Source organism: Kribbella sp. NPDC056345, from assembly GCF_042262745.1.
Classification (GTDB): Bacteria; Actinomycetota; Actinomycetes; order Propionibacteriales; family Kribbellaceae; genus Kribbella.
The window spans coordinates 296,452-354,122 of record NZ_JBHJQQ010000002.1 but is presented as its reverse complement, the minus strand read 5'-3'; the positions used below and the strand labels follow the sequence as shown (position 1 = coordinate 354,122).

General features: G+C 67.7%; 45 protein-coding genes and 1 riboswitch (1 of these 46 running past the window's edge). Of the genes, 18 read left to right on the top strand and 27 right to left on the bottom strand.

The features are described 5' to 3' along the window. A riboswitch (cobalamin riboswitch) is annotated at positions 1–127 on the bottom strand (it extends 54 nt beyond the left edge of the window). A gap of 31 nt (positions 128–158) precedes the next feature. Then, positions 159–1,097 carry a hypothetical protein gene (locus ACFCV3_RS07390; RefSeq protein WP_376027116.1) on the bottom strand — a complete coding sequence of 313 codons (939 nt, stop codon included), beginning with the start codon at positions 1,095–1,097 and terminating at the stop codon, positions 159–161. Between the two features lie 13 nt (positions 1,098–1,110). Then, a complete protein-coding gene (locus ACFCV3_RS07385; protein WP_376027113.1) occupies positions 1,111–2,412 on the bottom strand; it encodes an MFS transporter in 1,302 nt (433 codons plus the stop codon). Between the two features lie 127 nt (positions 2,413–2,539). Between ACFCV3_RS07385 and ACFCV3_RS07380 the strand changes: the two genes are divergently transcribed. After that, complete coding sequence (locus ACFCV3_RS07380; protein ID WP_376027111.1) at positions 2,540–3,343, top strand: hypothetical protein; 804 nt, start codon at positions 2,540–2,542, stop codon at positions 3,341–3,343. Positions 3,344–3,471: 128 nt separating this feature from the next. Here ACFCV3_RS07380 and ACFCV3_RS07375 read toward each other — a convergent pair whose 3' ends face one another. Then, on the bottom strand, positions 3,472–3,813 hold the full coding sequence (locus ACFCV3_RS07375) for a sterol carrier family protein (RefSeq protein WP_376027109.1): 342 nt from the start codon (positions 3,811–3,813) through the stop codon (positions 3,472–3,474). Between the two features lie 99 nt (positions 3,814–3,912). On the opposite strand from ACFCV3_RS07375, the gene ACFCV3_RS07370 reads away from it, so the two are divergent. Next, entirely contained in the window at positions 3,913–4,530 is a 618-nt protein-coding gene (locus ACFCV3_RS07370; protein ID WP_376027108.1) for a hypothetical protein, read from the top strand. A gap of 162 nt (positions 4,531–4,692) precedes the next feature. Here ACFCV3_RS07370 and ACFCV3_RS07365 read toward each other — a convergent pair whose 3' ends face one another. The 7 genes from ACFCV3_RS07365 to ACFCV3_RS07335 all read right to left on the bottom strand — a co-directional run bounded on the left by ACFCV3_RS07365 (position 4,693) and on the right by ACFCV3_RS07335 (position 13,368). Beyond that, a complete protein-coding gene (locus ACFCV3_RS07365; protein ID WP_376027107.1) occupies positions 4,693–6,231 on the bottom strand; it encodes an alpha/beta hydrolase in 1,539 nt (512 codons plus the stop codon). Then, a complete protein-coding gene (locus ACFCV3_RS07360; RefSeq protein ID WP_376028696.1) occupies positions 6,228–7,232 on the bottom strand; it encodes a stage 0 sporulation family protein in 1,005 nt (334 codons plus the stop codon). Before ACFCV3_RS07360 ends, ACFCV3_RS07365 begins: the two co-directional genes overlap by 4 nt. A gap of 27 nt (positions 7,233–7,259) precedes the next feature. After that, positions 7,260–8,273, bottom strand: a complete 1,014-nt coding sequence (locus ACFCV3_RS07355) for a DUF4190 domain-containing protein (RefSeq protein WP_376027105.1) — start codon at positions 8,271–8,273, stop codon at positions 7,260–7,262. 33 nt (positions 8,274–8,306) lie between these two features. Further along, positions 8,307–8,954 carry a DUF4190 domain-containing protein gene (locus ACFCV3_RS07350; protein WP_376027103.1) on the bottom strand — a complete coding sequence of 216 codons (648 nt, stop codon included), beginning with the start codon at positions 8,952–8,954 and terminating at the stop codon, positions 8,307–8,309. Positions 8,955–9,093: 139 nt separating this feature from the next. Beyond that, positions 9,094–10,263 (bottom strand): DNA polymerase III subunit delta', encoded by a 1,170-nt coding sequence (locus ACFCV3_RS07345; RefSeq protein WP_376027101.1) that lies wholly within the window; start codon positions 10,261–10,263, stop codon positions 9,094–9,096. After that, complete coding sequence (tmk, locus tag ACFCV3_RS07340) at positions 10,263–12,245, bottom strand: dTMP kinase (RefSeq protein ID WP_376027098.1); 1,983 nt, start codon at positions 12,243–12,245, stop codon at positions 10,263–10,265. The genes ACFCV3_RS07345 and tmk overlap by 1 nt, the downstream gene beginning before the upstream one ends. A 10-nt stretch (positions 12,246–12,255) precedes the next feature. After that, the gene (locus tag ACFCV3_RS07335; protein WP_376027096.1) at positions 12,256–13,368 is read right to left on the bottom strand and encodes a pyridoxal phosphate-dependent aminotransferase; all 1,113 of its coding nucleotides are present in this window, start codon (positions 13,366–13,368) and stop codon (positions 12,256–12,258) included. Positions 13,369–13,495: 127 nt separating this feature from the next. Here ACFCV3_RS07335 and ACFCV3_RS07330 point away from each other — a divergent pair, with 127 nt between their 5' ends. After that, on the top strand, positions 13,496–14,854 hold the full coding sequence (locus ACFCV3_RS07330; RefSeq protein WP_376027094.1) for a PLP-dependent aminotransferase family protein: 1,359 nt from the start codon (positions 13,496–13,498) through the stop codon (positions 14,852–14,854). Between the two features lie 122 nt (positions 14,855–14,976). Here ACFCV3_RS07330 and ACFCV3_RS07325 read toward each other — a convergent pair whose 3' ends face one another. From ACFCV3_RS07325 to ACFCV3_RS07305, 5 genes are all read right to left on the bottom strand, one after another. Continuing rightward, positions 14,977–17,730, bottom strand: coding sequence for a glycoside hydrolase family 2 TIM barrel-domain containing protein (locus ACFCV3_RS07325; RefSeq protein WP_376027091.1), 2,754 nt, complete (start codon positions 17,728–17,730; stop codon positions 14,977–14,979). A gap of 67 nt (positions 17,731–17,797) precedes the next feature. Beyond that, positions 17,798–18,229, bottom strand: a complete 432-nt coding sequence (locus ACFCV3_RS07320) for a Fur family transcriptional regulator (protein WP_376027089.1) — start codon at positions 18,227–18,229, stop codon at positions 17,798–17,800. A gap of 12 nt (positions 18,230–18,241) precedes the next feature. Then, positions 18,242–21,025, bottom strand: coding sequence for a type I DNA topoisomerase (gene topA / locus ACFCV3_RS07315; RefSeq protein ID WP_376027087.1), 2,784 nt, complete (start codon positions 21,023–21,025; stop codon positions 18,242–18,244). 128 nt (positions 21,026–21,153) lie between these two features. Beyond that, positions 21,154–22,197: a hypothetical protein gene (locus tag ACFCV3_RS07310; protein WP_376027084.1), complete on the bottom strand. Its 1,044-nt coding sequence runs from the start codon at positions 22,195–22,197 to the stop codon at positions 21,154–21,156. Positions 22,198–22,274: 77 nt separating this feature from the next. Continuing rightward, complete coding sequence (locus ACFCV3_RS07305) at positions 22,275–23,624, bottom strand: alpha/beta hydrolase family protein (RefSeq protein WP_376027081.1); 1,350 nt, start codon at positions 23,622–23,624, stop codon at positions 22,275–22,277. 156 nt (positions 23,625–23,780) lie between these two features. On the opposite strand from ACFCV3_RS07305, the gene ACFCV3_RS07300 reads away from it, so the two are divergent. Further along, a complete protein-coding gene (locus ACFCV3_RS07300; RefSeq protein ID WP_376027078.1) occupies positions 23,781–27,443 on the top strand; it encodes an NPCBM/NEW2 domain-containing protein in 3,663 nt (1,220 codons plus the stop codon). A gap of 185 nt (positions 27,444–27,628) precedes the next feature. Further along, complete coding sequence (locus tag ACFCV3_RS07295) at positions 27,629–29,056, top strand: methyltransferase (protein WP_376027075.1); 1,428 nt, start codon at positions 27,629–27,631, stop codon at positions 29,054–29,056. On the opposite strand, the gene ACFCV3_RS07290 is transcribed toward ACFCV3_RS07295, so the two are convergent. The 3 genes from ACFCV3_RS07290 to ACFCV3_RS07280 all read right to left on the bottom strand — a co-directional run bounded on the left by ACFCV3_RS07290 (position 29,050) and on the right by ACFCV3_RS07280 (position 33,301). Further along, on the bottom strand, positions 29,050–30,612 hold the full coding sequence (locus ACFCV3_RS07290) for a diguanylate cyclase (protein ID WP_376027073.1): 1,563 nt from the start codon (positions 30,610–30,612) through the stop codon (positions 29,050–29,052). The genes ACFCV3_RS07295 and ACFCV3_RS07290 overlap by 7 nt on opposite strands. 10 nt (positions 30,613–30,622) lie before the next feature. After that, complete coding sequence (locus ACFCV3_RS07285; RefSeq protein ID WP_376027070.1) at positions 30,623–32,182, bottom strand: diguanylate cyclase domain-containing protein; 1,560 nt, start codon at positions 32,180–32,182, stop codon at positions 30,623–30,625. A 165-nt stretch (positions 32,183–32,347) separates the two neighbouring features. Continuing rightward, the gene (locus tag ACFCV3_RS07280) at positions 32,348–33,301 is read right to left on the bottom strand and encodes an ABC transporter substrate-binding protein (protein ID WP_376027068.1); all 954 of its coding nucleotides are present in this window, start codon (positions 33,299–33,301) and stop codon (positions 32,348–32,350) included. A gap of 70 nt (positions 33,302–33,371) precedes the next feature. Between ACFCV3_RS07280 and ACFCV3_RS07275 the strand changes: the two genes are divergently transcribed. Next, positions 33,372–34,049, top strand: coding sequence for a hypothetical protein (locus ACFCV3_RS07275; RefSeq protein ID WP_376027065.1), 678 nt, complete (start codon positions 33,372–33,374; stop codon positions 34,047–34,049). Positions 34,050–34,247: 198 nt separating this feature from the next. Here the strand turns inward: ACFCV3_RS07275 and ACFCV3_RS07270 are convergent, their stop codons facing one another. Both ACFCV3_RS07270 and ACFCV3_RS07265 read right to left on the bottom strand, forming a co-directional pair. Further along, positions 34,248–34,715: an NUDIX domain-containing protein gene (locus ACFCV3_RS07270; protein WP_376027062.1), complete on the bottom strand. Its 468-nt coding sequence runs from the start codon at positions 34,713–34,715 to the stop codon at positions 34,248–34,250. A 1-nt stretch (position 34,716) separates the two neighbouring features. Beyond that, the gene (locus ACFCV3_RS07265; RefSeq protein WP_376027060.1) at positions 34,717–36,021 is read right to left on the bottom strand and encodes a cytochrome P450; all 1,305 of its coding nucleotides are present in this window, start codon (positions 36,019–36,021) and stop codon (positions 34,717–34,719) included. 342 nt (positions 36,022–36,363) lie between these two features. Here ACFCV3_RS07265 and ACFCV3_RS07260 point away from each other — a divergent pair, with 342 nt between their 5' ends. After that, positions 36,364–37,362, top strand: coding sequence for an iron-siderophore ABC transporter substrate-binding protein (locus tag ACFCV3_RS07260; RefSeq protein WP_376027058.1), 999 nt, complete (start codon positions 36,364–36,366; stop codon positions 37,360–37,362). On the opposite strand, the gene ACFCV3_RS07255 is transcribed toward ACFCV3_RS07260, so the two are convergent. The 5 genes from ACFCV3_RS07255 to ACFCV3_RS07235 all read right to left on the bottom strand — a co-directional run bounded on the left by ACFCV3_RS07255 (position 37,353) and on the right by ACFCV3_RS07235 (position 43,201). After that, positions 37,353–38,144 (bottom strand): DUF2785 domain-containing protein, encoded by a 792-nt coding sequence (locus tag ACFCV3_RS07255; protein ID WP_376027055.1) that lies wholly within the window; start codon positions 38,142–38,144, stop codon positions 37,353–37,355. The genes ACFCV3_RS07260 and ACFCV3_RS07255 overlap by 10 nt on opposite strands. A 108-nt stretch (positions 38,145–38,252) precedes the next feature. Then, positions 38,253–39,083 carry an ABC transporter permease gene (locus tag ACFCV3_RS07250; protein WP_376027052.1) on the bottom strand — a complete coding sequence of 277 codons (831 nt, stop codon included), beginning with the start codon at positions 39,081–39,083 and terminating at the stop codon, positions 38,253–38,255. A 1-nt stretch (position 39,084) separates the two neighbouring features. After that, entirely contained in the window at positions 39,085–40,077 is a 993-nt protein-coding gene (locus ACFCV3_RS07245) for an ABC transporter ATP-binding protein (RefSeq protein WP_376027050.1), read from the bottom strand. Positions 40,078–40,339: 262 nt separating this feature from the next. After that, the gene (locus ACFCV3_RS07240) at positions 40,340–42,646 is read right to left on the bottom strand and encodes a sodium-translocating pyrophosphatase (protein ID WP_376027047.1); all 2,307 of its coding nucleotides are present in this window, start codon (positions 42,644–42,646) and stop codon (positions 40,340–40,342) included. Between the two features lie 225 nt (positions 42,647–42,871). After that, entirely contained in the window at positions 42,872–43,201 is a 330-nt protein-coding gene (locus ACFCV3_RS07235) for an STAS domain-containing protein (protein ID WP_376028694.1), read from the bottom strand. Between the two features lie 202 nt (positions 43,202–43,403). On the opposite strand from ACFCV3_RS07235, the gene ACFCV3_RS07230 reads away from it, so the two are divergent. The 10 genes from ACFCV3_RS07230 (at position 43,404) to ACFCV3_RS07185 (ending at position 54,196) form a co-directional block, all read left to right on the top strand. After that, positions 43,404–45,710: a DEAD/DEAH box helicase gene (locus ACFCV3_RS07230; protein WP_376027044.1), complete on the top strand. Its 2,307-nt coding sequence runs from the start codon at positions 43,404–43,406 to the stop codon at positions 45,708–45,710. A gap of 15 nt (positions 45,711–45,725) precedes the next feature. Further along, a complete protein-coding gene (locus ACFCV3_RS07225) occupies positions 45,726–46,130 on the top strand; it encodes a hypothetical protein (protein WP_376027042.1) in 405 nt (134 codons plus the stop codon). Between the two features lie 408 nt (positions 46,131–46,538). Then, positions 46,539–47,306: a ricin-type beta-trefoil lectin domain protein gene (locus ACFCV3_RS07220; RefSeq protein ID WP_376027039.1), complete on the top strand. Its 768-nt coding sequence runs from the start codon at positions 46,539–46,541 to the stop codon at positions 47,304–47,306. 599 nt (positions 47,307–47,905) lie between these two features. After that, positions 47,906–49,324, top strand: a complete 1,419-nt coding sequence (locus tag ACFCV3_RS07215; RefSeq protein WP_376027036.1) for an extracellular solute-binding protein — start codon at positions 47,906–47,908, stop codon at positions 49,322–49,324. Further along, complete coding sequence (locus ACFCV3_RS07210; protein ID WP_376027032.1) at positions 49,324–50,217, top strand: carbohydrate ABC transporter permease; 894 nt, start codon at positions 49,324–49,326, stop codon at positions 50,215–50,217. Before ACFCV3_RS07215 ends, ACFCV3_RS07210 begins: the two co-directional genes overlap by 1 nt. Further along, positions 50,214–51,035, top strand: coding sequence for a carbohydrate ABC transporter permease (locus ACFCV3_RS07205; protein ID WP_376027029.1), 822 nt, complete (start codon positions 50,214–50,216; stop codon positions 51,033–51,035). Before ACFCV3_RS07210 ends, ACFCV3_RS07205 begins: the two co-directional genes overlap by 4 nt. Beyond that, positions 51,035–52,120, top strand: coding sequence for an ABC transporter ATP-binding protein (locus ACFCV3_RS07200; RefSeq protein ID WP_376027026.1), 1,086 nt, complete (start codon positions 51,035–51,037; stop codon positions 52,118–52,120). Before ACFCV3_RS07205 ends, ACFCV3_RS07200 begins: the two co-directional genes overlap by 1 nt. Next, entirely contained in the window at positions 52,120–53,364 is a 1,245-nt protein-coding gene (locus ACFCV3_RS07195; RefSeq protein ID WP_376027023.1) for a CehA/McbA family metallohydrolase, read from the top strand. Before ACFCV3_RS07200 ends, ACFCV3_RS07195 begins: the two co-directional genes overlap by 1 nt. A gap of 23 nt (positions 53,365–53,387) precedes the next feature. Beyond that, positions 53,388–53,795, top strand: coding sequence for a hypothetical protein (locus tag ACFCV3_RS07190; RefSeq protein WP_376027021.1), 408 nt, complete (start codon positions 53,388–53,390; stop codon positions 53,793–53,795). A gap of 2 nt (positions 53,796–53,797) precedes the next feature. Next, positions 53,798–54,196: a hypothetical protein gene (locus ACFCV3_RS07185; RefSeq protein ID WP_376027018.1), complete on the top strand. Its 399-nt coding sequence runs from the start codon at positions 53,798–53,800 to the stop codon at positions 54,194–54,196. Positions 54,197–54,754: 558 nt separating this feature from the next. Here ACFCV3_RS07185 and ACFCV3_RS07180 read toward each other — a convergent pair. Next, entirely contained in the window at positions 54,755–55,045 is a 291-nt protein-coding gene (locus tag ACFCV3_RS07180) for a hypothetical protein (RefSeq protein ID WP_376027016.1), read from the bottom strand. A gap of 344 nt (positions 55,046–55,389) precedes the next feature. Further along, entirely contained in the window at positions 55,390–56,010 is a 621-nt protein-coding gene (locus tag ACFCV3_RS07175) for a response regulator (RefSeq protein WP_376027014.1), read from the bottom strand. Positions 56,011–56,265: 255 nt separating this feature from the next. Here ACFCV3_RS07175 and ACFCV3_RS07170 point away from each other — a divergent pair, with 255 nt between their 5' ends. Further along, positions 56,266–57,285: a GNAT family N-acetyltransferase gene (locus ACFCV3_RS07170; RefSeq protein WP_376027012.1), complete on the top strand. Its 1,020-nt coding sequence runs from the start codon at positions 56,266–56,268 to the stop codon at positions 57,283–57,285. The last annotated feature ends 386 nt before the right edge of the window (positions 57,286–57,671 follow it).

Sequence of the window (57,671 nt, the reverse complement as noted above, 5' to 3'; positions counted from 1 at the left end):
CGGGTCTTCCCAGCGCAGGGCCAGTGACCTCCCTCAAGAGGGACTGTCGGTGAACTCCCGATCACAGTGGCGAGGGCCGCTCCGGCATCACACCGGCTTCCCGAGCACCACGGCGCGGCCACAGTAACACCCGCGAACCCGTCGCATGTACAGCAGATTCAGCGGTACCGCGAAATCATCGCGAGCGCGAACTGCGTCATCGTGTCCGGGTTGACCGCCCGCGCGGGCAGCGGCACCAGGTCGAGGAGTTTGCTCTCACCGAGCCGGATCGTGGTCCGCCCGGTCGCGGTGTCGACGTACCCCTCGTCACCCAGCGGGATCGACTGGGCGGTCGGCGCCTTCCGGATCGCCGCCATCAACGCCATGGCCTTCGGAGTACGGCGTACTGACGTGGACAGCACGCTGTTCGCGGAAACCCACCCGCAGACCAGGTCCCCGGCCTCGGTCTGACCGTCCCGCCGGAACAGTGTCGGCGAACCCATCACCCTGGCCGCGGCCGACGATCCCCGCTCGCAATCCGGCCGCGCGATCGTCGGCTCCGGCGCGGGCAGCCCACCCACCTGCCGGACCACCTCCTGCCCCAGTACGACGTACTTCGCGAGGGTCGCCTTCGGCCCGGAGACCTTGTAGAGGCGACCGTCGAACAGGAACACCACTGTTGTGTCGGTTCCGAAGCCGCCTTCGCCGACGACTGCAGGCTTGCCTTTGAACACCTTCTGCACCGCGGCGAGTGTGGCCTTCGTCGCGTCCTGCACCGACACCCCGACCCTCAGCACCGGTCCGTTCGGACTGGTACTCAGGCCGAGCTGACAGGTGTCATACGTCACCGGTACGCCGAAGTCGGCCGGCGGGGTCTTGGGCTGAATCTGCACGGCCGGTACGCCGAGTGTCGCCTGCACGAGCGGTTGATCCATCCGAACGCACACCGTCTCGGCGACCTTGGCGGTCGGCGGGGTACTCGATGGAGTGGACGACGGCGTCTGGGGAGGAGTCGTGCTGATCGGCACCAGCGGCGGCACGCTCGGTGCCGTCTCCTGCCCGGGGCCACCGCACCCACTGACGAGCACTGCGACAAAAGCGAGCGGCAGGATACGCATAGTGCGCCAAAGCCTACGCTTCGTCCGCTTCCGCCGCGGCCCGCAGATCGCGTTCGCGGACCGCGTGCTCGTCGGTGCGAGCGTCGTACCGCCAGAAGTCGCGCAGGGCGGCGCCGGTGGCCGCGACGCCGGCCACACACAGGATGCCGCCGCTGACGATCGACGTCCGGACGCTGGTCAGGTCGGCGACCAGGCCGGACCGGGCCTGGCCACCGAGCGGGCCGAGCATGTAGGAGAGCATCTCGATTCCGGCCAGCCGGCCGCGCATCTCGTCCGGGATCGTCTGGTTCCAGATCACCGCGCGGAACAGGCCGGAGACCAGGTCCGCGGCGCCGGCGAAGGCGAGGAAGACGAGCGCGAACCAGATATTCGGCGCGAGACCGGCGATCCCGATCGCCGCGCCCCAGCAGGCGGCCGCCATCACGACGGCCCGGCCGTGGTGATGGACACGGCGGGTCCAGCCGCTGGTCAGGGTCGCGACCATCGCGCCGACAGCCTCCGCGCTGTAGAGCGCACCGAGCAGCTTCGGTTCCTTCAGCACCTCGGTGGCGAACGCCGGGAACAGCACGATCGGCATCGCCATGAACATGCCGACCATGTCGACGACGTACGTCCCGAGCAGGTCCTTGCGGCGCGCGGCGTACTTGATGCCGTCGGCGATGCCGCGCAGGCTCGGCGGTTCGGAGTGCTCGCCGACCCGGTACGGCTTGAGTCGCAGGTACATCAGCGTTGCGATCGCCAACCCGGCCAGCTCGATACCGAAGGCCCAGCTGATCCCGGCGGTCCCGACCAGCACACCACCCAGCGCAGGGCCGACCAGTTGACCGGCCTGCATGGTCAGAGCGTTCAGCGCGACCGCGGCCGGCAACTCCGAGTGCTTGACCACACGCGGGAACAGCGCGTCCCGGCTCGGCCGCTGCAGTGATGCGGCGATCGCGTTCAGTGCGCCACAGACGTAGATGATCCAGACCTGCGGGTTGCTCAGTAGCGCGTTGCTCAGCAGTACGGCGCAGACGGCGACCTGCGCGACGCCGGTGAAGATGAGCATCTTTCGGCGATCCACGTGATCGGCGAGGGCGCCGCCGTACAGGCCGAAGACGACCAGCGGGACGATGTTGACCAGGCCCATCGCGCCGACCGCGAAGTTCGAGTGGGTCAGCGAATACAGCTGGTAGGGCAGGGCGACGTACCCGAACATGCTGCCGAGAAAGAAGATCGAGCCCGAGACCACCAGGATCCGGAAGTCACGGGAACCACGCCACGGAGTCAGGTCGACACGCAGCCGGGCCAGCCGCGCTCGGAAACTTGCTGCCACCGCCACATCCTGTCAGCAGCTGCCCCCAGGCGAAGAACCCTTTTCTCCCTACCGTGGAACCGATTGGTTGCCCTCGGCGTCAATCTCCCTGCATGTCACAGACCCTGTCGAAGACGGAGAGAACCGGATGATCTCGACCAAGTCGGTACGCACCAAGGTGTTCGCCACCCTCGCCGCGGGGGCCGCCGCCGGTGCCACCCTGCTTGCGCCCGTGGCCGCGCAGGCCACGACCAGTACCGCCACGGCACCTGCCGCGGTCACCCAGGCCACGGCGGTCTCGGACGTCCTCCAGCCGGGCCAGAAGCTGAAGGCCGGTAACTACATCCGTTCCAAGAACGGCCAGTACACGTTCCTCATGCAGTCCGACGGCAATGCGGTGCTCTACAAGGGCAAGACCGCACTCTGGTCGACCGCGACCAACCGCAAGGCCTCCGTCCTGGTGATGCAGAAGAACGGCAACCTGGAGGTCGTCTCCGGCAAGACTGTCGTCTGGCAGAGCAACACCGGCACCAGCCCGAACGCCCGGCTCGTCGTGCAGAACGACAACAACCTGGTCATCTACAACACCCGGAACAAGCCGAACTGGAGCCGCTACATGGTGGTCGGCACCCTCGGGATGAACCGGGTGCTGAAGTACCCGGAGTTCATGACGTCCGTGAACCGCACCTACCGGGCGTACATGCAGGGTGACGGAAACTTCGTCCTCTACAAGGGCAAGACCCCGCTGTGGAGCACCAAGACCCAGAGCAAGGGCGCCTTCGTGGCCATGCAGGGTGACGGCAACCTGGTCGTCTACAGCGCCGCCAAGAAGGCGCTGTGGTCCAGCAAGACCACCCGCAAGGGCTCCGTGCTGGTCCTGCAGAACAGCGGCGACCTCCAGATCGTGAACGGCCGCACGGTGGTCTGGCGCACCAACACCGCCGGCCGCTGAGAAAATTTCCTGCCGAATTTCTTCGGTTTGTGAACTTTCCGGCTTCTCGGTGCGTCTTGTAAGTAGCCGCGGCACCCGGGGCGGGGTGTCGCGGCCTCTTCATGCCTTGTTTCTGGCCATTTCAGTGATCATATGGTTACCAAGGGCAACAATTCGCTGAGGTCGGTGCGTTCACCACTCGCGCGCAGTTTCCCGGTACTACGGGCCTCGGGCCAGGTGGTCCGGCCGAGGGCGAGCTCGATCCACAGCTCGGGTGGCAGCTCGACCACCGCGCCCGGCGTTCCGCGGGTGTGGCGCGGGCCCTCGATGCACTGCACCGCGCCGTACGGCGGGACGCGGACTTCGACCGCATGTCCGGGGGCCTTGGCGACCAGGAGCTTCAGCAGCTCCTTCGTCAGCAGTTTCAGGTCGGGGCGCTCGGCCGTGCCCGCGTCGTACCGCTCCAGGGCCTGATCAAAGGGCGTGCTCACGACGAGCCAGCGTACGCGTCAATTGTGATCGCGCCCCCTTCGTAGTCGATAATCAAGCCGGTAGAAACGGCTGGATTAAATTGGCAGGGAGAGGTCGGGATGCTCACGCCCAGGCACCAGGCACTGCTGATGACACTGGCGGGGATGACCGTCGGTGTTGCAGTCTTCGGCAGCGTGCTGGCCATCAACAGCATCAGGAACGGCGACGACAAAAGAGCCACCGATGTCGTGACCAGTCAGACCCCTCCGAGTACCACGCCCCGCGGCGACGGTCTGCAGGCCGACAGCCTGCAGTACACGGCGCAGACCTTCGGCACCGACCGGGAGCCGGCCTCCGCCGAGGTCCCCTCGACGTGGAAGGTCACCCAGAACGGCCAGCGGCCGCGGTTCCTGGATCCGACCGGCGTCTGGCAGATCCGCTTCGACACCCGCGGCAGCAGCAAGTCCCCCGAGCGCCAGGTGAGTGAGCGCGAGCGCAGCATCCAGGAGCAGCAGCTCAAGGTGCTCAGCCGCGACAACGGCACGCTCGTCTACACGTACGTCGATGACGCCCGCGGGCCACGGATGGGCCTGTCCCGCTGGATCTCCACCGACAACGGCGACAACACCGCGGCCGAGATCACCGTCGGTGGCCGCCCACAGGACGAGGCCGCACTACGGGCCGTCCTCGAGCGCGCCACCCAGACCCTGCAACTGTCGGACGACCGCCCGAACTAGGGCGTGTCTCTTGAGTCCGCGCCGTAGCGAGCATGTGCCCGGTGCGGTAGCTCGGCGTGCTGGAGGGGAGGCCTCGATGCTTTTCCATCGTGGCCTTTCCTCCAGTGCGGCGAGGTGCCGTGCCGGGTGCAGCGCAGTAGGCGTGGGCTTAAGAGACACGCCCTAGCAGCTGATGTCGGCGGTCGGTGCCTGGCCCTGCAGCAGGTAGGTCTCCACGACGTTGTCGACGCACTGGTTGCCGGCCTTGTAGCCGGTGTGACCGTCGCCGTCGCGCGTGACCAGTACGCCGCTCTCCAGCTGCTTCGCGAGTCCGACGGACCATGCGTACGGCGTGGCCGGGTCACGCGTCGTACCGACCACGACGATCGGCTTCGCGCCGGCGGCCTTGATCGGGTGCGGCTTGTCCTCCGGCTTGACCGGCCAGTTCGCACAGGCCAGTGAGCCCCAGAGCAGGAACGACCCGAACCGCGGGGAGGCCGCCTTGTACTTCGGCTCCTCGGCCTTGGCCTGCGCGACCGAGGCGATATCCGGGCGATCCACGCAGTTCACCGCGTAGATGACCTCGTTCTGATTGTTCGCGTAACCGGAGCTCTCACGCTCGGTGTACTGGTCGGCGAGCGCGAGCAGCCGTGCACCCTTGCCCTCCAGTCCGTCGAGAACCGCATCCTCGAGCCGCGGCCACAGGTCCTTCGCGTACAGCGGATAGATGACTCCGAGTACGACGATCGCCTGCGTGACCTCGCGGTCGCCGGTGCCCGGCAGCGGCTTCGCGTCGCTGTCGTTGATCAGCTGGTCGACCTTGGCCAGGACCTCGGTCTTGCTGCTACCCAGCCGGCACTGCCGCTGCGCACACTCCTCGGCAAAGGCGTCCAGCGCGGTGTCGAAACCCTTCGCCTGCGCGATGTTGTTGTCCTGCGACGTGTTCGCCGGATCGACAGCACCGTCGAGCACCAGCCGGCCGACGTTCTTCGGGAAGAGTTCGGCGTACGTCGCGCCGAGGAAGGTGCCGTACGACATCCCCAGGTAGTTCAGCTGGGCGTCCCCGACGATCCCGCGCAGTACGTCGATATCGCGGGCGGCGTCCTTCGTGCCCACGTGTGGCAGCAGCTCACCCGATTCCCGCTCGCAGCCGTCGGCCAGGGTTTTGGCCTCGTCGTTCAGCGCGGTGATCTCGGCGTCGTCGTCGGGACTGCCGTCGGCGGCGATGAACTTGTCCAGCTGCTCGGTGTCCAGGCAGTTCACCGGCGTCGACTGGCCGACGCCGCGCGGATCCCAGCCGATCACGTCGAACTTCCGCAGCAGCGACGCCCCGAGCACGAACCCGGCCGAGGCGGCGAACTCCACCCCCGAGCCACCCGGTCCACCCGGGTTGATGAACAGCGTGCCGATCCGGCCGGCGCGGTCGCGGGCGAGCACCTTGCGCGCGCTCAACTCGATCGTCTTGCCGGCGGGCTTGCTGTAGTCCAGCGGCACCTTGATCGTCGCGCACTGCTGATTACTGCCGCAGCGCTCCCAATCCGGCTTCTGGTTGTAGAACTGCTCCAGCCCAGCAGGGATCGGACCGGCCGGACCGGTCGGCGGCCTCCCGCTCGGCCCACCACTTCCACCGGCGTCCGCATCCTGCGCCCGGCTCGCCACGCCACATCCACTCAGCAGTACCGCAAGAGCGGCCAGTACGACGGTCGTCCTGCGGAATCTCACTGCTCAGCTTCTCCTTCTTCGTGGTTCAGGCGGCGCCGGCGCCGGGGCTTCCGCTGCCGCCGCTCCTCGGTCGTCTCCGGTGCTGCCTCAGCCACCGGTTCCACGATCTGCGGCTCGGGCTTCGGCTCCCGGCGTACAGGCGCCGGAAGCTCAACCGGTACGGCGTCAGGTGTCGTCGTACTGGAGGCTTCGTACTGCTGGCGCGGGGAGCACACGTCCGCGCGACTGCAGGCGCAGCGCCGGCCGGAAGCTGCCAGCCGGACCACGACGGTGTCGCTCGGCACGTTGTGCCCGACGACCACTCCATCACCCGCGGGGGTCTCCACCGCGGTCCCGACGGCCGGGGCCTTCGCGTTGTACTCCTGGTAGAGCGGGTGCTCGTACTTCAGGCAGCACATCAGCCGCCCGCACGCGCCCGAGATCTTCAGCGGGTTCAGCGGCAGGTCCTGGTCCTTCGCCATCCGCACGCTGACCGGCTCGAAGTCCTTCAGGAACGTCGCACAGCACAGGTCCCGCCCGCACGGCCCGATCCCGCCCTGCAGCCGGGCCTCGTCGCGCGCGCCGACCTGGCGGAGCTCGATCCGCGCCCGCAGCCCACGGGCCAGATCCCGCACGAGCTCGCGGAAATCCACCCGGTGCGGCGCGGAGAAGTACACGATCACCAGCTGGTCGACATCGGCCCGCCGGTCGACGAAGTCGATCCCGACCACCTTCATCGGCAGGTCGTGCTGGCGGATCAGCCGCTTGGCGATCACCCGGGCATCGGCCCGGCGCTGCCGGTTCTGCTCGTCGCGGTCCAGGTCGGCCGGGGTCGCGATCCCGTCACACAGCGGCAGCCCGCCGATCTCCTCGGTCACGAACTGCGGCGCCCACACGCACTCGGCGACCTCGGGACCGTCGTCGGTCGGGACCAGCACCTTGTCCCCGACCCGCGGTCGATGCGGTCCGGGATCCAGGTAATACAGCCGCCCGTACCGCTCGAACGACACCGCCATCACCATGCCCACGCCGTCAGCGTACTTGCCGTCCTAGCGTTTGGTGCCCTTGACGGACCCGGTGAGGTATTCGCCGTACGCGCTGCAGACGACCAGGCGGTCGTGGTCCTCGTCCCAGAGCGTCTCGTCCGGAACCCGCCACAGCAGGTCGAACTCGGACTTGTCGGCACTCTTGCCGACGTACGTCGCGAACTCGGCGGAGCAACGGCTCTTCGCGATCTGGTCCAGCTTGCTGGCACCCGGATAGGGGCCCTCGGGGAGGGTGACGTTGGAGACGACCTCACCGTCGTGCGGGCTGGTGCAGTCCTTGCGCGTCACCTCGCCGTCCTCGTTGCCGTCGTCGAAACACTCACCGACGGCCAGCTCCTCGACGTACGTGCCGGAGTACGACGTGCTCGGCCCGGAGTACGGCGCGCCGTAGTCGTCCTGGCCGTCGGCCCACAACCCGAGGGCGACGATCCCCACGATCATCAAGGTGAAGCCGAGGGTGAGGACCCCGCCGGTGATGATCCCGGCGATCGCCATCCCCTTGCCGTCCTCGTGCGGCCGGCGCTTGAGCTGCACCAGCGCCGCGACCCCGAACCCGACCCCGAACGGCGCGGAGATACCGACCGCGAACCCACCGAGCCCACACACCAGCGAGGCGATCGCGAACGAGTTCGTCTTGTTGCCGACCTGTCCCGGATAGCCGTACCCGTACGCCGTCGGGAACCCACCCGGCCCGTACGGCGGTTGTCCGTACGGAGGCTGCCCGTACGGCGCCGGCGCCGGAGCCTGTCCATAGGGCACCGGCGTGTGCACCGGCGGCTGCCCATAAGGCGGCTGCTGCCCGTACGTCGGTTGGCCCGGCCCCTGCCCGTACGGCGAGGTCGCCGGCGTGGAGGGCTGGCCCGGTGCGGCCCACACGGACTGGGTGGGGAGCGGCAACGTGGGCTCGGCCGTCGGGACGGGCTGCGTGACGTCGTCTTCTGGGCGTGCGTAGTTCGGGAAGGACCTCGGTGTGTCCTGTGGCCGGTCCGGTTCCGGACCGTACGGTGGTTGACTCACGACTTCCCCCAGGTGTTTCCCCCGCGCACCCTGCTACCGCTGCGACCCGCGCATGCTACCGCTCAACCGGGTCCCCGGCATCCCGACCAGGCACAACACGTTGCCGTCAGCAACAGCACGATCCTCCAGGACCACGAAGTACATGTCCAGCTCCGACTGTTCGTACGGCTTCCCGATGAACGTCCCGAACGCGGTCGTGCACTCCTGGGTCGCGATCGTCTGGGTCTCTTCCGTGGTCCGTCCGGACAGCTCGGCCCGCACCTTCGCGTAGGCCTCGCCGCTGTGCTCGGTCCGGCAGTTCGCGATCCGCGCCATCCGCAGCGTGTCCGCCTCCAGGTCCGCGTCGAAACAGCGCCCGACCTCGACCTGCGCGATCGGTACCGTCCGCCCGACCCCGTCCCGCAACTGCCCGTACAGCCCGAGCGCGACCGCGACCCCGGTGAAGATCGCCCAGCACAGGCAGACCACCAGAGCGCCGTACGCGAATCTTTTCCCGCGGCCGCCGTTGCGCTTGATCCGCCGCAGCGCGATCCCCGCGAGCACCATCGACACCGGCACCAGCCCGGGCAGGCTCGTCACCAGCGCAGCCAGCGCATACCGATCCTGCCGCTGCTGCGCCGGCGTCGGCACGCCGTCCAGCCACGACTCAGCGGTCGGTAGCGACGGCCGCACAGGCTGCATCGGTGGAAGGGTCATGAGGGTCCGTTCGGGCGGCGCGACCGAGCGAGCTGTTTTGCCCGGACAAACACAGACATCGCGCGCACGAGCACCGGTGTTACATCGGCTGTCCAGTCAGCGGACGGCCGTCCCAAGTAGTGGGCTAGCCTTCGAAGAGGCCGATCGTCATCGCCTCGAGGGCGAGCAGCGGTGCGACATTGGTCTCGATCGCCTCGCGGCAACCGGTGATCGCGGCCAGCCGACGAATCGTCTGCTCCGGCGTGGTCCGGCCGGCCAAAGCGTCGATCTGGCGGGTCAGTTCGGCGTTGATCAGCTCGGTCCCCGCCTTGGTCTGCACCACCAGCACGTCGCGGTAGAGCGCCGTCAGATCGACCAGTGACCGATCCAGTACGTCGCGTTCCCAGCGCTTGGCCCGTGCCTTCTGCTGGTCCTCGAGCTCCTTCAGCGCCGCGTTCGCCTCGCGCGGCTTGGCGCCCTTGGTCCCGACGCCGAGCGCCTGCTCCAGGGCAGCCCGCTCCTTCTCGTCGACCTTCTCCGCGCTCGCCTTGGCCTCTTCCTTGGCCGCCTCGACCAACTGCTGCGCAGCCTTCAGACACGCCCCGAGATCCCGCAGCGCGAACGGCACCTCGAGCACCTTCGACCGCCGCGCCCGGACCTCCTCGTCCCGCGCCAGCGCCCGGGCCCGCCCGATATGCCCCTGTGCGGCCCGCGCCGCGAACCCGGCCAGATCCGCATCGATCCCGAGCTTCGTGACCAGCATCTGCGCCACCGCGTTGACCGGCGGCGTCCGCAGCACCAGCAGCCGGCACCGCGACCGGATCGTCGGCACGACGTCCTCGACCGTCGGCGCGCACAACACCCACACCGTCCGGGGCGCGGGCTCCTCGATGCTCTTCAGCAACGCGTCCGCCGCCTGCTCGGTAAGCCGGTCGGCATCCTCGATCACCATCACCTGCCACCGGCCCTGCGTCGGGCTCATCGCGGCCCGGCGAACCAGCTCCCGGATCTCACTGACCCGGATCGACAGCAACTCGGTGCGGATCAGCGACACATCCGGATGCGCTCCGGTGAGCACTGTCTGGCAGTTCTTGCACTCACCACAGCCGTCCTGGTGGCACTGCAGAGCTGCCGCAAACGCGCGCCCCGCATTCGATCGCCCCGATCCCGGCGGCCCGGTGATCAGCCACGCATGCGTCATCCCGACCACCGCAGCCCCGGATTCACCCCGCACCGCCGCCGAGGCACCACTCACAGCCTTCCGCAGCACGGCGACCGCCGGCTCCTGACCGACCAAGTCATCCCAGACAGTCATCAGTTCACCTTTGGGAGGAGGGGTTGCAGGCGGGCGCGGATCTGCTCGGCGATCTGCTCGCGGTCCTGGGTGGCGTCGATGACCAGGTAGTGCTGGGGTTCGGCGGCAGCGAGCTCGAGGAAGGCTGCGCGGACCCGCTCATGGAAGTCAGCCGACTGGGCCTCGATCCGGTCCCGCTCGGCGAACCGGCCGAGCCCGTTCTTCGGGGGCAGGTCGAGCACGACGGTCAGGTTCGGGCGGAGGTCGTCGGTGGCCCAGCGGTTCACCCGCTCGACATCCGACACGTTCAGGTCGCGCCCGGAACCCTGGTAGGCCAGGGCAGAATCGACGTACCGATCGGTGATCACGACCGCGCCCGACTTGAGCGCGGGTTTGATCACCGAGTCGACGTGCTCGGCCTTGTCGGCCGCGTAGATCAGCGCCTCGGCCCGGTCCGAGATGTCACCGGTCGCAGGGTCGAGGATGATCTCCCGCAGCTTCTGACCGAGGTCGGTCGCACCCGGCTCCCGCGTCAGCAGAACCTGCTGCCCCTGCTCCTCCAGCCACTTCACGAGCAACGCGGACTGCGTCGACTTGCCCGCACCCTCACCGCCCTCAAGGGCGATGAACAGCCCGGTGGTCGGATAGACCCCTGGCGTCTTGCCGAAGCTGCGCCGCAGGTCTCGCCAGAACGGTACGCCGGGTCGGTCGTCCATCTGCCGCCATGCCAGCAGCCCGATCACGCCGGCCACGACCGCAGCGATCAGCATCGTCATCGAGGCGCCGTTGTAGGTCACCGAATGGCCGGAGATCGAGTAGGTGTGGCGCCCGATCGCACCGGCCACGAACGGCGCGATCGCGAGCGTGACCGCGAGCACCGTCCGCACAGCCGACTGCACGAACGCGAAGGTGCGGCCCCGAACGGCGTCCGGCACCTCGAGACCGAGCAGGGTGTATCCCGAGACCCAGGACGCACCGGCGTTGAACCCGAGCAGGATCGCGATCATCGTGGCGATCTCGATCTGCTGGATCAGCGCCAGCCCGGCCAGGCAGATCCCCGATCCGACCAGACCGGCCGCGAACAACCGCCGCCGCGACAACCCGGAGAAGATCCGCGGCGCGAACCCCATCCCGAGCGCGAGACCACCGAAGACCGCTCCGAACAGGACGCCGTACCCAGGGTCGCCGGCATCGAGGTCCTCGACGTACGTGCGGCCGAGGCCGATCACGACCGCACCGGCCGCGAACGCGCCGGAGATCCCGACCACGAGCCCACGGACGACCGGCGTACCGGTCACGTAGGACCAGCCCTCAACCATCGTCCGCCACAGCGTCGGGTGTTGCTCGTGCTCGTGGATCGCACGGCCGATCTCGGAGACCGACACGATCGCGAGGGCCGAGATGGCGAAGGTCGCGGCGTTCACGTAGACCGCGAGGTCGATCGCGAAATCGCCGGCCCAGCGGCTGACCAGGGTGATCGCGGTGAAGATCGCCGCGGCCGGCAGCGCCGTCCCGTACGTCGTGATCAGGCTCAGCTGGTTGGCCGCCTCCAGGCGGTGCCGGGGCACCAGGTTCGGCACGCTGGCGTCCTTGGCCGGACCCCAGACCAGGCTGACGATCTCGATCAGGACCGTTGCCACCAGCACCCAGGTGAGCGTGCCGACGATCGGGATACTGACGAAGAACGCGGCCCGGATCAGGTCGCCGATGATCATCGTGGCGCGCCGGTCCAGCCGGTCCGCGACCCAGCCGGCCACGGGTCCCATCACGAGTGCGGGCAGCACCCGGAGGAACAGCACCCCACCGATGGCGAAGTTCGCCGCCTGGTAGTCGTCACCGGCGAACGACTTCGCCATCGCTGTCAGCGCCAGCAGCCCGATCCAGTCGCCGAGACTGGACAGCCCGAACGCGATCCACAGCCGCCGGAACGCCCGGATCCGCAGCACCGCGCGCACATCGTGCGCCGGTGCAGGATCGGTCAGCGGGTCATATACCTCCGGCACGCCGCCAAGACTAGTCGGCTGGTTGGACAGCTTTGCGCAGTGCGGTGGTCAGGACGTCCAGCGCGGCCTTCAGCTCGACCGGCGGCGGGTAGCCGAAACCGAGGCGGAACACCCGCGGCTCGTCGGTGAACCACTCGCCCTCGGCCAGCCGGATGCTCAGGTCCTCCCAGGTCGCGCGGAAGGTGGCGAGATCGATCTGCGGGCGGAGGCGGATGCAGCACAGCGCTCCGGCATCCGGGCGGACCCATTCGACAAGATCGGCGTTCGCCTCCACCCACGCCTCGGTGGCCGCAACCCCATCCGCCAGCCGAGGACGCCGTACGGCGAGGATCTCGTCCTGCAGCTCGAAGACGCGGACCGCCAGCGCCTCGGTGAGCGGTGAGCCGGTCACCACCGTGCTGAACTTCGCAGTCACCAGGCGCTCGACCAGGTCTGCATCGGTACTGATCGCCCACCCGGTGCGCAGCCCAGCTGCCCCATGGCACTTCGACAGCGACGCCACCGTCACCACCTTGTCCCCGAGAGCCAGGGCCGACTCTGCGATCGGATTGTCGCCGTACGAGGCGGTGCGGTAGGTGTCGTCGACCAGTAGGTACGCCTCGGGACAGGTGGTCGCCATGGCTTGGTAGATCTCGCGGAAGACACCGAGCGGTACGGCGACACCGGAGGGGTTCTGGGGACTCGCCAGACTGACCAGCTTGGTGTCAGACGTCAGCTGGGCAATGACATCGGCCGCCTGCAACTGGTAGCCGGTGTCAAAGGTCAGTGGGATCACCCGGACGTCCGCACCGACCGCATCGCAGACGTTGCGGGCCATCGGGAACAGCGGTGCGGTCGTGACGACCTGACCGCCGTTGTCGGCGACGAGGAACGTCAGCAGGAAGATCGCGTGCTGCCCGCCGATCGTGACCACCACCTGGTCGGCCTCGACACCATGCGCGGCAGCAATCGCGGCCCGTAGCTTGGGATCACCCTGACTCGTGCCGTAGCCGAGTTCCAGCTCGGTGAGCTCCGGTGTGAGCAGGTCGGCGAGCTGCAGCTCCGGGCCGAAGCTCTCACCGAGGTCGTGCTGCGGGTGGGTGTCGGACAGGGTCTGGATGGGATTGCGCCTGAAGTTCGCCATATCCGCCATGCTCCCGGGCCAGGGCTGGTCACCCCAGAGCCAATCCGGCAGAATTGGTTTGCCAATGAGACCAATCGAGCTGTGCGACCGTCTCGGCCGGTGGTCATCCGGTCGAGGGCCTCTGTATGTGCTGCTCGCTGCCCGGATGCGCCAGCTGATCGACGACGGCGAACTGCCGGCCGGCTCACTGCTCCCGCCCGACCGCACGCTGGCCGAGGCACTGGCCGTCGGCCGCACGACCGTGGTCGCTGCCTACGACCTGCTGCGCTCAGAAGGCCGCATCACTCGCCGCCAGGGCAGTGGGACCCGTGTTGCGGGGACACCGGTCGCGTCTGAGGATCCGCCGGCCGATCCGATCTTCCTGGGATCACTGGAGACGCGGGACGACGGCGTACTGCTCGCCATCTGTGCAGCACCCGGTGAACCACCACCGGAGCTCGCGGAGGCCTACACCCGGATCATCCCGGAGCTCACTGCGATCAGTGGTGATATCGGCTACTACCCCTTCGGCCATCTGTCCCTCCGTACGGCGATCGCCGCGCGCTACACGCAGTACGGCGTACCGACCGTGGCCGACCAGGTGCTCGTGACCAACGGTGGCCAGCAGGCGCTGTCCCTGCTGGCGCACGCACTGGTGTCACCCGGGGATCAGGTGCTGTCCGAAGCACCCACGTTCCCCGGAGCGCTGGAGGTGTTCCGCGAGCAGGGCGCGGTGCTGCGCGGACTGCCAGTGGGACTGGACGGCTTCGAGACCGCAGTGCGGGAGCGGCGTCCGGCCTTGGCTTACGTGATTCCGACGTACCACAACCCGACCGGCGCAGTGCTGCCCCGACTGGACCGGCAGCGCCTGGCCCGCGCCGCGGCAGCGGCCGACGTACCGCTGATCGAGGACGAGGTCCCGGCCGACCTCGGCTTCCCCGGCCAGGACCGGCCGACCGCACTGGCGGCGTACGGGTCCTCGGTCATCTCGATCGGCTCACTCAGCAAAAGCATCTGGGGCGGCCTCCGCATCGGCTGGATCCGCGCCGCGTCCCCCTTCATCACCCGCCTGGCCCGCCTCCGAGCCGTCCACGACCTAGGCGGCAACGTCCCCGCCCAACTGGCCGCAGCCCACCTGGTCCCCCTCCTCGACGGGTTGAACGTAGGCGCCACCCTCCAGTCCCGCCACGCCCACCTCACCGCCCTCCTGTCCGAACACCTCCCCACCTGGCACTACCCCAAGGTGAATGGCGGCCAAGTCCTCTGGATCCGCCTCCCCACCGGCGACGGCAACTCCTTCGCCCAAACCGCCCTCCGCCACGGCATAGCCGTCCTCCCCGGCGCCGGCCTCGACCTAACCGGCCACAGCCCCCACCACATCCGCCTCCACTTCCACACCCCCGAAACCACCCTCACCGAATCAGTAACCCGCCTGACCTCCGCATGGCACGCCTACAAACCCCCCACCACCGCCCCCATCCCCACCCGCCCAGCAATAGCCATCTGACCGCGGCGTACATAAGAACTGTTAATAGGCGGCATTCGGCAGCCGACAACGCGAGCCGCCCGCCTGAGCAAGCCTCAGGCGGGCGGTTGCGGCACTCCTATTACCAGTCGCTCTGCACGGTCCTACTGGGTGAAGCGGAGTGCCAGGGTGGCTGGGGCGGTGTGTAGTTTGTCTCGGTCGGGGAGGGCTGGGCCGCAGGCGGCGGTGCCTACGCCGGTTTGGGCGATGTCGAGGGTGACGAAGGTGGCGTCGCGGGGGGTGAGGTCGGCGGTGTGGGTGGCCGACTCCAGGTCCTGGGTGGTCCAGTCGCGGGCGGTGAGGCCGAAGAGGGTGCCTATGGCTTCGATTCGGAGGGTGTCGAGGGTGGCCCAGCGGGTGTCGATGCGGTGGCCGTTCTCCTGGGGGCGGACGTACGGCGTCTGGAGGTCGGCGACCGTGGAGGTGTACTTGCCGACGGCGGCGGCTTCGCGGGTGTCGACGTACGCCTCGTTCGGGCCGGTGCCGAACCACTCGACGCGGTCGACCTTCGGTACCTCGAAGGTGATGCCCAATCGCGGCAGCACCTCCGGGAACTGACCTTCCGGTACGACGGTCAGCTCGAGCTGCACGCCACCTTCGACGGCAACAAAACGCCAGGTGCTGCGCAAACCCCATTGCAGTGCGGGCGGCGCCGTACGGGTGACGACCTCCCACGCACCATCGCGCTCGCCGGCCGACACGACCCGGTGCTGTACGCGGTGCAGCCCTTCCTCGCGCCAAGCGTCGGCAACCCCAGGCTGCACGTCGTTGTCGATCGGCGCCCGCCACACCTCGAGCCGAGCGTTGGAGACCGTACCGAAGCTGATGCCCTGTACGCCGGCGCTCACCTCTGCAGGCGAACCGCCAGCAGGAACGGCAGCCACCGGCTCGTCGAGCCGGACCTGGCCCCAGGCGATGCGGTGACCGGCATCCGCCCAGGACGTCGACTCCGCGAGCTCGGCCGACACCGTCAACCACGTCTCGGGCTGGGAGACGTCGAAGGACGGGAGGTCGAGCGACACGGTCTCGCCGGGTGCGATCGCCGGGACCGCGAGCACCTCCGAGGAAACCTGCTCACCTTCGACCTCGACCGCGACACGGAAGGTCAGGTGGGAGGTGTCGAGGACCTCGTAGTGGTTGGTGACCGTGACGCCACCGTTGCCGTCGGCAACGATGCGGAGCGGCTCGATCACCTTGCTGAACTCGAGCATGCCGGGGGACGGTGTCCGGTCGGGGAACAGCAGGCCGTCGCAGACGAAGTTGCCGTCGTGGATCGGCTCGCCGAAGTCGCCGCCGTACGCGTAGACCTCGCGCCCGTCGATCGTCGTCCGCAGGCCGTGGTCGATGAACTCCCAGATGAACCCACCCTGGCAGCGCGGGTACTTCTCGAACACCTCGCGGTAGTCGAGCAGCCCGCCCGGCCCGTTGCCCATCGCGTGCCCGTACTCACACAGGATGAACGGCAGATTCCGGTACTTCGAGGTGTCCGCACCGATCTCCGCACAGCCGGCCGGGTCGGTGTACATCCGCGAGTAGATGTCGACGAACTCGGCCTCGGTGTCCCGCTCGTAGTGCACCGGCCGCGACGGGTCGATCGCCTTCGCCGCGTCGTACATCGCCTTGAGGTTCTCGCCCATCCCGCACTCGTTGCCGAGCGACCAGATCACGATCGACGGGTGGTTCTTGTCGCGCTGGACCATCCGCTGCATCCGGGTGACCAGGTCGTCACGCCAGCGCGGGTCCATCACCGGGTTCGGCAGGTTCGGCGGCTGCGGCTCGTACCCGAACCCGTGCGTCTCCAGATCGCACTCGTCGACGACGTACAGGCCGTACTCGTCGCACAGCGACAGGAAGTACGGGTGCGGCGGGTAGTGGCTGGTCCGGACCGAGTTCATCCCGGCCCGCTTCATGATCAGTACGTCGTCCAGCATGTCCTGCTCGGTCAGCGCGCGACCGCGGTCCGGGTGGAACTCATGCCGGTTCACACCGTTGAACAGCACCCGGTTCCCGTTCACCGTGAACACGCCGTCGACGATCGCGACCGTCCGGAACCCGATCCGCAGCCGAACCTCACCACCGTCGGTCCGCAGCACGCCGTCGTACAGCCGCGGGCTCTCGGCACTCCACGGCTCCACGGGAGCAGTCACCGCGACACCGGTCGGAACCGAAAGACCCAGCTCCGGTACGTCGACAGTCCCGGCCACGTCCGCGTCCACGCGCAGCGTTCCGACACCATCGGCGTACGAGGAGTGCACGAAGACATCGGAAGCAGCGCCCGGTCGCAGGGCCAGCAGGTTGACCTCACGGAAGATCCCGGACAGCCACCACATGTCCTGGTCCTCGACGTACGAACCGGCCGACCACTGATGCACCCGGACCGCGATCTGAGCCTCGGACCCCGGAGTCACCAACGAAGTCAGGTCGAACTCACTCGGCAACCGCGAACCCGACGACCACCCGACGAACGTCCCGTTCACCCAGACGGCGAACCGTGAGTCCACTCCCTCGAACCGCAGCACGATCCGCGAACCCGCGAAGTCGGCGGGCACCGCGACGGTCCGCACGTAGTCACCGGTCGGGTTGTCGGTCGGCACGTACGGCGGATCGAGCGGGAACGGATACACGATGTTCGTGTACGCCGGAGCGCCGTACCCGCTCAGCTGCCAGTGCCCGGGCACCGCGAGGGTGTCCCAGCCGGAGGTGTCCGGGTCCTTCAGGTCGTCCGGCGCGTCCGCCACACTCGGCGAGAGCCGGAAGCTCCAGTCCCCGCTCAGCGCGACGCGCGCGGCGTCGTCATCCAGCCAGGCGCGCGGCGGCAGCACGTTCGCACCGGGGGCAAAGTCCTCGACATAGGTCACAGGTCAGGAGCCTAAGCCCAGACCTGCGCACAAATCCACACTCGTCAACAAATATGGACAGGGCGTATTACGGTCGGCACTCCTTGCAGGTGCCGACGAGCGCGACCTGCTCCGGCGCGAGGTGGAATCCGAGCTCCCGGAGAACCTTCTTCCGGGCGGACTCCAGGATGTCGCCCGGAGCGTCGTACACGGTCCCGCACTCCGAACAGCGCAGGTGCAGGTGCCGCGGGGCCAGGTCACCGGCCAGGTGGTACGTCGTCCCGGCCCGGCCGAGGTGGACATGCGTGACGAGCCCGAACTCGCCGAGCGCATCCAGCGCCCGGTAGACCGTGGCCCGGTGGATCCCGGGCCGCAACGCCTCGGCCCGCTCGCCGATCTGCTCGGCGCTCAGGTGCTCCTCGGTCCCGGCGAGCACCTCGACGACCGCCAACCGGGCCGGGGTCACCCGCTCACCCCGATCCCGCAACCGCTGCGCACTGACCTCGACTGCACTGGTCATGGGCGTCCCCTCTTAGGACTTCTTCGCGGCCGTCTTCTTGGCCGCGGTCTTCTTCGCCGGGGCCTTCTTGGCTGCCGTCTTCTTGGCGGCGGTCTTCTTCGCTGCGGTCTTCTTCGCTGCGGTCTTCTTCGCGGCCGTCTTCTTGGCCGGTGCCTTCTTCGCGGGTGCCTTCTTCTTCACCGGTCCACGGGCCCGCTTGTCGGCCAGCAGCTCGGCGGCGCGGAGCAGCGAGATCGTCTCGACCGAGTCGTCCTTGCGCAGCGTCGCGTTGGTCTCCCCGTCGGTGACGTACGGACCGAAGCGGCCCTCCTTCACCACGACCGGCTGACCGGACTCCGGGTCCTCGCCGAGCTCCTTCAGCGGTGGCGCGGCAGCCCGCCGGCCACGCTGCTTCGGCTCGGAGTAGATCTTCAGCGCTTCCTCGAGGGTGATCTCGAACATCTGGTCCTCGGAGGTGAGCGACCGCGAGTCCGTGCCCTTCTTCAGGTACGGCCCGTAGCGCCCGTTCTGCGCGGTGATCTCGTCACCGCTCTCCGGGTCCTTGCCGACCACCCGCGGCAGCGACAGCAGCTTCATCGCGTCGTCGAGCCCGATGCTGTCCAGCTGCATCGACTTCAGCAACGACCCGGTCCGCGGCTTGGCGCCCTTCGGCGCGTCCTCCGGCAGCACCTCGGTCACGTACGGCCCGAAGCGGCCCGCCTTGGCGACCACCTTCAGCCCGGTGTCCGGCGCGTTGCCGAGCTCGTGCTCGACCCCGGACGGCTGCTCCAGCAGCTCCTGGGCCTTCTCCACGGTCAGCTCGTCCGGCGGCAGGTCCTCCGGCACGTTCGCGCGCCGCTCGTCCTTGTCCTCGACGTACGGCCCGTAGCGCCCGACCCGGACGACCACACCACTGTCGTCACCGCCGACCGGGAACGTCGACATCTCGCGGGCGTCGATGTCACCGAGATCGGTGACCATCGACTGCAGCCCCTCGGTGTCGCCGTCGCCGAAGTAGAAACCACCGAGCACGCCCTCGCGCTGAAGGTTGCCAGCGGCAACTTCATCGAGGATGTCCTCCATCGACGCGGTGAAGGTGTAGTCGACCAGCCGGGTGAAGTGCTGCTCGAGCAACCGCACCACCGCGAACGCCAGCCAGGCCGGCACCAGCGCCGTACCCTTCTTGTACACGTACCCCCGGGCCTGGATCGTGCCCAGGATCGACGCGTACGTCGACGGCCGGCCGATCTCGCGCTCTTCCAGCTGCGCGATCAGCGTGGCCTCGGTGAAGCGGGCCGGCGGCTTCGTCTCGTGACCGGAAGCCAGTACTTCGGTGGCCGGGAGCAGGTCGCCCTCGGACACGTCCGGGATCTGCGTCTCCCGGTCGTCGGTCTCGGCGGACGGGTCGTCCGCGCCCTCGACGTACGCCTTCAGGAAGCCGTGGAAGGTGATCACCCGGCCGGACGAGGTGAACTCGCAGTTCTCCCCGGTCGAGGCCTTGGCGTCGATCTTGATCGAGACGCTGTTCCCGGCCGCGTCCTTCATCTGGGACGCGATCGTGCGCATCCAGATCAGCTCGTACAGCCGGTACTCCGCGCCCGACAGACCCGTCTGGGCCGGGGTCTGGAAGTTCTCACCGGCCGGCCGGATCGCCTCGTGGGCCTCTTGCGCGTTCTTCACCTTGGACGTGTAGACCCGCGGCTTGTCCGGCAGGTACGACGCGCCGTACAGCTCGCGGACCTGCGCCCGGGCCGCGGTGATCGCGGTGTCCGACAGCGTGACGCTGTCGGTACGCATATAGGTGATGTTGCCGTTCTCGTAGAGCCGCTGGGCGATCTGCATCGTCTGCGAGGCGGACATGTTGAGTTTGCGCCCGGCCTCCTGCTGCAGCGTCGTGGTCCGGAACGGCGCGTACGGCTTGCGCGTGTACGGCTTGGACTCGATCGAACGGACCTTGAAGGTGGAGTCCCGCAGCGCCGCGGCCAGCGCGGTGGCGGTCGACTCGTCCAGGTGGACCGTGGTGCCGCTCTTCAGCTCACCGGTCGACGCGAAGTCGCGACCTTGGGCGACCCGCCGGCTGTCCACCGAGACGAGCCGGGACGGGAAGATCCGCGGCGTCTTGCCCTCGCCGGCGTCGAGCTTGGCGTCCAGATCCCAGTACGACGCCGTCCGGAACGCGATCCGGTCGCGCTCCCGGTCGACCACCATCCGGATCGCGACCGACTGCACGCGGCCCGCCGACAGCTTCGGCATGACCTTCTTCCACAGCACCGGCGAGACCTCGTAGCCGTACAGCCGGTCCAGGATGCGGCGTGCCTCCTGGGCGTCGACCAGCGACTCGTTGATGTCCCGGGCCGCGCCGACCGCATCCTGGATCGCCTTCGGGGTGATCTCGTGGAAGACCATCCGCTTGACCGGGACCTTCGGCTTCAGCTCGTCGAGCAGGTGCCACGCGATGGCCTCGCCCTCGCGGTCCTCATCGGTGGCGAGGAAGAGTTCGTCGGCGTCCTTGAGCAGATCCTTGAGCTTGCGGATCTGGGCCTTCTTGTCGGCCGGTACGACGTACAGCGGGTCGAAGTGGTCCTCGATGTTCACGCCGAGCCGGGCCCAGGGCAGTCCCTTGTACTTGGCCGGGATCTCGTCGGCACCCTTCGGCAGGTCCCGGATGTGGCCGAAGCTCGACTCCACCACGTATCCGGCACCCAGGAAGCCCGCGATCATCCGCGCCTTCTTCGGCGACTCGACGATCACCAGACGTCGTCCACCGCCCGACGACGATCCCGCCGCCGCGGCTTTGGTCCCTGTTGCCCCTGCCACCGTGCTCCTCTCGCACCCGTTGTGTTCCCCCGTGCCGGTCCGTTCGAGGACACAGTACGGCCGTCGACAACCTATTTCTTCCCGTGTTTGTCCACGCACCGTAACCGGTCCGCCGCCGGACACCCCTCTCAGGGTTTCAGAAAGTATCCGAAAACCCCTCTTACCGCGCGTCGCACCCGAGCCACCGCAACCACCGGATCGACCGTCCCGACCAGCGGCTCCAAGTCAACCGAGGGTACGCCGTACAGCCGGGCAAGGCCTGCGAGTGTGAACTGATAGTCACCCGGCGACCCGTGCCCACCGTCCGGCAGCAGCACCTCCCGCTTCCAGGAACGCTGCGCCTTCCAGAAGGCTTCCCAGCTCGGATCGGTGGCCCGGGAATGCCCGCCGGCCCCGAACAAAAGGAACGGCCGGTCGAGTCCCTTGCGGGCCACCTCGCTCGGCTGATCACCGTCGTACATGCCACCGTCGAGATTGACGCCGGCCCGGATCCGCCGATCGACCAGCATCGCCGAAGCGGCCGCTGCGCCACCCATCGAGTACCCGAACATTCCGGCCCGACGCACCCGCAGCCGATCCAGGACGAATCGGACGTCGGCAACCCGCGTGTCTGTCGCCGTCCGAACCGCCACCGGGTCCTCCCAGGGTATACACGGCATCACCACCCGCCCGCCGGGGAACTCGACCGGCGCCTCTCCGGTGTGGTCGACGGTGACGACCAGATAGCCGTGGCTGGCGAGCTCCTCGGCCTGGTTCGTCCCGATGACACGTGACGCACCCGACCCCGGCGAATACATCACAACTCGCCTGGCGCGATCCACTGGCGCATTCCGGCGCGCATGCGTCGTACTGCCGGCCAGGTCAACGGTGTCACCACTCAGCTTCAGGTAGCCGGCCATCTCGGCCGCCAGCGCGGGCGCGACCGCACTACCGGCGTACGGCGTCCTGGGACCGGGCAGGGGGAGCGTCGGGAACCAGAGGCTCACCATCAGCTCGCGGGGACCGGACCGCCACGGGTCTGGGCGGCCATGGTCCACCAGGTGCAGCTCTTTGCTGCCGATGGCGTGCGGCCCGGTCGGCGCGGGCAGCTCCACGCGGTACGGCGTACTTGTCTTACTAGCTGGGATGGCTACGGCGCCCATGGCACCGATAAACAGGCGTCGACTGATCATGGGACCAGCCAACCCGTGACTGGGCGCCCGCGAATCAGACCGCAGCTGGAACCGCGTTCACGCCACGGTCGTAGGTTTCACCAGCGAATGTGCACTTCCGGGAACTCCGGTGAGTTCTGGGTCAGCAGCTGGTCCGGTCGCCGGCGCAGAGTGGTGTCGAAGTACGCCGCGAGGTACCTGCGTTGTGCCCGCACGCTCTGGGCCGGGTCGACCTTGCCGACCAGCGCGGTCATCACCGACGTGATGATCGGGTCGTCGCCGTAGATCTCCCGGAAGACCTGGTCGAAGACGAGCTGGTAGTCGGTGAACGCCTTCTGCTTGGCGCCGGCCAGGTTCAGGTTGAGCTTGCCGCCCTTCTGGACCTTCCAGAACGTCGCCCAGGACAGGTCGAAGTGGTCCTTCTTCGGATCGGTGAACTGGGTCTCGTCCGAGCCGAACAGCAGTAGCGGCTGCTTGGTCCCCTTCAACGCAACCTCGGCCGGCGGGCCCTTGCGCCGGTCGTCCTGGAGAGTGCCGTCCAGGTTCAGACCGGTCAGGATCCGCTTGTCCGCGCGCATCGTGACGGCGGTCGCGTACCCGCCGAGACCGACGCCGAACATGCCGACCCGGCGCACATCCAGGCCGATACCGAGACCGGACGGAAGCTCGGTTCCCTCGGCAGCCGGGTTGCGGCCGGCCGCGAGTTCCGTGAGCTGGTCGAGGACGAACCGCGCGTCGGCGACCCGGGTCTCGACGTACTGGCGGGTGAAGAGCGGATCGGGGAGCTGCGTGGCCGGTACGCCGGGCAGGAACCGTCCGCCCGGGAACTCGGTCGGTGTCTCGTGGGTGTGGTCCATCGCGACCACGACGTACCCACGACCGGCTAGGTCCTCGGCCAGCGCAGTGTTCACGAACCGGCTGTACTGGTAGCCGGGTGAGAACAGCAGGACCGGGTGCCGCATCCTCTGCATCGGCGCATTCAGGCGGCTGTGAGTCTGGGTGTTCGCGAAGTCGAACGTCCCGGTCGGCAGGGCCAGCCCGTATTCACCGGTCCAGTTCTCGTCGACCTCGGTCGCGGTCCGCTTCGGCATGTACATCGCCAGGGGATCGTCTTCACCCATCATTGTCGACGGGTACCAGAGGCTGATCATCAGCTCGCGCTTGCCGCTGGGCATGGTCGGATCCGGCCGCTTGTCGTCGATCAGGTGCAGCGAGGTCGTCCCCAGCCGCTTCCGGCCGGTCGGCTCCGGGAGGCGGAACTTCACCGGGTGGAAGTTGGGATCGCCCTGCGCCTGTACGCCGCGCTCCGGGTCGAGTGGCGCAGCGTGCGCGACTGCCGGGACGGTGAGCCCGAGTCCGGCGGCGAGCCCGCCCGCGAGCAGCCCCCGTCGGCCCACCGCGTACCTGGGGGTGTGACGGATGTGACTGCTGTGACCGAAGTTCACCATGCGACTCATCGTCACCGTCGGTTTTCACTCTGTGATGGAGACCTCGTCTCAACTTCATGACGGCCGACCTGATGACAACTTGCGCGCGGTGAGCTTCAATGAGCGCAACTTGTTCATTGATGCGTGAAGTGAGGCCTTGTGAGCATCTTTGTTCGCATGAAACGTTCAGTAGTCGCCATAGCGCTCCTCGCGGGCGCTCTCGTGAGCACGACCGCCCCGGCGCAGGCCGTCGGCACTACGCTCGGTGACCTCACCGGGTTCACTCCTGGGACCTCAGCCGACAGAGCGACGTACACGCTCAGTGCCGGTCAGGCCAAGGTGCGGGTCGTATTCCTGAAGGACGACGTGTTCCGGCTGTGGCTGGCACCGGACGGAACCTTCACCGACCCCGCGAGTACGCCACCGGAGAACCCGGACGACCCGGCATCGACCATCGTTACCAAGACCGACTACAGCAGCCCGAAGACCTCGTGGCGCGACCGTGGGCAGTACTACGCGCTGACGACCGGCAAGATCGAGGTCCGGGCCCAGAAGAAGCCGCTGAAGTTCAGCGTCTACCGCAACGACCGGCTGGTCTGGGCCGAGGCCGCACCGCTGTCCTGGACCGACACGTCCACCACCCAGTCACTGGCCCGGGGTGCGAACGAGCAGTTCTTCGGCGGCGGCATGCAGAACGGCCGCTTCTCGCACCGCGACGAGACCATCAAGATCTCCCGGGACTTCAACTGGGAGGACGGCGGCAACCCGAACGCGTCGCCGTACTACATGAGCACCGCGGGGTACGGCGTACTCCGGAACACGTTCAGTCCGGGCAGCTACAGCTTCGGCAGCCCGGTCGCGGTGACGCACGACGAGAAGCGCTTTGACGCGTACTACTTCATCGGCGACCTCAAGACCTCGCTGGACCGCTACACCGAGCTCACCGGCCGGCCGTTCATGCCGCCGATCTACGGGCTCGAGTACGGCGACTCCGACTGCTACAACCGCGGTCACTACGCGAAGGACCCGGACCCGAGCAACGACTGGAAGGTGCACCCGGACAAGGTCACCACTCTGGACGCGGTGAAGGTCGCACAGCGGTTCCGGGACGAGGACATGCCCGGCGGCTGGATGCTCGTCAACGACGACTACGGCTGCGGCTACTCCGACAACACCGAGTTCGAGAAGGTCGACGGCACCTACTGGGGTAAGCGCGATATCCCACCGCTCAAGCAGACCGGCGAGGAGCTGCGCAAGCGGAACATCGAGATGGGCTTGTGGACGCAGTCGTCGCTCGACCGCCAGCCGGCCGAGGTCGGCGAGGCAGGGGTGCGCGTACGCAAGCTGGACGTCGCCTGGGTCGGTCCGGGCTACCGGCACGCACTGAGCGCCTGTGACACCGCACATGACGGAATTGAGCAGCACAGCAACGCACGTGGTTACGCCTGGATGGTTGAGGGCTGGGCCGGCGCGCAGCGGTGTGCAGTGCAGTGGACCGGTGACCACAGCGGCTCGCTGGATGCGATCAAGTGGCAGATCCCGGCCATCGCCGGTTCCGGCAACTCCGGCATCGCTTACAGCGCTGGTGACGTGGACGGCATCTTCGGCGGCTCGGCCACGTCGTACGTGCGTGACATGCAGTGGAAGGTGTTCAACCCGGCCTTCATGACGATGTCCGGCTGGGCCACGCCGGCGATCAAGCAGCCGTGGGCGTACGGAGCGCCGTACACGGATATCAACCGCAAGTACCTCAAGCTGCGTGAGCGTCTGCTGCCGTACTTCTACACGTACGCCGCTGAGGCGCACCGGACCGGTGCACCGCTGAACCGGTCGCTGGTGCTGGAGTACCCGAACGACCCGAAGACGTGGGACGACACCACGAAGTACGAGTTCCTTGCTGGTAAAGAGTTCCTGGTCGCACCGATGTGGGGTGCGGACGAGGTGAAGAGCGGCATCTACCTGCCCGAGGGACGCTGGGTCGACTACTGGAGCGGGCGGGTCTACCAGGGGCCGACGACGGTCAACGGGTACCACGCCGCACTCGACACGCTGCCGCTGTTCGTGAAGGCGGGCGCCGTCGTACCGATGTGGAAGCCGGGGATCAACGCGGCTGCCGAGCAGGGCTTCGGTGACCGCCTCACGGTGGACATCTACCCGCAGGGGAAGTCGTCGTTCAAGCTGTTCGAGGACGACCGGGTGACTCGCTCCCGGAACTCCGCACAGCAGACCTTCGCTGTCGACGCGCCTCAGGATGGCCGCGGTGATGTCACGGTCCAGATCGGTACGCTCAACGGCTCGTACGCCGGTAAGCCGGCTTCCCGCCCGTACGAGCTGACTGTGCACACGGGCTCGGCGCCGAACGCCGTACTGATCGACGGGCGTCCGAGCAAGTGGAGCTACCAGGACGGCGTGGTGACCGTGCAGACGGCCGCTGTCTCCACCTCGCGGACCTCCACGGTCCGCCTGCTCGGCACCTCGTCGGTTGGTGGTCCGGACGTCGCCAACACCTTTGGTACCGCCGAGTTGGGGAGCCCCTCGCTGTGGAACGCTCCCGGCCAGGCCACTGAGGTGACGGCCAGCTTCCGCAACGACACCGGTTCGACTGTGCGCAACGTGAAGCTGGATCTGCAGCTGCCGGCTGGGTGGACCTCTGCTGGTGCTACGACGTTCGCAGCTGTCAGTGCGGGGCAGACGGTGACCACGAAGCTCCAGGTCACTCCGGGTGCCGACGTACAGCCTGCGAGCTTCACGTTGTCACTCACTGCTTCGTATGTTGCTCAGGGCAAGAGTTATTCCCGGTCCGCTGTTGCTACTGCACAGCTGCCGTACGGGTCGCTGTCACAGGCTGCGAACACGGTCGGAATCAGCGACGCAACGACGTTTGCCAAGGGCAACTTCGATGGGTCGGGTAACAGCTTCAACGGGGAGGCGCTGGCCGCGGCCGGGTACAAACCGGGAGCGACCGTCACGGTTCAGGATGCGCAGTTCACCTGGCCGACCGGAGCTCCTGGTACGCCCAACCTGGTGAAGAACCAGTCGGCACCGATCCTGGTGTCCGGCACTGGTTCGCATCTGGCGCTGCTCGGTGCTGGGGCGAGTCTGAACGCTCGTGGCGCGGTGACGATCCTCTACACCGACGGCACGCAGTCCAAGGGGACCTTCCAGCTACCCAACTGGTGTTGCCAGGACCCAACCACCGGCGGCGCGAAACTCGCAGTCTCGACGAAGGGCCGCTACACCCCCGCCGGATTGGCGAACACCACCACGGACTACCGGGTCTTCTACACCGCCGTACCACTCGACGCCGGCAAAACCGTGCAGGCGATCAAACTACCCGGCGGCGGACTCGGCTTCTTCGCAGCCACCATCGCGAACAAACCGTTGCCACCGGCCCCGCGCGGCGAGCAATGGGTCAGCGACCTCGAGTTCCTCGACGCCACCAACGGCTGGGGCCCAGTCGAACGCGACCGCAGCAACGGCGAAGACGCCCCAGGGGACGGAGCCACCCTGACCCTGAACGGAACGACGTACACCAAGGGCCTGGGCACCCACGCCCCCTCCCTGGTCAGCGTCCGCCTAGGCGGCAACTGCCAAACCTTCACCGCCAAAGTAGGCATCGACGACGAAATGGAAGACCGAGGCAAAGTCTCCTTCAAAGTCCTCACCGACGGAGTAGCCAAACACACCTCAGACCTCCTCACCGGCACCTCCCCCACCGCCAACGTCTCAGTAGACGTCACCGGCGCCCAAACCCTCACCCTCCAAGTAACCGACGGCGGCGACGGCGTAACCAGCGACCACGCCGACTGGGCCGAAGCCAAGGTGAGCTGCACCCCGTAGCAAAAGACGTGGGGAGGAGCGTCATGCGACCTCCTCCCCACCCCACCTCCTCCCCACCCCGCCTCAGCCACAGACCGCCTCAGCCACAGGAAACGGGCTTGCGTCCCCAACAGACGGCCGCAGCGGCGAGCACCCGGCACCCACGCTCCCGGCCGCATCTGCAGGGCGGATGGGAGGATGCGGGGGTGGAGCTGACGGGGAATGTTGTGGAAGGGCTGCGAGAGGCGTTCGCGGCCGCGGGATACACGGTTGAGGGTGTTGCCAACCGGCTCGGCAAGCAGGCGAACGCGGCCCTCGCGCGGAACGAGACGACACTGGCAGTACGGCGTACTGGCAGTGGCGACGCCCTGGACACGATGATCCGGCTATTTCTCCTCCAGCAAGAAGTACCGAAAGAGCTTGTGGACAAGGCATTCCCACGAATCGACCTAGCCAAGCTGGGCGTTGTCTCCGACGAACGAGCAGCGGTCGACATCCGGCCGTTCGCGGAGGACGACCAGCAGTGGTGGGTCATCGCCGACCTCACCCCCGGTCTCGACGGCCGCCGGGAGCCCATGCGCGACGACTACGTGCTCGGCATCGCCCCGGCCAGCCTGAGCCTCGTCCACCTGACCGTCCCGATCAAGGCTGAGCGTGCCCTCGACATCGGCACCGGCTGCGGCATCCAGTCACTCCACCTGGCCAACCGCGTCACCCAGATCGTCGCGACCGACGTCAACCCGCGCGCCCTCGACCTCGCCAAAGCAACCGCGGCGCTCAACCGCATCGACCTCGACGTCCGCACCGGCAGCCTCTTCGAACCGGTCGCCGGCGAACGGTTCGACCTCATCATCAGCAACCCGCCATACGTGATCTCCCCACCGGACTCACAGCTCACCTACCGCGAGACCTCCTTCGCTGGCGACAGCCTCGTCCAGCAGCTCGTGCAGCAGGCCCCACAGCACCTGACCGACGGTGGCTGGTGCCAACTGCTCGCCAACTGGACCTGTGTCCGTGGACAGGACTGGCGCGACCGCCTCGCCACCTGGACCGGCGACCGCTCCGCCTGGGCCGTGCAGCGCGAGCAGCTCGACCCCTCCGAGTACGTCGAGCTGTGGCTGCGGGACGCCGGTCTGCACGGCACACCGGCGTACCAGAGCCGGTACGACGAGTGGATGCGCTGGCTGGAGGATCAGCAGGTCGAGGCGATCGGTATGGGCTGGATCAGCCTGCACAACGTGGCTGGCACGCTCGATGCCGAGGAGTGGCCCTACGAGATCGAGCGTCCGATCGGACCGCACGTACTGCGGCGTTTCGAACGCAAGGAAGGGCTTCCGGCCGACCTGACCGGTCTGCACCTGGTTGTCGCCGACGACGTGATCCAGGAGACGACCGGGCAGCCAGGCGCCGAGGACCCGGCCACGATCGTGCTGCGGCGTCAGCGCGGTATGCGGCGGGCCGAGCAGGTGGACACAGTCATGGCCGGCTTCGTCGGTGCGTGTGACGGCGAGCTGAGTGTCGGCCAGATCCTGGCTGCGCTGGCTGACCTCCTGGACCGGCAGCTGGTCGACGTACTGACCGAGTACCTGCCGCAGATCCGCCTTCTACTGATTGAGGGCTTCCTCGACTACTGAGTACGCCGGCGCCGCTTCTCGGCGTACATGCGTTGATCCGCAACGGCCATCAGCTCGTTGACCGGCGTACCGTCCGTGCTGGTCGCCTGCCCGATACTGAGCCGCAGCATGGCGAACCACGGCTCCACCGCCACCGCAGCCACCCGCTCCGCAGCCGCCTTGATCCGATCCACCAGCTCCCGCGCACCGCGCTCGTCCGGGTTGTCCAGTACGACGACGAACTCGTCACCGCCCGCCCGAGCCACCACGTCCTCCGCGCGGCTCTGCTCGCGCAGCAGGTGCCCGACGCGACGCAGTACCTCGTCACCGCACGCATGTCCGTAGCTGTCGTTGATGATCTTCAGGTTGTCCACGTCGATCGCCAGCACCGCAATCGACCGCCCAGCGTCGTGCGCAACAGACATGCGCTCGTCCAGTGCACGCCGATTACCCACTCCGGTGAGCGGATCCTCCCGCGCGGCTCGCCACTCCGCGTCATGCCTGATCGAGAGCTCATGGTTGGCCAGTGCGGTCCGTACGGCGTACAGACCGCGCAGCCGCTCGGCCCACCAGCCTCTGGAGATCGCCCGTGCGTACTGCAGTCCTGACACCGCTCCGGAATCGCCTGCCTCCGCAGCGATCTGTACGGCGGTGTGACGAACCAGGGCCTCCACTGGCGGATCAGATGTCGGCGGCAGATCGCTCCCTGCCCGCTGTGCGGCCTCCAGAGCGTCGTCGAGTCGCCCACTCACGGCGTACGAGCGAGCGAGGTACGTGCCCGCGATCGCAGCCAGCTCCAGATCACCCAGCTTGGCCAGCTGGTCCCGGCAGTCCTTGAGGATGACCGCGGCCTCACTCGCATCCGTCAGGTCGTCACTGGCGGCCAGCCACATCCGCCCGGCGATCGGCCAGTAGCCGAGCAGGTCCGCACCGACGATCACATCGACCGCCTCACCCGCCCAGTGATGCGCAGCCTGCCGCCGTACCCGGATCTCTTCGTCGTACGACGTGTCGCCCAGCCGCTCGAGCTCGTGCGCCCAGCGCAGGTTGGACTCCGCCAGATTCAGCCGGTTGATCGCCGGCGCCTCGGCCAGCCCGAGCGGGACGTGATCGCCGTCGGCGGCCAGCTCGAAGTGCGGAATGCAGAGCTCGTACAACCGGAGCAAGTCGTAGGCGTAGCCGAGCCCGGTGTGCGCCCAGCCTGCCAGCCCGAGATCGCGGGTCCGCGAGAGCGCGTTCTCGGCCGCAACCAGGTCTGCGACCGAGTCACCGCCTTCACCGGTCCGGATCAGCGTCACGATCCGGATCGCGATCGCATTCGCTTCCCAGCCTGGTTCGTCGATCGCCCGGGCCACCCGGATACAGCCGTCGACCGCGTCCAGCGCCTCGACCGCATCGGTCGCGTGATGCGCGGCAACCGCCCGCACGTACTCCGCGGCGGCACGCTCGTGACTGGGCTCGGACCCGAGCTCCACGAGCAAGCGATTGATTTCCTGCCCGGCCTCCGCCGGGTTCCCGGACTGTGCCCGGGTCATCGCCGCCGCGATCCGCGCCGTCACCCCCGACGTCTCGCGCACCGAATCTCCTTCACTGCCTCACTTTGTGCCGGCGCTTGTCGTCGTACAACCGCCGGTCGGCGGTGGCCACCAGGTGGTCCACACCGACACCTTCCGCCGTTGCGGCGTACCCGATACTGAGTCCCAGCTGCCGCAACCACGGCTGGTCCGCCGTTGCCGCGATTGCCGCGACCGCGATCCGGATCCGCATCGCCAGCTGGGCGCCACCTTTGGCATCCGGCTGATCCAGTACGACGAAGAACTCGTCGCCTCCCGATCGAACCACGGCATCAGTCGCTCGAGCCTGTTCTACCAGGAGATTGGCAACAACCTGCAGCAACTGGTCTCCGCAGGCGTGCCCGTGAGTGTCGTTGACGACCTTCAGGTCGTCGACATCGATGGCCAGCAACGTGACCGCCCGCCCGGAATCCCGGGCCGCCGTCAACCGCTCGTCGAGCGCACGCCGATTCCCCACACCGGTCAGCGGATCCTGCCGCGCCGCATGCCACTCCGCATCGTGCCGAGCCGAAAGATCGTGGCTGGTAAGCGCATGCCGTACGGCGTTCAGCGCCCGCTGCCGCTCCTTCCACCAGCCCCGCGCGACCGACCGCGCATACTCCAACCCTGCAAGGGCTCCCGGCTCGTCCCGCGCCGCCGCAAGCTCCGACCGCGTCTGCATCACCAGCAGATGCGTCGACGGATCCGCCAGCGGAATCAGATCCGCCGCCGCCCGGTCAGCCGCCGCCCGAGCCTCATCCGGATCCCCCTTGGCCGCCCAGGCACGCGCCAGATAGGCCCCCGCGATCGCCAGCCGCTCCGTCTCGCCCAGCTTGCTGATCTCGTCGCGGCACTCGCTCAGCTCCTTGACCGCAACCGCCGGATCCGACTCCGCCGCCGCGGCCGCCACCCACAGCCGCGCGCTCAGCCGCCAGTACTCCTGGCTCTCGTCGTCGACGATCACCCGCTCGGCCTCGCGCGCCCAGTACGCCGCCGACGCCTGCCGCTCGCGAATCTCCTGTCCGTACGACGGGTCTCCCAGCCGCTCGAGCTCATGCGCCCAGCGCAGATACGTCTCGGCCAGATTCAGCCGGTCGATCGCGTTCGACTCCGCCAGCTCGAACACATCGTCCTCCAGCTGCGCCGCCCGCTCGTAATGCGGAATGCACAGTTCGAAAAGTCGCAGAACGTCGTACGCATAACCCAAGCCGGTATGCGCCCACGCGATCAGGCCCGGGTCTCGCGTCCGGCTCAGCGCATGTTCGGCCGCCACCAGATCGTTGACCGTGTCGCCGCCACGCCCACTGCGGGCCAGATTGATGATCCGGATCGGCAACGCGTTCGCTTCCCAGCCTGGCTCGTCGATCGCCTTCGCGACCGCCAGCAACGCATCCACCGCCCGCAACGCCTCATCCGCGTCACTCGCATGATGTGCGGTCACCCCACGCACATACTCGACGGCCGCCAACTGATAGCTCGGCACATCGCCCAGCTCGGCCTTCAGCAACTCGACCTCGGCCGCCGCCGTCGCATGCCCACCCGACTGGGCCGCCGTCATAGCAGCAGCGATCCGGGCGGTCAGCGCACCACTCATCGCCACGCGCCCATCACCGCCCCCTAGTCACCACACCCAAACCGGACCGCCCATTCTGACCACCCACCCCACCCCCTGTCACGCCCTGAACCAGCCACCGGCCACTTAGTGCCACAAATTCCACACAACGGGTAATACTTGGGCAAAGTTTTCTTCCCAGGTGTCTCAGCCGGTATGCAAAATGCGGGCCTGCCCCGGATTCGCCGGGTCCAGCTCGGCCACCTGGATCGCCGGCCACATCCACTGCCAGATCCCTTGGCTGCGAGCAAACGTGATCTCCCCGCGACTCCCCTCGACCGCGACATTCGCCCAGTCGCCATCCATGCGGAACAGCTCATTCAGCACGGCGATCGCGTCGTACCCCTCGAAGGCAACAAACGAAGGCGCTTCGCCCAACTCCGCCTCGAGCCGTCGGCCGAGCGGGCTGAGCTCCGCAGGCAGATAACGCAAAAACGGAACCCCAGCCAATCCCGCCCACTCCGGCTGTCCCGCCGGAGCCCCGATCAACACGTCGGCCAGCCGCGCATCCGCCCGTACAGCTTCAACAATTGGCACCGCCGGCTCCGGAGTCCCCACCAGCAGCAAGAGCGCCGTACACCCGCTCTCCGCCAGCTCATCGCACACCGAGCCGGCACTCACCTCGACAACCTCGCTGAGGTGCTCCCGCAGGATCCGCACCCCGGCCGCCCAATACACACTCGCCTGCGCCACCACGGCAACCCGCTCGTGCCCGAGGCTCAGCAGGTACTCCGCAAACACCCGCCACCCCCGAGACTGCACCGGCGCAATCCGAGCCACCCAATCCGTCGGCCCCTCGACCAACTCGTCAATCACCGCCGACGAACACAGATAAGGCACCCCCACCTCCGCAGCCCGCCCAGCCACCGCCCGAGCCACCACGCTGTGATACTCCCCGGCCAGCGCCCGAACCCCCAGCCCCACCAACTCATCCACCGCCGCCACAGCCCGCGCAGCGTCAGCCCCCGTATCCCGAACCACCACCTCGATCCCCAACTCGCGAGCCGCTAGCTCCGCGCCGGCAACCAACTGCCGCCCCGCCTCCACCCACCCCGGCAAACTCAAAGGCGCCAAAACCCCAACGCGCACATCACGATCCATCCAGCCATTCCACTCAGACAGAGCATCTGAGGGCAACCGAATTGGTCCCCCGGCCGGTGATGATGTGCACATGCGCGACTGGGACTGGTTTCTGAACGAGATTCGCTGGTTCTTGCAGGACGGCGATACGGCCGTTGTCGGCAACGAACGACGGTGGGAGCGTCCTGCGGTTGAAGGACTGCCGCAACTGTCCGACCTGCTGAACGCCGCGACCGTCACCTCGGTGACTGTGTCCGATACTGCCTACGAGTTGCTGGCCTGGGGCCCGCCGGCGCGGCGACGCGGCTGGCTGGCGCGGAGGCCGGTCCGACCGCAGGAGAGTCTTGGCGCGATCGATCCTGTGCACCAGGCGTTCTGGTCTGCCTGCGGAGGGATTGTCGAGCGCTTCGGTGAGCCCGAGTCCTGGTGGCTGAGCCACACCGAGGTCCTCACCGTCGAAGCCGCACGGACGTCGATCGCCGAGCCGCTCGACGCCTACTCGTGGATCTGGGAACAGGACGGCCTGACCATTCCCATCCAGGCCGACGATTACTACGTCGCCGCAATCGAGGGCAACGGCAACCTCACCCTGGCCCCGCGCCACGGCGGCCGTCTACTCCTGTTCGCCCCCGACCACGCCTTCGACAACATCAGCCCACTGGCCGGCTGCCCCGAATACTCCTTGTATACCTTCGACAACCAGCCCGACCTGGCCTCCTGGATCGAAACCTGCGCCGGCGCCTGGCTCCAAGACCCACCCGCCGCCTAACCCGTCACGACGGGGATGGGCCTCGACGACTGCGCGGAGAGAGCCGCCAGCAACCAGTTGCGGCCGACAGTCCGGACCCCCAGGCCATCACAAATGCTCGCGTCCGACGTGTCCACGCGGGGCTCCGGGACGGCAAAGCCAATTGTGATGGCCTGCAGGACCGGCGCTGCTTCCGAGAAGCGCGCCGAGCGGCCGTGTTCAGGCGACTGGTACGCCGTGGTTGCAGAGGAGGGTGGTTCCTTCGGCTGCGGCTTGGAGGGCGGCGGTGATGCGGCCGGCCATCTGGGGTTTCAGGTGGGGGTGGGCTTCGGCGACCGTGTGGAAGTGGGCGGCGCGGATCTCGCCGTCGGGGAAGGCGGTTGGCACGGTGGCCAGGTGGCCGCCGTCGAAGATGAAGTTGATGCCGTCGGGCCGGTCGTCGTGGGCGTGCACGTGGTCGACGACGAGGAGGCGGCCCAGCGGGAGGTGCAGGCCTAGCTCCTCGGCTACCTCGCGGGAGGCGGCGGTCCAGGGGGATTCGTCGGCTTCGACGATGCCGCCGGGGAGCTCCCAGTTGAGTTTGTACGTCGGTTCCAGGAGCAGCACGCGGTTGGCGTGGTCCCGGATGAGGACCGCGGCCGCTAGGCGTTTGCGGGGCATCCGGGTGATGTCGTCGTTGACGGTCACGTCAGCCGGCGGCCTGCTGGGTTTTGGCGGCGTGGAGCTGGACGGGGAGGGTCTCCAGGCCGTAGACGATGGAGAGTTCGCGGAAACGCAACTGCTCCTCGGGTACGGCGAGGGCCAGGTCGGGGAAGCGGTGGGCCAGGGCCAGGAAGGCGGCGCGGAGCTCCATCCGGGCCAGTTCGGCGCCGACGCAGCGGTGCATGCCGTGGCCGAAGGCGAGGTGGGCGGCTGATGAGGCGCGGCGGGGGTAGAAGTCTTCGGCGTCGTCGCCGAAGACGTTCTTGTCGCGGTCGGCGCCGGACAGCGAGACAGCCACCAGGTCGCCCTTCTTGACCTGCTTGCCGAACAGCTCCTGGTCGTGGCGGGCGAAGCGCGGGAAGGCAACCTGGACGACGGTCAGGTAGCGGAGGAGCTCTTCGACGATGTGGTCGACGGCGCCCGGCTCGGTGCGGATCCGCTCGAAGTGTTCGGGGTTGCGGAGCAGCACGAGGGTGCCGAGAGCAAGCATGCTGGCCGAGGTCTCGTAGCCGCCGAGGAAGACACCGTCGGCGAGACCACCGAGCTCGACGTCGTCGAGGTCGTCGCCCTGGGCCTTGATGATCGAGCCGATCAGGCCGTCACCCGGGTTCGCGCGCTGCTTGCGGACGATCTCGAACAGGAAGTCGCGCGACTCACTCGCCGACCCGAAGACGCCGATGCCACCGGCGGACAGGTCGAACCGGGCCGGGCCGAGGGCACGGAAGCGGTCGCGGTCCTGCTCCTCGACACCGAGCAGGTCGGCGATCAGCAGGAACGGCACGTTGAAGGCGAAGTCGGCGACGATGTCGGCGACCGGGCCCTTGGCCTCCATCAGGTCGAGCTGGTCGTTGACGATCTTCTCGATCGCGGGCTCGAGCCGGGCCAGCCGCCGCTTGGTGAACTCGGGTGTGAGCAGCTTGCGCAGCCGGGTGTGGTCCGGCGGGTCGGTGAACCCGAGACCGCCGATCCCCTCGGACGGCTTGTTCGGGTCCGAGCCGACCAGCGGCCGGACGTCGTTGCTGAAGTTCGTGGAGTCGGCCAGCACTGCCTTGGATTCGGCGTGCCCGGTCACCATCCAGACCGTGATCCCGAACACATGCGCCAACCGGTGCACGGGATCCGTTTCGCGCGCTTCCCCCAAGGCCGGCAACGGGTCGAGCCCCTGCCGGCGCAGCGGTAACGTCACCTGTGCCGGGAACACCCGCATCTTCAACAGGTCGAGACCACCCTTACGACTGGTCCTGTTGAGGATCCGGTTGCCGACCCATCTCTTCAGGTATGTCGCAACCATGACTTCCACGCGCCCTCTCTGAAAACTGCTGCCCCCGACTGCTTCCGTCAACCAAAAGTTAACGGTGCCGAGGACCAGATCTTGATGGTGTAGGCACTACTTCCGGTAGTGGCGTTGGCACCACCATGGGAGGGGACCAGGGTTTTGCCTGCCTCAGACCTTGTCACGGACAACGGTTCTGCAGCCACCGGTATCCACCTGTACCGGTCCCCGGCCCGCGGCACGCCGTACCTGGGGGGCCAATCAGGGAAAACCCAGCCGAAAGTAGGATGCGCGAACCACCCGTCGGCTGATGCCCTGACAGCGATCCGGACTCCACCCCGCAAGGGTAGCCTTACCCGCATGCCGTACGCCGACAGCCAAGCAACACTGGGACGCCGAGGATTCACCGGCCTGTTGGGTGCGGCGGCTGTTGCCGGTCTCACCGGTTGCGGCTCGGGCGGTGACATCCGGCCGTCGATCGCCGCAACGCGGAATGTGCAGCATCCGCTCGGCAACGCGAACATCCCGGTCTCTCCGCAACGCGTCGTCTCCCTGGACGCGTCCGGCGGTCTGCAGGTCAGCCTGGAGGTCGGAGCGCCGCTGGTCGCCTCCGAGACCCTCGACGGTGTCGTGTCGGTGCCCGGCTACCTGCCGCGCCCGGCAGCCGGCTTCGAGTCCCTCGGCTTCAACCAGCCGAACCTCGAGAAGCTGGTGCAGCTCAAGCCGGACCTGATCATCGGCAGCCTGCAGCGGACCAAGGGGCTGTATCCCCAGCTGTCCGCCATCGCCCCGACCGTCGCGTACGAGAACGCCGGCAAGGGCAAGCCCTGGCAGGAGTCAGTACGTCTGATCGCCGACCTGCTCGGCCAGTCCGGCAAGCAGGACGCGGCGCTGGGCAGCTTCAGCGAGCGGGCCCTCCAGGTACAGACCGAGCACAAGGCCTTCCTGGCAAAGCACTCCGTCGCCCTGCTGCGCTTCACGAACGACGAGCTGCGCATTCTGCGTGGACCCATCTTCGGCGCCACGATCCTCCACGAGATCGGCGTACGGCGGAATCGGTCGACCACTGCAGCGGGTGGTACCGACACGTACTACCCGATCGACCGTGAACACGTCGGACTGCTCGCGGACGCCGACGTGATCCTCTACTTCCTCGGTGGCGGCGCTTTCAACGCCGGACCGGACCAGACCTTCAAGTCGTATACCAGCAACGCGATCTGGACCCAGTTGCCCGCAGTGAAGGCCGGCCGGGTCGCCCGGCTGGACCCGACAGCCTGGTGGGACGGGTACTCCGTCTCAGCCGCCAACACCTGTCTGCAGCAGTTCACGACCGTGCTGCGGGCGATGCCTCAGAAGTAGCTCTGCGACACCTGTCGGAGCACCTCGACCAACTGCACCTTGATCTCGGCGGCATGCGGGATCTGCGTGACCTTGCTGGCGCCAGGTAGCCGCACACCTCGGTCTACGAACACATACAGCGCCCGCAACGTCCGAGTGGTGTTGGTGTTCAGCGCAGTGACGGTCGTGGGTATCGGAACCATCCCGGTGAAGGCCGGGACCAGCCACTGGGTCGCATCCTCCACAGTGAGCTCAGAACGCGTCAGCGTGCACGCCAGCGCGTAGGCGAGCCGGTCGTCCTCCATGTCCCGCAACACGTACTCAGTGGGCGTCAGAAGCCGCCCGATACCCAACCGCAGCATCTCCACCGGCTCTACCGCCGGATAGAGCCCCAGGGTCCCCAGCAGGTCGGCCCCATGCGCCACCGCATGCAGCCAGCCCAGCTCCGCGTCGTACCCGCGCAGATCCGTCTCAGCGACGTACCAGCGCTCGAACGGCGGCACCCAGCTCGCCTCGTAGACCCCCGCCGACACGATGCAGTCGAGGATCAACGGCGCAAACGTCCGCGCCTGAATCTCCGCCTCCCCGAACCGCTTCGCCATCTCATCGCCCAGCTCACGCAACTGCCCCTCGGACAGCACCCCGCGCCCGATCCACGTCGCCAACGTCGAGTACGCCGTACTGTCCCGCGCAACCGGATCAGCCGACCTCAGCATCCCCGACAGCTCACCCACCAGCTCATCCAGCGGCCGATCAGCCGGTACGGCGAAGTCGTCAGCGCGCACCGCTGCCCAGTCAGTCATGCGCCGGACCCTAGACGAGCCACCAGGTCAGCACAAAAGGAACGGCCCGTGGAACGCGAAGTTCCACGGGCCGTAGCGACCAGGACCCCTCAGCCCGGCCGAGCTTCGTTACGCGTCGCGCTTGCTCGCACTGAACAGCGCGATCAGCAGCAGCGCAATCGCCCAACCGGCGAAGTACACGAGCGCCCACCACGGGCTGAGCGCGTACTGCGCAGCGGCTGAGTCCGGACCGCCTTCACCGGTGAACAGCGCGTCCTGGCCCTGGTTCAGGAACGAACTGGCGTTCGTGAACGGCGCCCACCGGTTGAGGTCGTCGCCGACCTTCGGGATGGCCTGGACGAGCTGCTCGAGCAGCAGCGGCCACAGGATCAGGATGGCGATCGCACCGGCGCTCTGACGGATCAGAATGCCGACCGCCACCGCGATCATCGCCGACAGCGCGAAGACGAGGCCCTGGCCGGCCAGCAGCCGCCACTCGGCACCGGTGTCGAGTGCCAGGTCGGCCTTACCCGCCAGCAGGGTCCCGATGCCCCAGGCGCCGAACGACGCGACCAGGCCGACCACTGCGGACAGGACGGCAACCACCGCGGTCTTGCCGAGCAGCATCGCCGCCCGCTGCGGAACCGCCTGGAAGCTGGTCCGGATGGTGCCGAACCGGTACTCCGTGGTGACGGCCAGTGCGGCCATCACCATCATGACCATCTGGCTGAGCTGTGCACCGAACTGCGTCAGCTGGATGGTCGCCACCTCTTCGTCGGCCCCGTTCGAGAGGCCGGAGAACAGCGCCGACAGACCCACGGTCAGCACGGCCGCGACGATCATGCACCACCAGGGCGACCGGGTGGAGAAAAGCTTGATCCGCTCGACGTTGATGACTGCGAGACCGCCGTACGACGAACTGTTGCGGGCCGCGGGGGCCGTTGCAGTGGAAGCCGACATGTCAGTTGTCCTCCTTCGGCCCAGCGGCCACCTCGGTGTTCGACGGCACGTCGAGGTGGGTGACAGCAGCAATCTCGTCGTGTGCGTGGTACTGGACCGAATCACCGGTCATCTGCATGAACGCCTGCTCCAGCGAGCCGCGCTGCATGGTCAGCTCGTGCAGCACGATGCCGTGCGCCGCGGCTGCCTCGCCGACCTGGTCGGTGGTCAGGTCGCCTTCGACGAACAGCACCTTGCCCTCGCCCTCGACATCCTCGACCCGGGTGACGAGCTGCTGCTGGTGCAGCACCCCGGCGAGCTGGTCGAGCTGCGGCGTCCGCACCTTGACGGTCGTCCCGCTCGCGCGGTCGACGAACTCCTGCGTGGTGCTCTGCGAGATCAGCCGGCCACGCCCGATGACGACCAGGTCCTCGGCGGTCAGGGCCATCTCGGACAGCAGGTGGCTGGAGACCAGCACGGTCCGGCCCTCGTCGGCCAGCCGGTGCATGAAGGTCCGGATCCAGACGATGCCTTCCGGGTCGAGACCGTTGACCGGCTCGTCGAACAGCAGCACCTCCGGGTCGCCGAGCAGCGCACCGGCGATGCCGAGCCGCTGGGACATACCCAGCGAGTAGGTACCGGCCCGCTTACCGGCGACCTCGGTCAGGCCGACGATGTCGAGGACCCGGTCGACGCTGGACTTCGGCAGCTTGTTGGACGCCGCCATCCAGGCCAGGTGGGCCCGCGCGGACCGGTTCGGGTGCACCCATTTCGCGTCCAGCAGCGCACCGACCTTGGTCAGCGGCCGGTGCAGGTCCCGGTACCGCGTGCCGTCGATGGTGACGGAACCGGCGGTCGGGGTGTCGAGGCCGAGGATCATCCGCATGGTGGTCGACTTGCCGGCACCGTTGGGGCCCAGGAAGCCGGTCACCTTGCCGGGTTTCACCTCGAACGACAGGTTGTCTACGGCAACCGTGGCGCCGTATCGCTTGGTGAGGCCGTGTGCCTCGATCATCGCCGTACTCCTCGTTCGGTGGCGCGCCAATGATGGTGTGTGGGCGGGCTGTGTCGTCTCAGTATCGAGGGCCGACCCGTTCAGATCATCGGACCCGGGGCGGACCCGGTGTGTCCACCCGTGGGTTGATTCTGGCGGCCGGAGGTAGAGATGGGCATCGGTTGAACCCCTGAACTGTCCCTGGCCGGGAACCGGAAGTGACTCCCGGAACGCACAACGGCCCGCCGGAGATCCGGCGGGCCGTTGCGGTACTACTGGTGGATCAGGCGGCGATGTTCGCCGCGGCGGGGGTGTCGGAGATGACCGACTCCCGGCGCTTGGAGACGATCACAGCGGCCGCCAGTACGACGACCGCGGCCAGCGCGATGCCGATCCGCAGCGGGGTGTTGGTGTCCTCGCCGATGGCCGACAGGCCGACGACGGCCGGAGCGATCAGCACCGAGACCAGGTTCATCACCTTGATCAGCGGGTTGATGGCCGGGCCGGCGGTGTCCTTGAACGGGTCACCGACGGTGTCACCGATGATGGTGGCCTCGTGCGCGGGCGAACCCTTGCCACCGTGGTTACCGTCCTCGACCAGCTTCTTGGCGTTGTCCCAGGCTCCACCGGAGTTGGCCAGGAAGACCGCCATCAGGGTGCCGGCACCGATCGCACCGGCCAGGTAGCCGGCCAGTGCCGCAGCGCCGAGACCGAAGCCGACGGCGATCGGAGCGCACAACGCCAGCAGACCCGGGGTCGCCAGCTCCCGCAGCGAGTCGCGGGTGCAGATGTCGACAACCTTGCCGTACTCCGGCTTGCCGGTGCCGTCCATGATCCCGGGGATGTCCCGGAACTGCCGGCGGACCTCGTACACGACCGCACCGGCGGCGCGGCCGACGGCGTTGATCGCGAGACCGGAGAACATGAACACGACGGCCGCACCGAGGATGATGCCGACCAGGGTGCCCGGGTTGAAGACCAGTGCGTCGGCCTCGAACTTGGCGTAGTTGTCGGCCAGCGAGGTCCGGATCGCGTCGGTGTAGGAACCGAACAGTGCGGTCGCGGCCAGTACGGCGGTCGCGATCGCGATGCCCTTGGTGATGGCCTTGGTGGTGTTGCCGACGGCGTCCAGCTCGGTGAGGATCTGAGCCGCTTCGCCGTCCACGTCACCGGACATCTCGGCGATGCCCTGCGCGTTGTCGGAGACCGGGCCGAAGGTGTCCATCGCGACGATGACACCGACGGTGGTCAGCAGACCACAACCGGCCAGCGCGATCGCGAACAGTGCCACGACACCGGTGCCGCCGACCAGGAAGGCGCCGTACACGGCGGCCGCGATCACGACGGCGGTGTAGACGGCGGACTCGAAGCCGACCGAGATACCGGACAGGATGACCGTGGCCGCACCGGTCAGCGACGTCTTGCCGACGTCCTTGACGGGCTTGTCCTCGGTACCGGTGTAGTAGCCGGTCAGGGCCAGGATGACCGCGGCCAGCACGATGCCGATGATCACCGAGACGGTCGCGATGACCCGGGGGTCACCGTCGTAGTTGGCGATCGACGTACCGGCCGCTCCGGTCAGGTCCGCGAAGCTGCTCGGCAGGTAGACGAACGCTGCCACCGCACAGAGGATTCCGGAGATCACCGCGGAGATGTAGAACGCCCGGTTGATCGTGCGCAGACCGTTCTCGCCGGTCCGCGGGCGGGTCAGGAAGACACCGATGACCGCGGTGATGGTACCGATGGCCGGCACGATCAGCGGGAAGATCAGGCCCTGCTCGCCGAAGGCGGCCTTGCCCAGGATCAGCGATGCCACCAGCATCACGGCGTACGACTCGAACAGGTCCGCGGCCATACCGGCGCAGTCACCCACGTTGTCACCGACGTTGTCGGCGATGGTGGCGGCGTTGCGGGGGTCGTCCTCGGGGATGTTCTGCTCGACCTTGCCGACCAGGTCGGCGCCGACGTCGGCGGCCTTGGTGAAGATACCGCCGCCGACCCGCATGAACATGGCGAGCATCGCGGCACCGAAGCCGAAGCCCTCGAGCACGGTCGGCGCGTCACCCTTGAAGAGCAGCACGACGAGCGCGGCACCGAACAGGCCGAGGCCGACGGTGAACATCCCGACGGTGCCACCGGTCCGGAACGCGACCCGCATCGCGGGCTCACGCCCCTCGTCCCGGGCGGCCGCGGCGACCCGGACGTTGGCGCGCGTGGCGAGCCACATGCCCAGGTAGCCGATCAGCGCGGAGAAGCCCGCACCGACCAGGAAGAAGACGGAACGGAAGATCTTCAGGGTGGTGGCGTTGTCGCCATCGGTGTGGGCAGGCAACAAGAACAGCAGCAGGAACGCCACCACGGCGAAGACCGACAACGTCCGGAACTGCCGGCTCAAGAAGGCCGATGCACCTTCCTGGACCGCGGCGGCGATCGTCTTCATGTTCTCGGTGCCATCGTTCGCGGCAAGCACCTGACTCCGGAAAACCATCGCAATCGCGACCGCGAGGATCGCGATCACTCCGACGACGATCACCAGTGTGGTGTTGCTCGACGAAAGATCCACCGCCTGTGGTGCAAGCAGCGCGGACATCCGTCCTCCTTGTAGGCAACCCATCCAGGCTTGACGGCCCCCGTCTGCCGCAACCGAAGGGTTGGGGGAAATAGAACAGCGCCAAGGACATGACGCGGTGGGTCACTCTAGCGGCATCCTGACCAGACCTGACGACAGGGTGGTCTGCGCCACAGCGCGGCGATCAGGCGGGACTGTCACGCAGCGTGCTGATGGGGACACCTTTTCGCTTGCCCGCAAAGGCCTTCAGATCGCGGAGGCGACGTCCGGGTGGATGTCGAAGACCTTGGTCAGACCGGTGATCCGGAAGATCTTCAGCAGCCGTTCCTGGGTGCAGACCAGGGACAGCGAGCCGTCGTGGGTACGCACCCGTTTCAGTCCGCCGACGAGGACGCCGAGACCCGTGGAATCCAGGAACTCCACGCGTTCCAGGTCCAGGACCAGGTCGTAGACCCCGTCGTCGACGAGCGCTGCGATCTTCTCGCGGAGCTTCGGTGCGGTGTAGACGTCGATCTCCCCCGCCACCTCGACGACGGTACGCCCGCCCTCGGCGCGCGCGGTCAGCGACAGATCCACTTCGGCCTCCGATCCCGTGAACTGCTGCATTCAACCATGTACGGACCGTGAGAAGGACCGTTGTGGAAAACTCTTTCATCCCGCCGTGGCGAAAGTCGATCTCCGTCCACAAAATGCCGCGTGCATCAGCACGCGCAGGCGCTCAGTGCACGAATCCGTGCACATCAGCTGCACTGTCCGTGGTGGCAACTAGGCTCACGGCATGCGTGAAGGTGAGGCGGCCGCCGTACTGCGACGCCTCGCCACTGGCCGGGCTGATCGGCTCACCCATGTGGAGTCGGTGCCCGCGCGGGCAGGGCGGACGTGCGAGTGGCCGCGATGGGTTCCGCCCGAGGTGCTCGACCAACTGACCGATGCCGGGATCGCGGCACCGTGGATCCACCAGGTCGCCACGGCCGAGGCGGCGTACTCGGGCCGTCATGTTGTGGTCGCGACCGGGACGGCGTCCGGCAAGTCACTCGGCTATCTGCTGCCTGCGTTTGCGACGCTCAGCATCGCGCAGGCTGCGTCACCGCATCGACGGACCGCCTCGGTGCTGTACCTCTCTCCCACCAAGGCGCTGGCGCACGACCAGCTGCGCGCAGTCTCGACGTACACAGTGCCTGGGCTGCGCGCGACGACGTTGGACGGCGACTCCGAGCGCACCGAGCGCGACTGGGCTCGCGACCACGCCACCTATGTATTGAGCAACCCGGACATGCTGCACCGGTCCGTCCTGCCGAACCATCAGCGCTGGGCCCGTTTCCTCGGCTGCCTGCAGTACGTCGTGATCGACGAGTGCCACCACTACCGCGGCGTCTTCGGTGCACACGTGGCCGGCGTACTGCGCCGCTTGCGACGGATCTGCGCGCAGTACGGCGCCAATCCGGTCTTCGTCTGCGCATCTGCGACTGTTGCCGAGCCGGCGGTGTCGGGCGAGCGCCTGACCGGCCTGCCGATGGTGGAGGTCGTCGACGACGGTTCGCCTCGGGGCGGGATCGCCTTCGGCCTGTGGGAGCCGGCGCTCACCTCGCTACATGGAGAGAACGGCGCCCCGGTACGACGTTCCGCCCCGGCCGAGGTGGCCGACCTTCTGACCGACTTGGTCGTGTCGGGCGTGCGGACGGTCGCGTTCGTCCGGTCGAGACGTGGCGCCGAGACCGTGGCCATGACAGCTCGCGAGAACCTGGCAGAGGTCGACCCCACGTTGATGGACCAGGTGTCGGCGTACCGGGCTGGTTATCTGCCAGAAGAGCGCAGACGGCTCGAGAGCATGCTGCAGAGCGGCGAGCTGACCGGAGTCGCCGCCACGAACGCTCTGGAGCTGGGGATCGACATCGCCGGGCTGGACGCCGTACTGCTGTCTGGCTGGCCTGGTACGCGCGCATCGCTCTGGCAACAGGCTGGCCGCGCGGGGCGGGCCGGTGGGGACGCTCTGGCGTTGCTGGTGGCTCGGGACGATCCGCTGGACACCTATCTCGTCCGCCACCCGACTGCCGTCTTCGGGCGGCCAGTTGAAGCGACTGTCTTCAATCCGGAGAACCCGTATGTGCTCGGACCGCAGCTGTGCGCGGCTGCACAAGAGCTGCCGCTCACCGCGGCGGACTATGAGGTCTTCGGCAGTACGACGCCCACCGTGATCGCCCAACTGGTCAAGCAGGGGGCGCTGCGCGAGCGGCCCCACGGCTGGTTCTGGACCCGGCGTGAGCGCGCTGTCGACGCTATCGACATCCGGTCAGCCGGTGGCAAGACAGTGCAGATCGTGGAGGACCAGACCGGTCGTCTGCTCGGCACTGTGGACGGCGGCTCGGCGCATGCCTCGGTGCACGAGGGCGCTGTCTACGTGCACGCCGGTGAGTCCTATCTGGTCCGCACTCTCGATCTGGAGGGTCACGCCGCGATCGTGGAGCCGGCAGCGCCGGACTACACGACGTTCGCCCGCGATGTGACCGAGATCAGCGTCCTCGCGACCGAGGAGACTCGCGCCTGGGGGACGGCCGAGCTGTCCCGTGGCTGGGTGCAGGTGACCAGCCAGGTCATCTCGTTCCAGCGCAAGCTGATCTCGACCGGTGATGTCCTCGACGAGCAGCCACTCGATCTGCCGGAGCGGACGCTGCGGACCAAGGCGGTCTGGTGGACGGTGCCCGATTCGGCGGTCGAGTCGCTGGGGCTGGACGACGTACCGGGTGCTGCCCATGCGGCCGAGCACGCTTCGATCGGGCTGCTCCCACTGTTCGCCACCTGCGACCGCTGGGACATCGGCGGCGTCTCCACCGCCCGGCACGCGGACACCGGTTGCCTCACCGTCTTTGTGTACGACGGTCACCCCGGTGGAGCGGGATTCGCCGAACACGGGTACTCCGCCGCGCGTGAGTGGTTGACCGCGACACGTGATGCCATTGCACACTGTGAGTGCACGGATGGCTGCCCATCCTGCGTACAGTCACCCAAGTGTGGGAACCAGAACAACCCACTCGACAAGAGCGGCGCGGTCGCGCTGCTCACCGCACTACTCAGTAGTGAGGCTTGAAAGGCAGCGTGCACCATGTTCGTCCTCGGAATTGTTCTGATCGTCATCGCCGTACTGTTCGGCCTCGGCGTCTCGGTCTCGTCGACCGAGTCGACCACCCTGACGGTGTTCGGTATCGACTTCGGCGTGATCGTGCCGACGGTGTTCTTCCTCGGCGTCGTCGCCGGCGCTGCCCTGCTCGCCGGACTGTGGCTGACCAAGAAGGGCGCGACCCGCGGCTGGCGCCGGCACCGCGAGGTGCGTGCGCTGCGCGCCCAGGTCGCCACCACCTCCCAGCCTGAGGTGACGGAGCGTGACAAGACTCCGGAGCTCGTCGAAGACCGCGACGCAGAGGTAGCTGACGAGACAACAGGTACGGAGCGGCTCGCAGGCGAGGAACACGTGGCCACCGACCCCTCCGAGCACAAGCAGCCCCACTGACAACTCTGTTGCCCAGGGCATCAATCAACGCAGTGGACAACCCCCGTATCGCTTGATCACTGGAACATCTCGATCGAAACACAGCGCATGCACGGCCAGCCGCCAGCCGGATTTCGATGCCCACCGCAACGACTTTTCCCTGGCAGTTAGTTGCCATTGGCATCAAGTTTCGCCGTCTTGCCATCACCAACTCCGACCGAGCTGTGCATTACTGGTCGTGGCGTCAACGTCGCGTTGAGTCACTGTCGGCCTTCCGGGCCACACCGCCTCCTCACGGGGGATCGACCCGCAACCCGCCCACCGCGCAAGGGGTGGCGAAGCGGTTCCCGGAAAACACGGACCGGCTCTCGTAACGGGGTCCCGACGACCTGACGCTCACTGAGATAGGCACGACCTTCGGAGGTTGTCTTGATCACCCGTAAGCTCTTCAGCCGTACCGGCGTAGTAGTGCTCGCAGTCAGCGTCGCACTGGCCACGGCCATCCCGGCCCAGGCCGCTCAGCCGGCCCCGGAACGCTCCGCGGCTCCGGGCGTGGAGATCGGCGTGGCGAAGCAGATCGCCACCCGCGCCGACACCCGCTACTGCCTGACCTTCGTCGCGGCCAACAAGGTCCCGATGGGCGTCATGATGGCCTGCGCTCCGGGCAAGGAAGGCAAGACCCAGGAGTGGATCTACACCGAGTCCGGCCAGCTGCAGGTCGCGATGAGCAAGAGCGTCGGTGGCGCCCTTGCCAAGACCGGAGCCTGCCTGGACAGCGGTGCGGACCTGGCCAAGGTTCCGGCCGCGGCCCCACTGCTGGTCCTGCCGTGCCGTAGCGGCGACGGCCAGAAGTGGAACTACGACACGAGCGCAGGCACGTTCGTCAACGAGGCGAGCGGTCTCGCACTCACCTCACTGCTTGGCAAGGGGAAGGCCAAGCAGGCACAACCGACCGGAAGCATGGGCGCGACCGGCACACCGGTCCAGGGCTGGAGTGCACTGCCGCTGCCCGGCCTGGACATCCTGGGCGCAGTCCTGGCTCTGGTGAACGCGCTGCTGGCATCGCTGGGCCTGGCCCTGCCGCTGCCGATCGCGAACGCCGCGGGCAGCCTACTGGAACTGGTTCGGCCGAAGCTGCCGATCCCGGCCCAGATGACGGTGCTGCCCAAGCAGATGATGCAGCTGGCACAGAAGTAACGCTGCAGCAGCAACAGACAGCCGGCCCCGACATCGTCGGGGCCGGCTGTTTTCTCACTCCTTAGAGATCGACACTGCTTTCAGTTGTGAGATCTCTGGTGATCCTTGGTCGGTCAGGTGGTTCGGTGCTCGGGGATCGGCGCGGAATTCCGCTGCTTGCGCGTCAGCGGGAGCCGTACGCCGTCGTCACCGTCCGGGCCTTCCCTTCGCGGGAGTCACCAGTCGGTGCCGGTCACCACCAGCACCAGTGGCCGTGGTGCCAGTGCCCGAACAGCAGGTCGTCTACCAGGTGAAGAACCGAATACAACATTCGCAGTCACCTCCGATCCGATGAACCGAACGGGGCTGACGCTACCTCGCGGCTTCACGTTCTGTATCTACTCAGCTACCGGTTGCGACAGAACCTTAAGCGCACTTTAACGGACCCGCAATGCGGTCAGGCGAACTCCGACTTGACGCCGGATCGCGACTCCCGGTAACCACCGCCGGAGCGGCGATTACCCGCCGTACACCGTTTGGGCAATTGTCTTCACAAAGCCGCCTGGTGATGTCAATGTTTGACCGGCACTCGCAGTACCGACCTCGCAAGGAGCCCCCTGATGCGATCACTCCGGCTGTCCACCGCGCTCGCCCTCGGCGCCACGGCCACCCTGCTGCTCACCGGCTGCCTCGGCTCGTCCGGTTCCGGCGACCAGGACGCGAACCGCAACGCCGACGCCAAGAAGGTCGAGCTGACGATCGGCTCGAACGCCGTCAAGGGCGGCAAGAGCAGCGCCGCCGCGACGTTCACCGAGGACGTCCTGATCCCGAAGTTCGTCGCGGACCAGAAGGCCAAGGGCGTCGACGTCACGGTGAAGTTCCAGGGTGACGGCTCCGACGACGAGGTCTACAAGCAGAAGCTGTCGCTGGACCTGTCGAACAAGTCCGGCCCGGACCTGATCTCGATCGACGGTATCTGGGTCGGCGAGTTCGCCCAGGCCGGCTACATCAAGCCGCTCACCGACACCGTCGGCGACGCGGCCAAGGTGGACAACTGGGACGGCTGGAAGCAGATCCCCGCGTCGGTGCAGCAGCTCGGCACCTTCGAGACCAAGCGGTACGGCGTTCCCGGTGGTACCGACGGCCGCGTCCTGTACTTCAACAAGAAGCTGTTCCAGCAGGCCGGGCTCCCGGCCGACTGGCAGCCGAAGTCGTGGGACGACATCATCTCCGCCGGCCAGGCGCTGAAGAAGCTGTCCGGGGTCACCCCGATCCAGATCAACGCCGGTACGGCGATGGGCGAGGCGACCACGATGCAGGGCGTGCTGCCGCTCCTGGTGGGCACCGGCACGACCATCTACCCCGACGGAATGTGGCTCGGCCACACCCCGAGGCTGCGGCAGGTTCTGGAGTTCTACGACAAGATCTACAGCACGGGACTTGGTGACCCGGTGCTGCAGCGCGAGGCCAAGGGCCGGGACAAGTCGTTCGCCCAGTTCGCCGCGAACAAGATCGGCATCCTGCTGGAGAGCGACTACTTCTGGCGCAGCGTCGTCGAGCCGAAGGAGGGTGTCGCGAAGATGGCCGACCGCGACACCGCCGTCGGCTACGCGTTGATCCCGGCCGCCAGGCCGGGCGGCGGGATCAACGGCCAGGACTTCGTCTCGATGTCCGGTGGCGGCGCGACGGTGATCAACCCGAACACCAAGTTCCCGCAGCAGGCCTGGGAGCTGCTGCAGTTCATGAACTCCGCCGAGATGGTCAAGGAGTCCCTGAACGGCGCCGCCAAGATCACCCAGCGGACCGACGTCAACACCGAGGTGCTCGCCAGTGACCCGATGCTGAACTTCGTGGCCACCAAGGTGCTGCCGATCACGCAGTACCGGCCGGGCGTGGCGGAGTACCCGAGAATCTCGGCCGCACTGCAGCAGGCGACCGCGGACGTGGTCGGCGGCAAGGGCGCCGAAGCCGCTTCGATCGCCTACCAGAAGGCCGTTGTGGCTGTGGCCGGCAGCAGGGACAAGGTCGCCGGCAACTGATGGCGACCCGCTTCAAGCATCCTGCCCAGGATGTCGCCGGGCTGGGAACCGGGCGCGCCCTCGGCTTCCTGGCCCCGGCGATGCTCCTGATCGCGGCCTTCCTCGTCTTCCCGGCGATCTGGACGATCTACATCGGCATCACCAACTACCGGTTGACCGGCGTCGAGGCGGTCTCGCCGTCCATCGTCGGGCTGTCGAACTACACGCGCGCGCTGAACGACGCCCTGTTCCACAACGCGCTGTGGCTGACGATGCTGTTCGTGCTCGGTTCGGCGATCGTCGGCCAGAACATCCTCGGCTTCACCCTCGCCTGGATTCTCCGCCGCGCGCGCCCGGCAGTACGCCGTACCGTCGAAGCCCTCACGTTGCTGGCCTGGATCCTGCCGTCGACCGTGGTCGCCTACCTGTGGGTCGCGTTCTTCGACCGGGACACCGGAACGCTGAACAGCATCCTCGGTACGACGGGGACCGCGTGGCTGATCGACTACCCGATGGTGTGCCTGGTGGTGTTCAACACCTGGCGCGGTACGGCGTTCTCGATGATGCTCTACTCGTCAGCCCTGCAAGCTGTTCCGCCGTCGCAGTTGGAGTCGGCGCGGATGGTCGGAGCGTCGGGTTGGCAGACGTTGCGGGACGTGGTGTTCCCGCATATCCGCGGACACGTACTTACCAACACCCTGTTGATCTCCCTGTGGACAGCGAACGACTTCTCACCGTTCCTGCTCACCAAGGGCGGGCCGAACCACGAGTCCGAGACCGTGCCTGTGTACATCTACAACGTCGCGCTGCAAGGTGGTGAGCTCGGCTACTCGTCGGCCATCTCCTTCCTGCTGCTGCTGGCGAACCTGCTCGTCTCGCTGATCTACCTTCGGCTGCTGAGGAGGCGCGCGTGACTCCGGCCTACGTGGTACGGCGGATCGGCTTCTACGTGCTGATCTGCGCGATCACGCTGTTCTTCGCCGTACCGATGTTGTGGATCGCGTCGGCGCCGTTCGACAAGAACCCCGGTCTGGGTGTGCATTGGCCGGACTGGACGTTGGAGAACCTCCGGAAGACGCTGGACCATCCGTATGCGCTGCACTCGATGGTCAACTCGCTGATCATCTGCATCACGACCGCGTTGGCCGTGACTGCGTTCGCGGCGCTGGCCAGTTACGCCTTGTCGCGCGTGCGGATCCCCGGTCGGGATGCGTTGCTGTACGGTCTTCTGCTGCTGTCGTCGGTCGTCACCGGTACGGCGGCGATGGTGCCGATCTTCGTGATGATCTACCAGCTGGGCCTGATCGACTCGCGGTTCGGCGTCGCGCTGGTGATGACCGGCGGACTGTTGCCGGCGGCAATCTTCATTCTGAAGGACTTCGTCGACGCGGTGCCGCGCTCGTACGAGGAATCTGCGCGGGTGTTCGGCGCCTCCACCCTGCAGATTCTGCGCGACGTCGTACTGCCAGTCGCGCGGCCCGGGCTGGCCACGATCATGGTCTGGGCGTTCGTGAACTCCTGGGGTAACTTCCTGGTGCCCTTCCTGCTCATCCGGTCGATCGACCTGCAACCTGGCGCCGTACTGATGCAGACCCTCACCGACGAAGGCGGCAGTGTGAACCTGCAGGTCCTGCCGGTCTTCTCGTTGCTGTTCTCCATCCCGGTCGTCGTGCTGTACCTACTGGTGAACTCGCGGTATGGGTTCCGCTTCCACGGAGGGATCAAGTCCTGATGGCCGGTATCGACATCGAGGGTCTGGCGACCGTCTACCCGAACGGCGTCCGCGCCGTCGACGGCCTCGACCTGCACGTCGCCGACGGTGAGTTCTTCGCGCTGCTCGGCCCGTCCGGCTGCGGCAAGACCACCCTCCTGCGGACCATCGCCGGCCTGGAGAGCGCCTCCGAAGGCACCGTCCGCATCGATTCGGTGGACGTCACCCGCACCGAGCCGGGTAAGCGCGGGGTCGCGATGGTCTTCCAGGACTACGCGTTGTTCCCGCACATGAACGTCGCCGAGAACATCACCTACCCCCTGAAGGTACGGCGAGTTCCCGCCGCCACGCGTGCCGAAACCGCCGAACGCACAGCCGGCGAACTGTCGCTCAACGGCCTGCTGGAACGCCGCCCCGGACAACTCTCGGGCGGCCAGCAACAACGCGTCGCCCTAGCCCGAGCCATCGCCTCCCAGGGCAAGGTCCTCCTCCTCGACGAACCCCTCTCCAACCTCGACGCCCGCCTCCGCCTCGAAGCCCGCACCTTCCTCAAGAAACTCCAACGCGACCTAGGCATCACCACCGTCTTCGTCACCCACGACCAAGCCGAAGCCCTGGCCCTCGCCGACCGCATCGCCATCATGGAATCCGGCAAACTCCGCCAACTGGGAACACCCCGCGAAGTCTTCGCCCGCCCGGTGAACACCTTCGTAGCCAACTTCATCGGCTCCACCCCCATGAACCTCCTCCCCGGTGTGGTTGCGTCGACCGGAGTTTCGGCAGCCGGCGGAACGTTGCCGGCAACGGCCTCCATCCCCGAAGGTGCCGAGGTGACGGTCGGTATCCGGCCGGAGTACCTCACCCTGAGCACCGGCGACGCGGTCGGACCTGGGTTGCGGGGGACTGTTGTCGTCGCCGAGAACCTCGGTGTGCAGTCACTCGTCAGTGTCGACTGCGACGGCACGCTGATCGGCGTGACCGTCCCCGAGGAGCAAGAGCCGGAACCCGGCAAGCCCGTCTTCCTCACCGCGCCACCCGACCGCGTGCTGTTGTACGACCGCGAGTCCGGGGAGCTCCTCGCCCGCCAACCCACCACGGTCGCCTGATGGCAGTCACGTCGTACCGGCGGCGCTGGACACTCGACGACCGGGCCGAATCCGTCTGGCATTCGCTGCCGGTCGACGTACCGGCTGGTTGCCCGGGGCTCCTTGTCACCTTGACGATTCCACCAACCGAGGGCGTCGTCATCGACCTCGGTTGCGAGGGTGCCGGCGGGTGGCGCGGCTGGTCCGGGGGCGCGCGGCGGACGTTCGCGATCACCCCGACCGCGGCCACCCCCGGCTACGTCGCCGGCGAACTCGAGGCCGGCACCTGGTGGGTCGTGCTCGGCCTCCACCGCCTCCCCGTCGAAGGCGCCGAACTCATCGTCGAAGCCGTCACCGGACCGGTCGCTGAGATCCCCGGTCTGACCTCGTACGCCGACGCTTCGGCCGCGATCGCCGTACCGGAGCGCCCGCCCCGCCGTACCCTCCCGGCCACCCCCGGCCTGAAGTGGATCGCCGGTGACTTCCACGCCCACTCGCTGCACTCCGACGGCGCCACCCCGATCGCCAATCTGGCCGCAATGGGCGTGGCCGCCGGGCTCGACGTACTGGCAATCACCGATCACAACACGGTCGCTCACCACCTCGAACTGCCCGGCCTGAGCGACCGCTTCGGGATCGGCCTGATCCCCGGCCAGGAAGTCACCACCGACACCGGCCACGCGAACGCCTTCGGCGACCTCAGCGCCATCGACTTCCGCCAACCCGCCTCCACCTGGGTCACCGAGGTGGCCCGCCAGGGCGGTCTGCTCTCGATCAACCACCCCCTCGGCGGCGACTGCGCCTGGCGCCACCCGCTGACCGAACACCCACCACTCGCCGAGATCTGGCACTCCTCCTGGCTCGACCACCACTGGGGCGGCCCCATCGCCTGGTGGCAAGCGTGGGGCCTCGACACCGTCCCGATCGGCGGCAGCGACTGGCACAACCCGGATTCCCCGACACCGATCGGCACCCCCACCACCTGGCTAGCCGTCGATGCCTCGGCCGAAACCCCCGCCGAACTAGTCGAAGCCACCCTCCAAGCCCTGGCTGCCGGCCGCACCGCCATCTCCACCACCTACACCGCGCCGATCCTGCTCCGAGTCGACGACACCCTGATCGCCCTCGACGCCCCCAACACCCTCGTCCTCGCCCCCGACGGCACCCGGCACCCCGTCACCTCCGCCAACCACCAGCTCCCCGCCGCCCCCGGTCCGCATACCCTCGTCACCCACACCGGCGAATTCCTCTCCAGCTGCTTCTGACTGGATAAGTGCAAACTGGGCACATGAGCAGCCCGAGCGAACAGGTCATCGTGGTCGACGCCGCCAACGTGATCGGTTCCCGCCCGGACGGCTGGTGGCGCGACCGCCCCGGAGCCGCCCGACGCCTCCTGCTCAAACTCGCCGCGCTACAGCAGCAGCTCCCCGAGACGAGCATCATCGTCATCCTCGAGGGCGCCGCCCGCCGAGCCGTCGACGATCCTCCCCTCGACCTCGGCCCCCTCAAGGTGGTGCTCGCCCCCGCCTCCGGCGACGACACCATCACCGAAGTCACCGCCGAATCCCGCACCCCCACGAGCCCACCCGCCGTCACGGTAGTCACCGCCGACCGAGGCCTCCGCCAACGCGTAGAACCCCTCGGCGCCACCACCACCGGCCCCAACTGGCTCTGGACCCAACTGGACAGCCTCTGACCATGTCCTCCATCGAGATCATGAACGTCGTGTTCGCCTGCCCCGGCAACACCGAGGAAAGCTACGCCCGCGGCGCCCGCCCCCTCGCCGAACTCCTGCGCATGCGCATCATCCGCGAAGACTGGTTCCTGATCGGCTCCGAACGCTCCCCTCTCCAACTCGCCTTCGGCAACGGCCCGATCGACTACCACCCACCACGCAGACCATCCACCAAGACCCAGCTGGCCACCCCTTCTGCCTGTGGCCCCCCTCGCCACCACCACCCCCAACTGGCCCTGGCCCCACCTAGACAACCTCCACATCCCCCCGCACCTGCGCTTCGCCTCGCCTCGCCTTGCCCAAAGAGCAGCCCTCCCTTCCTCAACAACCCACTGCTCTTCTTGCACCCCGCTCATCTTTGAGCCCCGAAAACGACTGGTGGGTGCACAAAGCAGGAGCTCGTGCCCAACGAGAAAGCGACCCACCTTTGAGCACGAGAGCGAACGGGGCGCGGGTCCACGGGGGCCATACCTACCGAAACCCCAGCCCCGAAGGTTTCGCGATCTGCCGAAGGACAGGACGTATAGCTGCGCCGAGTGCTGCCGCCACGCTCACCTCCGGCTGCCGAGAGACTCGACGAACCGTATACGTCCTGTCGGGTGAATCCTCCGACGGACACTTTCCGGCGTCCCGCGCCCAGGTCGATGCCGCCAAGGACACGTAGTAGTCCCCCGCCGACAGCCTGGCCACCAACATGCAGGCGGGAGAGAGTCCTCGCCACCTGACCACTACATGTCGTTACCGACACCGGCGACCTCAGTGGGACCAGCCGTCGCGCCAGTCCGGCACGGCGATACCGACAGGAGGTCATCGTCGCCGCCGGAACTTCACCCGTCTGGCTCGAAGCTCGAGGCCCTGGACCCACCACCCTCGGCGCCTTCGAGGAGCCCGTACGCCGCCCCGTGCCGGGCCTGGTCCCGTCACGCCTGACCACCCGACCCGACCGGCACGACCGGCACGACCGGACCGACCGGCACGACCGGACCGACCGACCCGACCGAACCGACCGACCCGACCGAACCGGCCGGCGCGACCGGCGCGACCGAACCGGCCGTACGGCACCCGCACGAGCCTCCGGTGGTGGCAGCCAGCCGCCGGAGGAGTGCCGGCAGTCCGCGCACGAGCGATGCCGCCAAGGACACGTAGTAGTGCCCCGCCGACGACCCGCTCACCAACGTGCAGGCGGGAACGAGGCCGCGCCACCTGACCACCACGTGTCGTTACCGACACCGGCGACCTCAGCCGAGGCCAGCGGGTCCCACCGCAGGCCTCCAGCGCCCGGTTGCGGGATTGCGCCACCATTTTGTGGCCGCCTGTGGACGGCAAGTCAGTGGCGAGGGCGATCGACCACCCTGCGGGTCGGCGATGTCGGTTAGCCGAGCCGACCTACCGTCCCAAGACCCGACCCCAAACGGCGGCCGAAGTCCCTCAACCGCCGCCAGAGTCCTGTGATGCGGGAACCCACCGGCCTCGGCCGAGGTCGCCAGCGTCGGTATCTCCACGACTGCCGCGACGGTGGCGGGCGGTCGACCGGTCGCTGGGGTGTCGACGTTGGTTAGTCGAGGAGCCAGCCGTTTTGGTTGGCTATGTGGATGGCGTCGGAGCGGGTTCGGGCGCCGGTTTTGCCGATGGCGGACCAGAGGCGGCGGCGGACTACGCGTTCGGAGACGTGGAGGGAGCGGGCGATCATGGCGACCGAACCGCCCTCGCGGGCGGCGCGGAGGGTGTCGGTTTCGTCGTGGTTCAGGGGGGTGTCGGAGTAGCGGAGGGACTCGGCGGCGAGGTTGGCGTCGACGACTCGGAGTCCTAGGTGCACGCGGCGGACGGCGTCGGCTAGTTGTGGGGCGGGGGAGCCTTTGAGGGCGAAGCCTTTGGCGCCGGCCTCCAGTCCGCGACGGAGGTGATTGGGCCGGCCGTAGGTGGTGAGGATGACGACGCGGCACTCGGGGATCAGCGTGCGGAGCTCGGTGGTGACGGAGATGCTGGCGGTTCCCGGTCCGGCGGCGTCCAGCAGGGCGACGTTCGCGCGGTGCTGTTTGGCGGCGCCGACGACATCGTCGGATCTGTTGATCTCGGCAACGATCTTGAGGTCGCGTTCGCGCTCCAGACCGTTTCTGAGGACGCCTCGGCGGAGGATCTGGTCGTCGACCAGCAACAGCCGAATGGGGTCGGGCAAACGAGCCTCCGGGGTTACCGTCCGGGCGCCGGGGAAGTGCGACCGGGAGATAGTGGGCAGAACGTCGGTTCCAGATCATGAAGGCCGCCGCCACACCCCGTCCAGATCAACGCGGCATCTCTACCAGATTGCGACCAGATCGCGACCGCCCCGGCACTCCGTATCACCTGTCACCAGGGTGGCTGTGGGAGGGCGCGGTCAGTGCCCGGGGTAATTCGATTGCTGACCGGTCAGGACGGCCACGACGATGCTGGTATGGCCATCACGCAGCTCAAGTCGGGCGACGCCGCGGCGATGGGCCAGTGGTACGACATGGCGGTCGCGGTCACGCGCCACGATCTGCCAGGCATCCCTACGCCGAGCCGACAGCAGCACCTGGGTCGGTTCGAACACTCATCGCCCGCGATGATCGAAGAGACACTGCTGTCCTGGGACGGTGATCGGGTCGTCGGCGTCGCGTCGTACCAGCTGCCCCAGTCGGAAAACCTGAGCCTCGTCTACCTGGAACTGATCGTGCACCCGCAACACCGGCGGCGCGGCATCGGCACCGCGTTGCTGGCGGAGGTCTATGCGGTTGCCCGTCGGCACGGTCGGAGGCTGATCGAGGTCCAGGCGGTTCGCGCGCTTCCCGGTGGTGTTGCCCGTGATGAGTCCGCCTACCGCTACCTCACCAACCGCGGTCACCGGCCGGGCTCAACCAGCCTGAGGTCGCACTGCCAGGTCGCCGACCGTTCGAGCTCCGACGAGAAGCTGCTCGCGGAGGCGTGGCCCCATGCCGACGGGTACTCCCTGGTGCAGTGGCGCGACGTGGCCCCCGAAGAGATCGTCGAAGACATAGCCGCGTTGCAGAGTCGGCTCATGCTCGATGCCCCGACGGGTGATCTGACGGTTGACCAACAGGTGTACGACGTCGCCCGAGTACGCCGGCAGGAAGCGTCCGAACTGAGTCGCGGCCACCGCGCCTACTCGACCGCAGCCCGCCACGACGCATCCGGCCAAGTCGTTGCTCGCACCAAGCTGGCCTTCGAGACCGATGACAACACCCAGGCCCGCCAGCGCATCACCATCGTCGAACCGGCTCACCGAGGCCGCCGCCTCGGCCTGATCGTCAAGGCCGCCAACCACGAGTACGCACGATCACGAGAACCAGAACTGCGCGTCATCGAGGCTTGGAACGCCGAGGACAACACCCCCATGCGCACCGTCAACGCACGACTCGGCTTCCACCCAGTAGACACCTGGTCGGTCTTCCAACTCCCCGTCCCCACCACCTGACCAACTCCCACTGCCCCCCACCCAAAGCATGCCCCGGCACGGGGGAAGCGGTGCCGGGGGTGGCCGGAAGCCGCGGTTCGGCGGAAGGCTGGTTCGGCCGAAGCTGGGGTCGGAGAGGGCGGGGTCAGCTGGGGCGCACCGGCGATGGGTGATTGGGGTTGGTGGTTAGGGGATTCGGCCGGCTCGGGGGGTGGTGGTGAGGGTGGGGAGGGGATGGGCGGGAGGGGATCGGCGCGGCGGTGGATGGGCGGGGAGCTGTTGGGGTTGGTGGTTAGGGGGTTGGGCGGCTCGGGAGGTGGTGGTGAGGGTTGGGGTGGGGAGGGGATGGGCGGGAGCAGGTCGAGGCGGCGGTGGATGGGCCGGTGGCTGGTTGGGGCCGGTGGTTA

What these genes read in the sequence shown, in the direction of transcription:
- ACFCV3_RS07390 (WP_376027116.1), bottom strand. Translation starts at nt 1,097, where the DNA reads ATGCGTATCCTGCCGCTCGCTTTTGTCGCAGTGCTCGTCAGTGGGTGC.
- ACFCV3_RS07380 (WP_376027111.1), top strand. Translation starts at nt 2,540, where the DNA reads ATGATCTCGACCAAGTCGGTACGCACCAAGGTGTTCGCCACCCTCGCC.
- ACFCV3_RS07370 (WP_376027108.1), top strand. Translation starts at nt 3,913, where the DNA reads ATGCTCACGCCCAGGCACCAGGCACTGCTGATGACACTGGCGGGGATG.
- ACFCV3_RS07360 (WP_376028696.1), bottom strand. Translation starts at nt 7,232, where the DNA reads ATGGTGATGGCGGTGTCGTTCGAGCGGTACGGGCGGCTGTATTACCTG.
- ACFCV3_RS07350 (WP_376027103.1), bottom strand. Translation starts at nt 8,954, where the DNA reads ATGCAGCCTGTGCGGCCGTCGCTACCGACCGCTGAGTCGTGGCTGGAC.
- ACFCV3_RS07345 (WP_376027101.1), bottom strand. Translation starts at nt 10,263, where the DNA reads ATGACTGTCTGGGATGACTTGGTCGGTCAGGAGCCGGCGGTCGCCGTG.
- ACFCV3_RS07335 (WP_376027096.1), bottom strand. Translation starts at nt 13,368, where the DNA reads ATGGCGAACTTCAGGCGCAATCCCATCCAGACCCTGTCCGACACCCAC.
- ACFCV3_RS07320 (WP_376027089.1), bottom strand. Translation starts at nt 18,229, where the DNA reads ATGACCAGTGCAGTCGAGGTCAGTGCGCAGCGGTTGCGGGATCGGGGT.
- ACFCV3_RS07310 (WP_376027084.1), bottom strand. Translation starts at nt 22,197, where the DNA reads ATGATCAGTCGACGCCTGTTTATCGGTGCCATGGGCGCCGTAGCCATC.
- ACFCV3_RS07305 (WP_376027081.1), bottom strand. Translation starts at nt 23,624, where the DNA reads ATGGTGAACTTCGGTCACAGCAGTCACATCCGTCACACCCCCAGGTAC.
- ACFCV3_RS07300 (WP_376027078.1), top strand. Translation starts at nt 23,781, where the DNA reads ATGAAACGTTCAGTAGTCGCCATAGCGCTCCTCGCGGGCGCTCTCGTG.
- ACFCV3_RS07285 (WP_376027070.1), bottom strand. Translation starts at nt 32,182, where the DNA reads ATGAGTGGTGCGCTGACCGCCCGGATCGCTGCTGCTATGACGGCGGCC.
- ACFCV3_RS07280 (WP_376027068.1), bottom strand. Translation starts at nt 33,301, where the DNA reads ATGGATCGTGATGTGCGCGTTGGGGTTTTGGCGCCTTTGAGTTTGCCG.
- ACFCV3_RS07275 (WP_376027065.1), top strand. Translation starts at nt 33,372, where the DNA reads ATGCGCGACTGGGACTGGTTTCTGAACGAGATTCGCTGGTTCTTGCAG.
- ACFCV3_RS07265 (WP_376027060.1), bottom strand. Translation starts at nt 36,021, where the DNA reads ATGGTTGCGACATACCTGAAGAGATGGGTCGGCAACCGGATCCTCAAC.
- ACFCV3_RS07260 (WP_376027058.1), top strand. Translation starts at nt 36,364, where the DNA reads ATGCCGTACGCCGACAGCCAAGCAACACTGGGACGCCGAGGATTCACC.
- ACFCV3_RS07255 (WP_376027055.1), bottom strand. Translation starts at nt 38,144, where the DNA reads ATGACTGACTGGGCAGCGGTGCGCGCTGACGACTTCGCCGTACCGGCT.
- ACFCV3_RS07250 (WP_376027052.1), bottom strand. Translation starts at nt 39,083, where the DNA reads ATGTCGGCTTCCACTGCAACGGCCCCCGCGGCCCGCAACAGTTCGTCG.
- ACFCV3_RS07245 (WP_376027050.1), bottom strand. Translation starts at nt 40,077, where the DNA reads ATGATCGAGGCACACGGCCTCACCAAGCGATACGGCGCCACGGTTGCC.
- ACFCV3_RS07240 (WP_376027047.1), bottom strand. Translation starts at nt 42,646, where the DNA reads ATGTCCGCGCTGCTTGCACCACAGGCGGTGGATCTTTCGTCGAGCAAC.
- ACFCV3_RS07230 (WP_376027044.1), top strand. Translation starts at nt 43,404, where the DNA reads ATGCGTGAAGGTGAGGCGGCCGCCGTACTGCGACGCCTCGCCACTGGC.
- ACFCV3_RS07225 (WP_376027042.1), top strand. Translation starts at nt 45,726, where the DNA reads ATGTTCGTCCTCGGAATTGTTCTGATCGTCATCGCCGTACTGTTCGGC.
- ACFCV3_RS07215 (WP_376027036.1), top strand. Translation starts at nt 47,906, where the DNA reads ATGCGATCACTCCGGCTGTCCACCGCGCTCGCCCTCGGCGCCACGGCC.
- ACFCV3_RS07210 (WP_376027032.1), top strand. Translation starts at nt 49,324, where the DNA reads ATGGCGACCCGCTTCAAGCATCCTGCCCAGGATGTCGCCGGGCTGGGA.
- ACFCV3_RS07200 (WP_376027026.1), top strand. Translation starts at nt 51,035, where the DNA reads ATGGCCGGTATCGACATCGAGGGTCTGGCGACCGTCTACCCGAACGGC.
- ACFCV3_RS07195 (WP_376027023.1), top strand. Translation starts at nt 52,120, where the DNA reads ATGGCAGTCACGTCGTACCGGCGGCGCTGGACACTCGACGACCGGGCC.
- ACFCV3_RS07190 (WP_376027021.1), top strand. Translation starts at nt 53,388, where the DNA reads ATGAGCAGCCCGAGCGAACAGGTCATCGTGGTCGACGCCGCCAACGTG.
- ACFCV3_RS07185 (WP_376027018.1), top strand. Translation starts at nt 53,798, where the DNA reads ATGTCCTCCATCGAGATCATGAACGTCGTGTTCGCCTGCCCCGGCAAC.
- ACFCV3_RS07170 (WP_376027012.1), top strand. Translation starts at nt 56,266, where the DNA reads ATGGCCATCACGCAGCTCAAGTCGGGCGACGCCGCGGCGATGGGCCAG.